Raw genomic sequence first — 57319 nt, 5'->3', positions numbered from 1 at the left:
TCGCTCGCGGCGGTCCACAGGCCGACGTGAGTGAATGTGCCCGCTGGCACATCGAACTCGGTGGCGGCCATGGACAGCACCCCGCCGGAACCGGGTACCCAGGTTCCGGATCGGCGCGCGTACTCGCCGCCGGATACTTCGCCCTCGCCCGTGGACAGGGGGTCGGCGGTATGCAATGAGATGTACACCTCGGTGCCGGACGGGCCGAGCGCCGCGTAGGCGTCGGCGAGCGCCTGGCGCGTGGTGTCGACGGAAATCGCCATGTGATTGCCTTTCTGGTTCAGTGGTATCGGTACACCGGACCGGCGTACCAGCACTGTGTGGTGTCGTCCGGGTAGTCGACGTAGATGCGGAAGCGCGCACCCGGCGAGGTGATCTGGTCGGCCTGCTCGGCGGTCACCGTCCATCGAACGCGGTCGGTGTCGACACTCGCCGGCCAGATCGCGAGCTGCGTCGCCTCGGTCCGGTCATAGATGACGAGCTTGACGGCGGTGCCCACCTCCAGCCGGGCATCGGCGGGCAGCCGGATCTCGTGCAGGAGATCCTGTCCCTCGACCAGGATCAGCCGGTCATGAATGGGTACGTTCCCGATGGTCATCACAACGCCTCCGGCTCGGTCGGGCGCTGGCCGGATACGGTGTAGCCGCCCAGCGCTTGCAGAGCCAGCCAGTGCGCGCCATCGATCTGTTCGTCGGTGACCGGCTCGAAGTGCAGGGTGAACGAGCCGGGCGCGGCCATGACCGAACGCGTGGCGCACGCACCCGAAGACGTCGCGGGCACCACGTTCACCTCGGGCATCTGATGCGCGTAGCCGCGTTGCACCCAGATCGTCACGAATGGCGCGGGAGCACCGTTGATAACCGGGACGGGGTCCAGTCGGTAACAGCGTGCCGGACCGGCGTACCCGCCGAGATCGGCGATATGCAGTGTCGCCGTTGCCATAGTCAATCCTCCTGAAAGAACTCGATGATCGTCACTGCCCCGGCCGCGCCGGGTGCGGCGGCGCCGCCCCCGCCGGCCGGGAATCCGCCTGGGAGACCGGCTGATCCACCGCCGCCGGATTGGCGGGCCTGCCACAGGGGCGGCCGGGCTCCGTCGGGCGCGACCATGCCGGAACCGCCGCCGACAGCGCCGGAGCCACCACCGCCGCCACCGCCCGCGAGCAGGCGAACGACACCCGATGTCACCGATTCACCCGGTGCACCGGCGGCCCCGCCCTGCCCACCGCGCATGAAGGACAGTCCGCCGGAACCTCCGTTCGCACCGGACATTCCGCCCGCGGCAACCATGAGGGAGCCACCGAAAGACGACTCGCCGCCGTCGGCTCCGGCGGCTCCGCCGACGCCCACCATGACGGCCGCGCTGTCCGGTAGCTCGAGTGCCGAGATCCGGCGGTGGGTGTTCGTCACCGCCGCGCCGCCGCCACCGCCGTGGTCGTCACCACCACCGCCGCCACCGCCGCGAACAACGAGTTCGACGGCCTTCAATCCCGGTGGTTTGGTCCAGACGTCATTGGTCGTGAACACCAGCAACCGTGTCGTGGTGGCCATCAGGTGGTCCGTTCGATCACGTAGCAGATGCCGGTCGCACCCGCGCCGCCGGTCGTCGCGCCGTTTGCCGCACAGGCGCTGCCGCCGCCACCGCCACCGGGAAATCCACCCGATCCGCCGCCGTAGTTGCCGCTGTGCCCGCCACCGCCGCCACCACCACCGGTGGCGACGATCTGTGCCGGTGAGCGGCCCGCCCAGCCGGGGTTAGCGGCCGCTCCGCCGGGTGAGATGCCACCGGCCGCACCCGCCGTACCGGCCCACAGGGGTGATCCACCGGAGCCACCGCCGCCACCGCCGCCGTACAGCGCGTAGGCCGACACGGACGGCGTCGGCGCGGTACCCCGCGTGTTGCCCGCCCCGCCACGTCCGCCGTTGCCGCCGGGAATCATCCCGACGCCGCCCTGCGCGACCGGTCCCGGTGCCCCCCACTGGCCCCCTTGACCGCCGCCACCGAGCAACCACTCCCGATCGTCACTGCCGACCTCCGGGCCGAACAGCGAATCCGAGCCGCTGGCTCCGTAGTTACGATCTTGGCTCGCACCGGCGCCACCGGAGCCGATGACAATGCGAATCGGCTTGAAACTGCCGTCGGTGTTCTTCTCCAGCAGACTCGCCGGAATCGACGTGTGCGTTTCGCCGCCACCGCCGCCACCTCCGCCGGACCGGACGCCCTCCACCAGTGCGTCGTAGCTGCCGGAGCTGCCGCCGCCACCCGCACCGATGATGATCACCTCCACCGACAGGATGTCGGGCGAGGGCGTGTAGCTCGAGTTGCGGGTGTATACGATCGCTCGTCCCTGCAATACCAACTGCTCGAAGGCGTTTCGGAGTTCGGTGATGGAGTTGGCGTGGTCGTCGATGCGGTTGTTGTATGCGCCGTGTGCCACGCCCTGCGCGCTTTCGAAGGACGACACCACACCGCCCTTCATGATCGCTTTCGCCGATTCCTCGGTGAGGTTCTGGCCGTATCGGCCGCCGACGACGAAGGCGCCGTCGGGGGCTCCCTGTCCAGGAGTGGTCATGGTTCGCCCTCCGTGGACGCGAGCGCGCCGGATGGGTGCGGGGCCGCACCGGTCTGTTCGACCACGGCCCGCAGATTCGTCGTCTCCGCGACGCTTCGAGGCTCAGCGGGCTTTCCGATGCGGCCGAGCTGCTCGAGCTGGTTGATGACATGTTCCTGTTCGTGCACGGTCATCGCCGACATATCCGGCAGCACAACAGGATCGGGATCTACCTCGTCGATCGAGACCCACCGGGCCGATCCGTTGAGCATGTGCTGCTGTCCGCGATGTGGGAGTTGCAGCTTCTTCTCCTGCAGTTCCGGATGATGCCGGAATCCACACTCGTACAAGTGTTTCGATATGACCCGCGCAATGGATTCCTGCAACAGCATGGGCTGTGTGCGCGACATCGGCACCTGCGCGAGCGCCCAGAGCAGGTGCTGCGCGGGATCGCCCATATTGCACTGATTTTGGGTAGGAAAGCGCACGATTACATGACTCCTAGATTCTGGGCGATGCCGAACAGTTCCTGAATCTGCTCCAGCGCCTTGACGACCGGGTCCTCCGCTTCACGCTGTCCGATGGTGATCGCCCACGCGGGCGCGGTATCGCGACTCCACGACAGGGTCGCCTCGGAGACGCGGTCGACGTAGATCTTGCCCTTGGGCGCGCCCTTCACCGTGGACCCGATCCGATCGCCGACATAGAAGTGCCCCTTGCCGCGCTGCCCGACCAACCACGGTGCGCCGTCGGCGATGTCGAGCCGGTGCGCGATCTGCTCACGGGTGGCCCACAGCTTGGCGCGCAGGGTGATGATCGAGGACAGCGTGTACGCCTGATCGGAGGCGCTGCCCAGACCCTCGTGGTAATGCGACCACCCGAGCTGCTGCGCTCGCGCGGGCGATTTCCACGCCATCCACGCCAGGATGGTGTCCTCGTACAGCGGTTGCAGTAGCGCGTCCGCCGCGCCGCCGACCGGGGGAATCCCGATCATGGCGGCGATCAGGTCGCCCGCCATCTGGATCGAGGCGCTGATCAGCTCGTTCACACCGGGCATGCTGTGCCCGCCGGTCACCACCTGGACGTCGGTGGCGGGACGGCTGACGAAGCCGGAGGAGACGATGCCGTTGCGTTTGGTCTCCCGGTACACGATGCCGGGCGCGGACGGCAGTGTGCCCTTCCACCCCGGCTGGTAGTACTCGTCGGGGAACGCGGGGTCGTCGATGACATCGATGTTCTCGGTGTAGCCGTCGGAGGCGATATTGGTCACCGCCCGCACCAAACCGGTGAAAAGGTTTCCCCCGAAGGAGGTTTCACTCGTCCACCCGGACTTGTCCTCGATGTCGATGACCAGGCAGCCGTGCCGCAGATTCGCACCGGGCCACGGCGGTTCGTCACCGTCGAGATAGCGCCGGAACGTCGGCGTCAGCTGCCCGTCGGCCAGAATGTTCTTGGCGACGGTGTGAAAATCCCTGAATCGCGAGTACACCACCGCGAAGGGCGAATTGTCGTCTTCGATCTTCAGTGGCTTGACCACCATCGACCAGGTGGACTGGTCGAAGTTGAACCACTGCGCGGGGTCCATGGGATCGTCGGGCAGCATCCACGCCGACGACTCCAACCGCATGATGTTCACCAGCAGCGTGAGTTTCAACGCCCACTTGGCCGGACCGAACATCAACCACAGGCGCGGGAACTGTACCTCGGCGGGCAGGAACGGATTGCTCCAGCAGACAATATGCTTGAACTCCTCGTAATCGTGCTTGAAGAGCACCCGCACCAGCGTCAAGCCCTCGGGATTCTTCTCGATCTCGTAGGACTCCATCCGCCCCGACCAGCGCACCCCGTCCTTGTCGACCGTGACGTGGATGTTCTTGTTCGGCCGATTGTCGTGATCGATGATCCAGCGCGACAGGTAGTAGTCCTCCGGCAGCTCGAGTTTGCCGATGCCGGTCTCGGCGTCCACTTCCTGGAAGGACGCCGAATAGGTGTGCGCGACCCGGCCGCGCAGAATCCAGTCGCCGTCCCAGAGCCGCACCAGCGGCGGCCGGGTCCGCGCCAGCCGGTTGGCCTCCAGCCGCGCCACAATCGCCACGTACTCGCGGTCGAAATCAATGGTCGCCACCGCGCTCATCGCCGCCACCTCATTCCAGCCCCCACGGCCGCGTCCACGGCCGCGGACAGCGCACCTGCACCCCGGCGCCCGCCGGGGCACCGCTCACCACCACGGGCAGTTCGGTGTCCGGGGTGTAGGGCGGAATCGGATAGAGGAACATCTTGCCGTTCATCCGCTGGTAGACGGCGGTGTCCAGCGACGAGTTGACCTGACCCTCCAGCCCCATCTCGTCGGTGTCCACGCGCACGTGTTCACCGTCGAGCAGTTCGGGCATGGCGATCATGCGATCGGCGTCGGCGTCCGCCCGGTCGAAACGGTCGTCGCCGAACGAGAAATCGGGCAGGGTCCAGCGAATTCCACTGCTGCCCTGGATCATCCACTTCAGCCAGATCTCGGTGTCGGTCGGATTCGACACCACCACCGAACCCAGCTCGGTGGAGCCGTCGGTGGTGTCGGTGGCGGCCACGAACTCATCGGTGGCCTCGACCTCCAGCCAGCGCGGATAGGCCGCCGCCAGCGGCAGCAACACCAGACCGTACTGCTGGCCGTTCGGATCGAAACCGACCTTCAGCCGCGGATTCGACACCAGCTGCACATCCAGCCAGCGCCGGGAATCGTCCACCTGCACCCACAGCTTGGAGCGTTTCTCGTAGGAGAAGGCTTTGCGCAGGGCGGAATCGTTGTAGCGCCAGGGGTTCGCGGCGGTTTCGGTCACGTGGAAGGCGAGGGTGAAGTCGTACTTGTCCTCGCGAATACCACCGTAGGTGGCGCCGAGTTGGAAGGCGGTCGAGTTCCAGATCGTCGTCACCGGCGCGTCGTACAGTCCCGCGAACTCGGTGCCGTCGTTCTCCGAGGCCAGGTGCACGCCGCGGTCGCCCGCACCGGTACCGGCCACCGTGAACCACTCGCCGTTGTGGCCCTCCACCTCGATCAATGCTTCATTCATGGTTCATCCTTCGAATCGAAAGGAACGTCGTCATCGGCGCACGAACCCCAGCGAACGTTCCTTCTGAATGAGGTTCAGCTCCCGTCGCAGCTCTGCGGCCGTCATGCCGGTGTGCAGGTTCTCGATGGTGAGCGAGTTGTCGGTAGTGCCGCCGGGCTGCGCGAGTTCCGACAGCTGCGACCACTGCTGCGGGTTGAACACCGGCTCCGGTTTCCCGGTCTTGTTCTCTACCAGGGTCAGGCCCGGCTGCAGCCAGCCGCCATTGTCGTAGCGGCTGGGAACCAGGTATTTCAGGAACGAATTCGCGAGCCTGCCGGGAAGGTCGAGGAACTGCTCCGGTCCACGATTCGGGTCGTAGATGATCGGAGCGTCCAGTCCCGCCGGAGTGCGGCCGTTCTCCGCTTCCCATTCCGCCTGCTCGGTCCGATAGTCGGTGAAATCGGTGACCGACTGATTCCATGCGGCGGCGGCCTTGAACAACGGGATCTGGTCGAGGCTCGGCGCGCCGAAGACGTTCCGGATATCGCTCAGCTGCCCATCGACGAACGAGTCTCCGGCGTTCTGGAAGTTCGAGACGATATCGTCGAACAGAGCGGCCTCGCGCTGCTGTGCCGGGGAGAGGTCGCTATCACCGGAATCGACGTTCTGGTTGGGTGATTCGCCTCCGGTCGTAGGCGGTTGCGACGCGGGACTCTGCTCGCTGACGGTGTCGAATACGAAGTGAGCGTGATTGGTGTACGCCGGGGCGTTCGCACCGACCGCGGTACCGCCGTACTGTCCATTGCCGGACTTGCCACCCATTTCGAAGTTCACGCCGTTCGGCAAGGTCGCCGAGGTGTGGCCGCCGTACGGGCCGCCGGTGTACCAACCGATCCGCAGGCTGCCGGAGGGGCCGAGCCCGGACTCGAATCCGCGCTGGGCGAGCGCTTCGGCCTGATTGCCCGTCCAGAACCGGGTGTCGAACGGAGGCCGTCCGGCAACGTAGTTCGCGAGGGCCGACACCGCACCGGAACAGTCGCCCCAGTTGGTTCCGCCCCATTCGTAGGGCTTGCCGTCCACCTGCTTGGCGAGTTCGATCAGGCCGCTCTTGGTGACGAGGCCGCCGGTGGCGTAGCCGGGGACGGCACCGTTGTTGATCGCTTCCAGCAGTGGGCGGTTGCGTCGGGTGGAGGCGGCGTTGATGACGAATTCACCGTTGGAGAGGCGGGCAAGGATGGAGTCGCTGGTGCCGGTGCCGGGGCCGGAGATGTAGCCGCCGGAGGCTTTGCCCTCTGGCTGATCGTCCCCCCCAGTGAAGAAGCTGCCAACGCTGTCTAACGCTCTGGCAATCGGTTCTGGAATCTTGATCGAGTTCCACAGGTCCGAGATCTTGTTGATAATCTCCTCGATCTTCGTACGCAGACCTTCGAACCACCCCTCTCCTGTCTCGATGGCGTTCTTGATTGTGTCCCAACCGGATTGGAACGCCGTCTGGAAGGTTTCCCAAGCGGGCTTGATGTACTCCTCCCACATCGCCCGGAAAACCGCGCCGACCGTCTGCAAGGCCGCCTGAAACCCATCCCAGACCGGTTTGATCCCACTCCACGCAGCGGAGATACTGTCGCCGATCAGCCCGATCACGGGCTGCACGACCGTCTCCCACAGCCAATTCAGCACCGAGCCCACCACTTCGAGCGCAGCGGTGAACGCATTCCAGATCGGCTGCACATAGTAGTTCCACCACAGCGAGATGGCCTCGGCGATGAGCCCGATCACGGGCTGCACGACCGATTCCCACAGCCAATTCAGCACCGAGCCCACCACTTCGAGCGCAGCGGTGAACGCGTTCCAGATCGGCTGCACATAGCCGGTCCACCACAGCTGGAAGGCCGCGCCGATGAGTGCGAACACCGGCTGCACCACCTCGACCCACAGCCAGTTGAGCATCTCGCCGACCCGGCCCAGCGCGCCCAGGAAGCCGTCCCAGATCGGCTGGATGAACTGCCACGCGGTGGCCATGGCCGACTGGATGCCCGACCACACCGTAGCCCAGATCTGCTTGCCGCTCTCGGTCTGGGTGAAGAACCAGGTCAGCGCACCTACCACCGCCGTGATGGCGGTCAGGATCAGGCCCAGCGGATTCGCCCGCAGCGCGGTGTTGAAGGCCCGCGCCGCGACCGCCGCGCCCTTCTTCGCGGTCGCCCATACCGTGGTGGCCTTGGCCGATGCGGTGGTCGCCAGGGTCATGGCCTTGGTTCCGGCGGCGGCGGCCATGGCCCTGGTTCGCACGGCGAGCAGCCTGGGATCGAGCTTGCCCAGGCTGCCCGCGAGGTTCGCGCCTTGATCGAAAGCGCCCTGCAGCGCATTGTTCAGCGTTCCCCGAATACTGCCGAAGGCGTCGTCGACGACGCCCTTGATGGTGCCCTTGGCCCCGGCGAACGCGCTCGCCAATGCGGTGTTCACGGTGCCCTGGGCGGAGGCGAACACATCGAGCAGGACGCCGTTCACCGCTTCCTGCGTCGAACCGAACACCGCGTCCATGGCGGTGTTCAGGGCCTCGGGTGAGGAGCCGAAAACGCTCGCCCACGCACCGTTCACGGTCTCGGAGGCGGTGGCGAACGCGCCTTCCAGCGCGCCGTTCACCGTGTCGTGCGTTTGGTCGAACGCGGTGTTCAACGCCTGGTTCGCGGTCTCGGTGACACCCGCGAATGCCTCGTCCACCGCCGCGTCGACGGCGGTGGACGCATCGGCGAACACCGCGTCCAGCGCCGTGTTCATGGCACCGGCGGTCGGTTCGAAGGCCGCGTTCACAGCATTGCTCAGCCGTTGTGGGGCTGTCACGAACGTGGCGTCCAGCGCACTGTTCACCACACCGGGAGCGGCGCGGAATGCATCGGCGACCGCGGTCCGCACCGCATCCGGTGCCGATTGGAAGACATCGCGCACGGCGTCGGCCACCTGCTGCGGTGTCGTACCGAGCAACCCGTCCACGGCACCCGCCAGCGCACCTTGCGGTCCCCCCGTCATCAAACCCACGAGGGCGCCGTTCAACGTATCCGAGGCCCGGGCGAACGTGCCGGTCAATGCGGTGTCCAGCGCGGTCGACGCCGAGTCGAAGACGCTCAGCAGCGCATCGTCGACCGTGCCGGACGCCTGGGAGAACACATCCTCCAGGGCGGTGTGCACCGCCCCTTCGGCCGATGCGAACGCGGTGAGCAACAGCGAGTTCACCGCTGCGGGCGACGTACCGAAGGCCCGTTCCCACCCGTCGTTCACCGCGCTGCTCGCGCCATCGAATGCCTGGTGGATGGCATTGTTCACGGTGGGAGTCGCCGCACTGAAGGCATTCTCGAAGGCGGCGTTCACCGCGTTCGATGTACCGTCGAACGCTTCATCCACGGCCGCGTGCACGACACCGGACGCACCGTTGAAGCTCTGTCGCAGCGCGGTATTCAAGGCTCCCGGCGCCGAAGCGAACAGCTGGTCCATGCCCCTGTCCACCGCACCTGACGCCTCATCGAACGCCATTGTCAGCGCTCGTTCCAAGGTGACCGCGACGTCGATGCCGAAGTCACGTACTGCTTCGATGGCCATGACACCTCTGTTCAGTTCGTGGGTCCGCCCCGAGATTCACCGGGGGGACGGGCCGAGCAGTCCGAATGCTGCTCGGATTCGAGTGATTACGCCGACGTCGCCTGCTCCGGTGACGCCGGTTCGCGGGCCCGGACGGCGGCCAGCCTGGCCCGTACCTGGTCCATGGGGATCGCCGTGCCACGCACCCGTCGTTTGGTCTTGTCCTCCACCCCCGGGCGCGGATACGGCGAGGGACGATTGCGGTTGCGGCCGCCGTCCTTGGTCTTGCTCCACAGCAGCAGATTCGCCACATCCACCAGATCGGCCAGCAGATGCTCGACCTGCCCCCACCGGTATCTATCGGGATGCATGGCCCGGAACAGGGCGCTGTCGGAGGAGGATTCGCGAATCAGGACGGCGAAATCGCGCCAGGTGAAACGATTCGAGCCGACGTCGCGCAAGCGGACACCGGCTCGGATGAGATCGGCTTCGACAGCCTCCCCGTGCTGTTCGTACAGCTCTAGGAGGCTGAGGATTCCCCCAGTTCGACCGCCGACTCGCGCTGCCAGGCGGTCATCACCTCACGCACCTCGGCTTGGCTCATCGCGTCGATCACCGTCAGATCCTTCGCGCTGCACACTCCTTCGATGAGCCCGAAGAACTGCTCGGTCTCACCCTCCTTGCGGAGCTTGCGGATCACGCCGAACGGAATGTTGTCGAAGCGCGGCAGGGTGATCTTCTTGCCGTTGCGCGCGGTGTAGGTGAACTTCTCCATCATGGGACCGGACCTTTCGATGCATCGTTGTGATTGAAAAGATTGGGGGACCGGGCTTTTCAAGGCCCGCCCGGTGAGGGCAGGCCCGGTCCGTGGGTCGATGTGACCTCACCGGGCGGGTTCGGGAACTACGAGTCGCGCGTGGGCGCGGCCGTCAGGAGGCGGTCTTGTTGATGAACTCGTAGATGTTGTTGCCGCTGGCGTCCTCGAAGCACTCCATGGTGACCGTGTACATGATCGCGTCGGTGTGCACCTTCACGATGTCCTCGACGGCGGTGATCTGGCCGTCCGGAATGTAGGTCCGGATGGAGCCGACTGCGTCGTCGACGGTGTCGATGACCCACGAATTGTGCGGCAGCGCCTTCTTGTTCTTCTCAACGGTGATGGCGCCGGTGGTGCCGTCGACGGTGACGTTGTCATCGCCGAACACGGCCTTGAGCACGTCGGCGTTGGTCGACTCGAGGAAGGCGAACTTCAGGGTCGCGGTGTAATCGGTCTGCAGCACCTTCACCGTGGAGCCGCCGAAAGCCTTCTTCTTCTCGGTCTCTCGGGTATTCGACTCGGTGAAGCCCTCTTCGCCGATGTAACCGCAGTCGACGAAGGCGGCGTCCAGCGCATCGGTGGCGCTGGTCGGACCCGCGGTGGCGAGCGGTGCGCGCAGCACCGCTCCGGTCGCCTTCGGCATGGCCGCGTAGACGTTGTTGACAGTGCTTGCCATAGTTGTGCCCCTTTCAGGCATTGTGGACCGGGCCTGGAAACTGAGTGCGATTCGGGCTGAGTCCTATTGGGCTTGCCCGCGCAGGAGGAAAGAGAGGGTGAACTGATAGTTCGGGCGATACGGGTCGGGCTCGGGCAGACGATCCGCAGGACGGTCGACCGCCACTACATCGCGGACGCTGGGAATTGACGGATCATGGCGCGCGCCGCGCAGGATCGCGAAACACAACTCCGCCAGCGCGGCCGCATCGGCATTCGTCGCATCAGTGCATTGGACGGTGACGAATCGCGACGCCAGCGCTCGCCCGGTGTCCTCACCCCAAAAACTGGAAAGCCGGACAATTCGGCCGGGCGGAGTCTCGGGCACGGTTCGCACCACGGGGGTGCTGTCGCCACGATCGGCCAACTGTGCCGAAAGATACGTCATGACAAGCGATTCGACATCGGGAAAAACTACGATCTCAACCATTGACTACCTCCTTTCTCATTGAGTACCTCCGGTCTCGAAAACGATCCGGAATTCACAGAACCATCACGTATGGCGTTCCGGCACTTCTACCGAATGCCCGGAATCGAAACTCGAGGGAAAACAGGCACTTTCGACCATCCTGCGATAGAGCCACAGAGGCCTCCGGTTCGGTGACCGTCAGGCCACTACAACGCAAGACGGGAGGCCATGGGCATGTCCGCTGCGTACTTGGAGCCGAAATCGCGGGGCCAACAGGCACTTTCGACCGCCCTGCGATAAGGTCGCGGGGGCCTCCGGTTCCCGGTGACCCACCAGGCCGGAACCGGCTTCATCGGTTCCGCATGTGCACGCGAGGAGGAGAACATCCATGACCGCAGTCCGCCGTCTCACAGTGGCGCTAGCCATCGCCGCAACCACCGGTGCCGCCGCCTGTGGAACCGACTCCGGCCAAGAAGCCGCAACAACCAACGAACCGACGACAACGATCTCAGCATCAAAGACAACCGAACCGGCCACGCCGATGACCGAGCCGACCGCCCCGACCACTTTCGAAACGATCACCGAACGGGAACTGAAACTCATCGCGAAGAACCCTGCGGATCATAAGGACCGCGCGATTATCGTGTACGGGAGGGTCACACAGACGATGAAGGACGAGACAAATGGTGCTGATATCGCACAGCTGCTTTGTGGCACGTCACCGGATTCGGCTACATGGGATACACAGGTAATGATCGGCACTGAGAGCGATCTGCTGAAGAACATCGTGGAAGACGATCGAGTGCGTGCGGAGCTGAGGTCGACCGGTCGAACCGCCAGCTATACGAGCGCTATCGGCGAGATATCGAACCCTTCGTTCTGGGTCAGCGGAATCAGCCTGCTGGACAACTGAGACCGATGTCGCACGCGGCCACCGAATTACATACAACCGAATTCGGTCGGCCGCCCGGTTCAGTCACGTCGTGACAACGTCGGATACGAAATCCATGTTTGACTCCTTGGTTCGGTAATCGCCGCACATGCCCTTACAACAAAACCCCCGAATCCGACAGCGGATCGAGGGCTTCTCACATGCAGCACGGCGTGCGATCGTAATCGCTTGCCTAAGAGATGATTTCCCGACCATTTCGGGATGAGGGCGCAGCTCTGGCGCTGCACATAGTCTCACCTAAGCCGCGGATATTGTCAACACCCAACGTCGAGAAACACCAAAACCGCAGGTAGACACCGGTCCATCGACTCACCCGCCCGCGCAGCCCACCGCCACCGCACCCTTGGCCTAACGACGCCGCTCGGCACCGCACCTGCGGAACCGGGCGAACCGGTTTTCGGCCTCCGGGTGGTGACCCCGGCCCTGTGACCGTATCGCGGAGGTGCTCGAAATGCTTGTCGGCGTGGCTGTTTCGGTGGGCGTGGCTGTCGTCGTGTCCGTGGTGGTTTCGGAGCCGCATGCGGTGAGTCCGGCGGTGGCGGCGGCGATGGCGACTGCGGCGGCGAGGCGGCGGGCGGCGGGCATGGGCATTGTTCTCCTTGCATGAGCACGCCTCGTTGGTCGGTGACGAATCACGACACCAGTGCACGCCCGGCCGTCTGTCACCGCCATAGGCCAGCCGTGGCGAAAGATACTTCACGGTAAACGATTCGAAACTCGGAACGCTACGATCTCAACCATTGACTGCCTCCTTTTCTCATCGAGTACCTGCAGACTGGACAACGATCCGATATTCACAGAATCTCCGGTACGGCGGATCTGCTGGAAACGAAACTTCGCGGGTCGAGAGTTATTCGAACTGCGGCCGACTGCAACGCAAGACGGGAGGCCATAGGCATGTCCGCTGCGTACTTGTGCCGAAATCCCGGTGCCAACAGGCACTTTCGGCCGCCCCGCGATAGGGTCGCGGGGGCCTCCGGTTCCCGGTGACCCGCTAGGCCGGAACTGGCTTCATCGGTTCCGCATGTGCACGCGAGGAGGAGAACATCCATGACCGCAGTCCGCCGTCTCACAGTGGCACTAGCCATCGCCGCCACCACCGGTGCCGCCGCCTGTGGGACCGACTCCGGCCACGAAGCGGCAACAGCCAACGAACCGACGACACGATCTCAGTATCAAAGACAACCGAACCGGCCACGCCGATGACCGAGCCGACCGCCCCGACCACTTTCGAAACGATCACAGACCGCGAACTGAAACTCATCGCGAAGACCCCAGCCGACCACAAGGACCGCGCGATCGTCGTCTACGGGCGGGTGGCCGAGACGCTGAGAGACCCCGACCTGGGAGCGGAACTCGCTCGGCTCGTCTGCGGCGCAACGCCGGACCAAGCCACGTGGGAGACCGAGATCATGATCGGTACCACGGAGGACCAGCTGCGGGATGTCGTCGAGGGCGATGAGGTACGCGTCGAGGTCACGTCAACGGGTCGACGGGCCACCTACACGAGTGTCCTCGGCGTGGAGATGTCGAACCCTTCGTTCTGGGTCAGCGGAATCAGCCTGTTGGACAGCTGAGGCCGCTGTAAAACGCGGCCACTGACTTCCGCATAACCGGATTTCAGGTGGCCGCCCGATTCGGTCATGTTGTGACAGCGGCGGATACGAAATCCATGGCGGCTCCTTGGTTCGGTGATCGCCGCACATGCCCTTACAACGAAAACCCCGAATCCAGTAGCGGATCGAGGGCTTCTCACATGCAGCACGGCGTGCGATCGGAAAGACGGCTCGAATCGCGGTGTGGCTCAGCGGGAGGGCAAGAGGGTGAAGGCGTCGATGTGACGTGGTCGGACCACGGAGAAATGGCGTCGATCCGTGGTGGCGATGTATGTCAGGTTCCGGCGTTCGGCTGCGGCGATTACCGAGGCGTCAGCAGTTCCCAGTGGCAAGTCTCGGTATTTCGCGACGAGTTCGGCGATGCGGAGCCAATCCGCCGCGTGGACGGGCTCGATCACGAACAGACCCTCGGCCAAGTCTCCGAGGAAGCGCACCTCGGCTTCGGTTCCGAGTCGGCTGGCGATGAGGTATGCGGCTTCGGTGATGACGAGGGTCGGGACGACGAGGGGGCCGCGGTGTGTTTGGAGCAGTTCGAGGCAGGCTTCGTGGTGTGCATCGTCGGCGTCGACGTAGGCGTACAACGGTCCGGCGTCGACGATCAGGGCGCTTATCGGTCCCACTCTCGGCTGAGGATTTCATCGATCCGGGCCGACACGTCCGAGCGCCCGCTGCGCCCCGCCGCTGCCGCGCCGAACCGTCGCCGCGCACCGGTGGGTGCGCAAAGATATTGGGTGATCGCCTCGCGCGTCAGTTCGGCGACCGTGATACCGCGCCGCGCCGCCTCATGGCGCAGGCGCTCGTCAAGCTCGTCGGGTAGCTTCACGGTTGTCCGCTTCATGGTATGCCAGCATACCTGTGAATGTTAGTGGCGCTGACGCCGCCTCGCGTGGAGATCAGCGGAAATCCGTCTGGGGCAGCAGCATCAATTGCTGGACAGCTGAGCCGAGCTCCCCTACCGCGCCGCCTGGAACACCAACACCGTAGACCCGATGCGGATGGCGTCACCGTCGGACAGCACCGTGGCGCTGTCGATGACCTCGTCGTTGATGTAGACGCCGTTGGCCGAGTGCAGATCCTTGATGAGGAGACCGGCGCGGCTGGGGGTGATGTGGGCGTGGTAGCGGCTGGCCTTAGGGTCGTCGAGGATCAGGTCGTTGTCGGTCATGCGGCCGATCTTGAGGCCGGCGGCGGCGACGGGGACGGTGCGGCCGTCGGCGAGGCGGAGGTGTCCGCTGCGGACGGCACGCGGGGTTTCGGTGACCGTTTCGGTCATGGCCTTGGCCATGCGTTCGACGTCGACGATCTCCATGGTGTCCAGGGGTTCCTGTCGCAGTACCCGCTGTTCCAGGGCGACCAGGGCGGGGCCGGGGTCGATGCCGAGTTCGTCGGCCAGCACGGTGCGCACGCGGCGGCAGGCGTCCAGGGCGTCGGCCTGGCGGCCGGACAGGTACAGGGCGGTGATGAGCTGCGCCCACAGCGGCTCCCGCAGCGGATGCGCCTGGGTCATGGCGACCAACTCACCCACCACCGAAGACGCGCGCTTGCAGGCGATTTCGGCGTCGATGCGGGCGGAGGCGGCCAGCAGCCGCTCCTCGTCCATGGCGGTGGCGAAGCTGTCGGCGAAGGACAGCCCGCTCAGATCGTCGAGGGCGCGGCCGCTCCACTGCTCCAGCGCGGCCGCGTACAGCCGGCCCGCGGATTCGGGATCGCCCGCCGCCGCGGCCTCGGCGGCACTGCGGCGAATGGTTTCGAACCGGCCCAGGTCGCACCGGTCGTCGGGGATCTCCAGGCGGTAGCCGGAGGATTCGGTGCGCAGCACGGCGGCCGCGTCCACCCCCGCCTGACGCAGCGTCTTGCGGATATTCGACACGAACACCTGCAGGCTGGCCTGGTAGGAGTCCGGCGGCTCGTCGTTCCACACGATGTCGGCCAACGCCTGCGAGGACACCGCGCGCCGCCGGTTAACGATCAGCGCGGCGAGCAGTGCGCGCGGTTTCGGTCCGCCGACCGGCAGCACCCGGCCGTCGACCAGCAGTTGCACAGGTCCGAGGACCCGCACCTCGAGAGTCATGCCGTGCACCTCGGATTACGTCAGGGCAACTTGCAGCAGAGCAACGAAAACGCCGCGGCGGTGCAGACACCGCCGCGGCACACGCGTCGCTTCACCTCGTTCGGAGTTTCCGCTCGCGGAATACCTTACTTGGCGCTGATGGAACGACCGACCGACTTCAGGTCGTTGCACGCCTCCACGACGCGGGCGGCCATATTGGCCTCGGCCTTCTTCAGGTAGGAGCGCGGGTCGTAGACCTTCTTGTTGCCGACCTCGCCGTCCACCTTCAGCACGCCGTCGTAGTTGCTGAACATGTGCGCCGCCACCGGCCGGGTGAAGGCGTACTGGGTGTCGGTGTCGACGTTCATCTTGACCACGCCGTAGCGCAGCGAATCCTCGATCTCCGACTTCAGCGAGCCCGAACCGCCGTGGAAGACGAAATCGAACGGCTGCGCGTCCGCGCCCAAGCCCAGCTTGGCGGCGGCCACCCGCTGACCCTCGGCCAGCACCTCGGGCTTGAGCTTCACATTGCCCGGCTTGTAGACGCCGTGCACATTGCCGAAGGTGGCGGCCAGCAGGTACTTGCCGTTCTCGCCCGCGCCGAGCGCGTCGATGGTCTTCTCGAAGTCCTCGGGCGAGGTGTAGAGCTTGTCGTTGATGGCGTTCTCGACGCCGTCCTCTTCACCGCCGACGACGCCGATCTCCACCTCGAGGATGATGTTGGCGGCGTGGGCCTGCTTGAGCAGTTCCTTGGCGATCTCGAGGTTCTCGTCGATCGGAATCGCGGAACCGTCCCACATGTGCGACTGGAACAGCGGGTGCTGGCCGCTCTTGACGCGGTCGGCCGAGATGGCCAGCAGCGGGCGCACGAAGGTGTCGAGCTTGTCCTTCGGGCAGTGGTCGGTGTGCAGCGCGATGGTGACGTCGTACTTGGCGGCGATCACGGTGGCGAACTCGGCGAGGGCGACCGCGCCGGTGACCATGTCCTTCACACCCAGGCCGGAGCCGAATTCGGCACCGCCGGTGGAGAACTGGATGATGCCGTCGCTACCCGCGTCGGCGAAGCCCTTGATGGCCGCGTTGACGGTCTCCGACGACGTGCAGTTGATGGCAGGAAACGCGAAGGAGTTCTCTTTGGCCCGAGCAATCATCTCGGCGTAGATCTCCGGAGTCGCGATGGGCACAGTGACCTCCGTTGTGTGTGCTGCGTACAACAAATTCTGTCAGCCCACACCATAGGACAGGCGGCTTTCACACCACCGGCTGCCCTCACAACCCTGATAAGTCTGTGATGTCGCTTCGACATTCGGTGTGATGTGCGAATCACCGGTACTGTGGTGGCCGTGACCTTGCTGGCCGCTGCTGACACCGTGACGACCCTGGCGATGCCCCAGTTCTTGGATCCCATGTACCTCCTCACGGAGTCGTGGTTGAAGAACGCGGTGCTGCCGGCGATTCTGGCGATCGTCTTCATCGAGACCGGGCTGCTGTTCCCGCTACTGCCGGGCGACTCGCTGCTGTTCACCGGTGGCTTGCTCGCGGCACAGCCGAACCCGCCGGTGTCGATCTGGATCCTCGCGCCCGCCATCGCGGTGACGGCGTTCCTGGGCGACCAGTGCGCCTACTGGATCGGCCGCAAGGGCTTCGGTCCGGCGCTGTATCACCGCCCCGACGGGCGTTTCCTCAAGAAGAAGTACATCACCGAGGCGCACGACTTCTTCGAGAAGTGGGGCCCGGCGGCCATCATCATGGCCCGCTTCGTCCCGATCGCCCGCACCTTCGTGCCGGTGCTGGCGGGCGTCTCGGCCATGAGCTACCGCAAGTACGTGCCGTTCGACATCGTCGGCGCGATCCTGTGGGGCGGTGGCGTCACGGTGCTCGGCTACTTCCTGGGGAACGTGGCCTTCATCCGGGATCACGTCGAGGCCATCTTCCTGATCATCGTGTTCATCTCGGTGCTGCCGATGGTGGGGTCCGTGGCGCGCGCGTTGCTGGGCCGTCGCTCGGCCGATGCCGCGGTCGTCGCCGAGGCGGAACCCGCCCGTACCAACGAACCCACCCACTGATCCCTTGTCCACCACCCCGCTGAACCTTGCGATGGGCGGTTTCGATCCCCTCGAGACAGCCGGGCCGCTGCTCGTCTGGACGGTGGTGCTGACCTTCGTCTTCCTGGAGTGCGCGCTCATCATCGGGCTGTTCCTGCCCGGCGATTCCATGCTCATCACCGCCGGCGTGGTGCTGGCCGCGCACGCCACCGGAGAGGCGCAGGTCTGGGCGCTGTCGGTGGGAGCCATGATCGCGGCCATCGCCGGTAACCAGGTCGGATACGTATTCGGCCAACGCACCGGACACCATCTGGTGGCGCGCAAGAACGGCAAGTACATCAACACCCACAACCTCGCGCGGGTGTCGGCCCTGCTGCACCGGCACGGCTTCTTCGCGGTGCTGGTGGCGCGGTGGATTCCGTGGGTGCGCACGCTCTGCCCGCTGGTGGCGGGTGCGGCCGGAATGGATCACCGCAAGTACACCGTCGCCTCCACCATCGGCGCGATCATCTGGGCGCCGGTGCTGCTGCTCATCGGCTACTACGCGGGCAGCTTCCTGGAGGACATGTCCTGGCTCATGCCCGCGGTGATCTGCACGCTGGTGGTGGGGCTGATCCTGGGCACACTGCTCGGTATCCGGCAGTACCGGCTGGAGATGGCGCGCCCCGCCGAGGATTTCGACGTGGACGACGCGACCGACACCCCGGCCGTCGCCGACCGGCACGGCATCTGAGCGGACCGCGTCAGAGTCCCGCCGCGGTCACGGTGTACGCGGCCTCCATCAGCATCCAGCCCGAAAGCTGTACCGACAGATCGCGTTCCGGGGTGCGGGAGGCGGTCACCGAGCCATTGGCGGTGAGGTAACCCGCCCCCGCGATACCGGGTAGTCGGGCCGGTTCGCGCCAATCGGGACCGAAGAGCGGTTCGCCCTCCACCTCCAGCCGGTTCTCCCAGGCCGCGACGGCGGAAGCCCGCACGATCGCGGCGGCGGTGCGGCGGGCCTTGATGTGCGCGGCGTCGTCGCCGGGCAGCATGACGGCGACCAGGGCCAGGTAGCGGGCGAGGATGCCGTTGAACAGGCCGCCGTCCCCACCGCCGCCACCATCGACCACACCGCCGCTGGTCATATGCTCCTCGACGGCCGCCAGCAGGGTCAGCACCCGGTCCGCGTGCCGGGGTTCGCCGGTGTGCACCGCCAGTTCGGTTTCCAGGCCGAGCACCACGCCCTGGCAGTAGGTGTAGACCGGATGCTCGACCTCGCCGGAGGGCAGATGGATGCCGTCCAGAATCAGCCCGGACTCCTTGTCCCGCAGGGTGTCGTCGAGCCAGTCGGCGATTTCCTGAGCGCGCCCGTAGCGCCCGAGCCGCGCCATGACGATTCCGGCCGGACCGTTGGCGGGCGCGTTGTAGAAGTCGGAGCCCCTACGCCACGGAATGCCGCCGCCCACCTCGGGCGTCCACCCGTCGACCAGTTCCTTCTCCAACGTCCGCAGCCCGTACCGCATATCGTCGATGCCCAGGGTGCGGTCGGCGCGCTCGAGGGATATGGCCAGCCAGGCCATATCGTCGTAGTAGTTGTTGGTCCAGCCGGTGATATTGCGCAGCCGCATACCGCGCGCCACGGTTCGGATGCGCCGCAGCCGCGCGGGCGTGGGCTCCCGGTTGGCGGCATCGGTGGCGCAGTCGATGAGATGGGCCTGCCACCAGTAGTGCCAGGACACGAAGAGGCGGTCGCGCCGGGTCGCGGGCCAGCCGACCACGCCGAGAGTGGCTCCGGGAATTCCCCACAGCGCGCGCAGATGTCGTGACAGGATGGCGGATTCGGCCATATCGGCACGCTCGGACCAGAGCGCAGCACTGGGCTCGGCAGGTCGCCCGGTCCGCGAAGTCATAGGACATATGGTGCCAGTCGGGCACCTGATCATGTGGCTGATTTCGTTATGCAACCGTGTCTGAATCGATCTTGGCAGGATGGCCGCGACCGGCCGTGGACCGGGGCGTCACCAGGCGGCCGACAGGTCCGCGTGTTCCCGCACCCACGCGTGCATGGCGATCCCCGCCGCGACGCCCGCGTTGATACTGCGCGTCGAACCGAACTGCGCGATGGATACGGTCAGCCGCGCCCCCGCCTTGGCGTCGGCGGTGACTCCCGGCCCCTCCTGCCCGAACAGCAGCAGGCATGCGCGCGGCAGCCGCACCGTCTCCAGGGGTACCGCGCCGGGCACATTGTCGACGGCCACCACCGTCAGCCCGGCCGCCGCCGCGAATTCCAGCAGCGCCGCCGTATCGGCATGATGCTCGATGTGCTGATAGCGGTCGGTGACCATGGCCCCGCGCCGATTCCACCGCTTGCGCCCCACGATGTGCACGGCCGCCGCCGCGAACGCATTGGCCGTGCGCACCACCGTGCCGATATTGGCGTCGTGCCCGAAGTTCTCGATCGCCACGTGGAACGGGTGCCGCCGTCGATCGATATCGGCCACGATGGCATCGCGGGTCCAGTACCGGTAGGCGTCCACCACATTGCGGCGGTCACCGTGCGCGAGCAGCTCCGGATCCAGGCGCGGATCCGCGGGCGGCTCGGTGCCGAACTCCGCGCGCCACGGTCCGACGCCGTGCGGATGCTCGCCCCATTCGGTAGGGCCGGGCAGCGATTCGTCGGTCGGGGCGTGACTCACTCCGAACATCGTAACGAGGCCGGGTGCGGGCGAAATCAGGAGCTGCTCAGACCGGCCCCGATGGCGATCACGAAGATCGCGAAATAAAGCAGCATCAGACAGGTGGCGACGATGCCGCAGACATAGCCCGCGGTCACGTTGCCGCGCCCGCCCAGGGTGCCGCCGGAGGCGTCGATCTCGCGGCGCGCCTTGCTGCCCATGATCCAGGCCACCGGGCCGAGCAGCTGGCACAACACCAGGCCCAGAATGCCGAGCACCAGAATGGTGGTGGCCTGCGGATGGTCGGGCGGCGGACCGTAGCCGTAGGCCGGGTAGCCGTAGGAGGGGTAGCTCACCGGGTCATCGTATTTCGCCGGGCCGGGACCCGCGCGTCAGGTGCTGGTCGAGGCGAACGTCCCCAGACCGAGCAACAGGACGAAGGCGACGATGGCGAGAATGATCAGAACCGACGCGATGATGCCGCAGACGTAACCGGCCAGCACCAGGCCGCGCCCGCCGATCGCGCCACCGGAGGAGTCGATCTCACGTAGCGCGCTGCGACCCATCACCCAGGCGACCGGGCCGAGCAGCTGGCAGAGGATGAGGCTCAGAATGCCGAGCACCAGAATCACCACGGCCTGCGGATGATCACGCTGCGGGTACTGGCCGGACGGCGGAGGCTGCTGATAGCTCATAGGCATGATGGTAGGGGGTAGTGCTGACACCACCCTGGAATTTCGGGTCAGCGCCATCGAGTCCCGAGCCCGCGCCGACGACGATGAAACCATGACGGAGATGCCCGCCGAACCCACCCTCGTGCTGCCGAAACCCGGCCCCGAGCCGTCCGAACCCGCGCCCGAGCGCACCGGACCGCCCCCGTGGCTGGCCTTCCTGCGCGCCCCGTTCACCGCACGCACCTGGAAGGAATTCGCATACCTGCTGGTCGCGATGATGCTCGGCGGCATCGCGACGCTGTATCTGGTCTTCGCCATCGGCGGTGGGCTGTACCTGTCGATCTTCGTGCTCGGTATCCCGATCCTGGCGGCCGTCCTGCTCGGCGGACGGCTGTGGGGGCGGGTGTACCGCGCGGTCGTCGGCACCCTGCTCGACACCCGGCTGCCCGAACCGCCGCCGTTCGCACCCCGCCCCGGCTTCTTCGGCTGGCTGCGCGGAGCCTTCACCGACCGCACCTCCTGGCGAGCGCTGCTGTTCCTGCTCGCGCAGGCCGTGCTCGGCGTGGCCGTGGGCTATGTGGTGCTGGTCGTCGGCGTCATGTCGGTGTTCGTGGTGCTCTCGCCGATCTTCTGGGTGATCGACCATCCGATCAATGTGGACGAGAACGGGGTGGAGCATCACTCGCTGGCGCAGTTCGGGGACTTCTACGTGGAAACCTGGCCGCGCGTCATCGGTTTCGCACTGCTGGGGGTCGTCGCCTGTCTGCTCATGCCGTGGGTGATGCGCGGGGTGTGCTGGCTGCACCGGCTGCTGGCCGTGCTGCTGCTGACACCCACCGCGCGGGATCGGCAGCTGACCGAGTTACAGGCCAGCCGCCGGGCGGCGGTGGAGGATTCCGCGGCGACGCTGCGGCGGCTGGAACGCGATCTGCACGACGGCACCCAGGCGCGGCTGGTGAGCATCGCCATGGCACTGGCCCGCGCCGAGGAGCGCATGGCCGCCGGGGGCGATCCCACCGAGCTGATCGCCCAGGCCCGCTCCGGATCCAAGGAGGCACTGACCGAACTGCGCGAACTGGTGCGCGGAATCCATCCGCCCGCACTGGAACTCGGCCTGGAACCGGCGCTGGAGACCCTGGTGGCGCGCTGTGCGCTGCCGGTGGAGCTGCGGGTGCTGCTGCCGGTGCGGCCCGCCCCAGCCCTGGAGGCCATCGCGTACTTCTCGGTGGCCGAACTGCTCACCAATGTGGTCAAGCACGCCGGGGCCACGCAGATCTGGGTGTCGGTCCTGCCGCAGGGCGCCGAGCGGTTCGCGATCTCGGTGCGTGACAACGGCGTCGGAGGTGTGCTTCAGCCCGCCGTGGGCACCGGCAACACCGGTGTGGGCGGCGGCCTCTCGGGGCTGGCGGCGCGGGCACGCACCGTGGACGGCGAGCTCGCCGTGGACAGCCCGTCGGGCGGCCCTACCGTCGTCACCGTGCTGCTGCCACTCACGGTGCCGCGATGAGTACACCGCTGCGCATCGTCATCGCCGAGGACAATGCCATCCTGCGCGACGGGCTGACCGGCCTGCTCACCGAGCGCGGCCACGAGGTGGTGGCCGCCGTCGGCGACGCCGACACGCTGGGCGACGTGGTGGCGCGGCATCGCCCCGACGTCGCGGTGGTGGACGTGCGCATGCCGCCGACCTTCACCGACGAGGGGCTGATCGCGGCGCTCGCGCTGCGCCGCGGCCACCCCGAGGTCGGGGTACTGGTGTTCTCGCAGTGGATCGAAACCCGTTATGCGACCGAACTTCTCGCCGCCGGCGCGGGTGGCGTCGGCTACCTGCTCAAGGACCGCGTCGCCGACGTGCGCGAGTTCGTCGACGCCCTGACGCGGGTCGCCTCCGGCGGCACCGCCCTCGATCCGGAAGTGGTGAGTCAGTTGATGGGTGCCACGCGCCAACAGGACGCGCTGTCCCGCCTCACCCCGCGCGAGCGCGAGGTACTGGAACTCATGGCCCAGGGCTTGACCAATGCCGCCATCGCCGCCGCGCTCACCGTCACCGAACGGGCGGTGGAGAAGCACATCGGCAATATCTTCCTGAAACTGGATCTGCCGCCCTCGGACACCCATCACCGCCGGGTGCTGGCGGTGCTGCGCCTGCGCGGGTGACCGGCGGCGGGTGCGCGGACGGCGCGGCCTGCCACGGAAAAGGAAACGATGCCGGGTGGTTGCCGGGCGTGGAAGACTGGAACCATGCGGCGGTCGAGATCCGCGGAAGCGGTGAAAATGGTTGGGGCGTGGCCGGATCACCTATTGACGATCGACGAATGGTCTTCGCTGCGCACGGGTGACCTGTTCTGCGAACTGGTCGAAGGGGTGCCGGTGGTCGCGCCGCAGCCGCCACGGCACCAGTTGGCGGTGTGGCGCTTGGCCGCGCAGTTGGAACCGGCGCTGCCCGCGCCGCTGGCGGCCCTGGCCCGGATCGAGTTGGTGGTGGAGGAGCGGTTTCCGGCCACGGTGCGGATTCCGGATGTGCTGGTGGTGGGTGGTGCGGCCGGTGCCGCGCACGCCACGCGGGTGCGGCCGTCGGATGTGCTGGCGGCCGTGGAGATCGCCGCGCCCGGATCGCGGCGGGTGGATCGGGTGCTGAAATACGCCGAATACGAATCGGTCGGTATCGAACACTACTGGCTGCTCGACACGGAGGGGCCGGTGCGGCTGCACGCCTTCGCCCTGCGGGACGGACGGTACGAACCGGTCGGTGAGCATTCCGGGCAGGTCATGCTGGAGCTCGCGGGCCACCGTCTCCGGCTCGACCTCGACGCGCTCACCGCCCTGCGCTCGCTGTCCTGAACGCTCGCTGTCCTGAACACTCACTGTCCTGAACGCTCACTGTCCTGAACGCTCGCTGTTCTGAACCCGGCCGATTCCGCGCCGAGTCGGCCACACAACGGCTCCGCCGCGCCTATCCTGGAAGTCCGAAGCGCTGGTGGAGGTTGTCATGAACCACGCGCGGATGCTGCATACGATTCTCGGCGTCGTGGCCCTGTACCTGCTGACCCTCGTCATCTGGCTGGGCTGGATCGCGCGTCTCGCACCCCCCGGAACAGCGCCGATGCAGATTTTCATGCTGGTCGGCCTGTTCGGCAGCTTCCTCGGGGTCGGCATGCTCCTCGCCCAGCGCCCCTCCCGGGCCGACCGCCGACTGCGCCGTCGCGGATACGAGGGCTGGGCCACCATCGAAGGCGTTCATCCGCTCCGGCGCACCAATCACCACACCGAACTCGCCGAACTCGACCTGGAACTCGTCGTCCCCGGCTCGCCGCCGTACCACGGCACCATCGTCTACGACGTACAACCGGTCGACCAGCCGAAACTCGCGGTGGGCGAGACGATTTCGATTCGCGTCGACCCGGAGGACCGCGACCGCATCATCATCTGCCTGTAGTGCCCGCCGGTCGCCGCATCGACACCAGGCGCGCCCCTCGGATACCGACGAGTCGCGTTCTAGGCTTTGCGAGTGACGATTGCCGGAATTTCGCCCGAGGCGCGGGAAGCGCCGCTGCTGCTGGACACCGAGCCGCCCCGGACACTCGGCTTCACCGATCAGGCGGCGTTCTGGGGCAATATCGGCGTCAGCCTCATCGGATTCAGCGGGGCCGCGTATGTGCTGTACCCGACCGGACATCCGCCGCTGCCGCTGCTCGGCGCGCTGCTCGCCACCCTGCTGGGCACCCTGGTCGGCACCGCCATGGTGGCCGGGACGGGAGCGGTGGGCACCCGCACCGGCGCACCCGCCATGGTGGTGCTGCGCGGACTGTTCGGCACCCGGCTGTCCTTCGTGCCCACCGTCGCCAATGTGGTGCAGTGCGTCGGCTGGGGCGTCTACGAACTGACCGTCATCGCGCTGGGCGTGGCCGCCATGACCCAGGACCGGGTGCCGCACGCGCTGGTCATCGTGGCCGCCGGGGTGCTGTCCACGGTCATGGCCATCTGGCCGCTGCGCGTGGTGCACCTGCTGCGCAAATACGTGACCGTGGCCGTCGGCATCGCCATGGTGTACTTCACCGTCGCGCTGCTGCGCAGCGAGGTCCCCGCCCCCACCGAGACCAGTTGGAGCGGATTCTTCCCGGCCGTGGACACCACCCTCGCGGTCTCGGTGTCGTTCGTGCCCCTGGCCGCCGACTACGCCCGGCACTCGCGCACCGTGCGCGACTCGGCCGGAGCCACGATCATCGGCTACTCCGCCGCCCAGATCTGGTGCTACGTCCTCGGCACCATCGCCATCCTGCAAGCCGGGGGCGACACCACCAAGGTGTTCGACACCTTCCTCGGCGTCACCGCCGGATGGGCCTTCTTCGCGGTATTGGTGCTGCGCGAGGCGGATCAATCCTTCGCGAACGTCTACTCCACAGCCATGTCCCTGCAGAATCTGCTGCCCCGGGTGGACCGGCGCGTACTCGCCGCCGCCGTCGGCGCGGTGGTGACGCTGCTGGCCCTGCCGGTGCGCGATTTCAGCAGCTACGCCAACTTCCTGTACCTCATCGGCTCGGTCTTCGTCCCGTTGAGCGCGGTGCTGATGGTGGACTACTTCCTCGGCCGCGGCCGCCGCTCCTGGAATCTGGCGCAGAACGCACCGGCCCGCCCACTCATGCTGCTGCCGTGGGCGATCGGCTTCGTGACCTACCAACTGTTCAACCCGGGTTCCATCAGCTGGTGGGCCGACTTCTGGCGAACGGTGCAGGACACCACCGGAATCCACCCCGGCTGGTGGTCCTCGGCGTCGCTGTTCTCATTCCTGGCGGCCGCGGTGGTGACCGCGGTCGTGGTACTGGTCCAGCGTCGGAGGGCATGAGCGAATGACCGATGAGCGCGTCTACGGCATGGGAGTCGATCGCATGGTCGAACCCGATTGGCCGCCACCGACTTCCGCCGAGATCGCGGAAGTGCTCGGCACCGAGGCGGTCGTCGACTGGCACAGCCCGCGACCGCTCTCGGCCACCGCGCGGGCGCGCACCGGGGACGGGCGAGCGGTCATCGTGAAGCGACTGCCGCTCGCGCTGCGCTCACCCGCCGCGCTCGAAGAAGAACACCGGTTCATGGACCACCTACGGGCGCAGGGGATTCCGATCCCGGCCGTGCTCGACACCCGCCGGATCGGCGAATTCACCTACGAGGTACAGGAATTCGGTACGGGAACGGACCGGTACCAGGGCGTCTTCTCCTGGTCGCCGTACCTGTCCTCCGCCGATGCCGCCGCGGCCGGACGCGCCCTGGCCCGCCTGCACACCGCCGCCGCGGAGTACGACGCACCGCATCGGCCGCCGCATCCGCTCCAGGCCAGCTTCACCATCTTCGCCTCCGCCGACCCCATCGGCGCGCTGGAACGCCAGGCCGCCGTCCGGCCCGCACTGGGCATCTTCCTGTCCGATCAGCCCTGGCGCACCGACGTGGAACGCGTGCACATGCCCGTCCACGCGCGCCTGTTCCGCACCCTTGCCGACCTGGAACCGCTGTGGACACACAATGATTGGCACGGCACCAATCTGCTGTGGCACGACGGCGAGGTGTCCTCGGTCATCGACTTCGGGCTGGCCGACCGCACCACCAGCGTCCACGATCTGGCGATCGCCATCGAACGCAGCGCGGTGGACTGGCTGGCGCTGCGCGACGGCGACCCGGTGGACGTGCGCCTCGGGCAGGTGCGCGCCCTGCTCGACGGCTACGAATCGCTGCGCCCGCTCGACGCCGTGGAGCGCCGGGCACTACCCGAACTGCTCCCCCTGGTGCACTGCGAATACGAACTCTCCGAGATCGACTACTTCATGGGCGTCGTTCCGGGCGGCAGTCAGGCCAATGCCGAGATCGCCTACCACGACTACTTTCTCGGCCACACCCGCTGGTGGGAGGAGTCCGCCGACGGGCAGGCGCTGCTGGACATGCTGCGCTCGCGATGACTACCGATGTGCCCGCGGATCGGCCAGCAGGTACTGCGCTCCCGCGTAGGTCGCCAGGATGACGCCCTCGGTCACCCGGCGTGAACGGCTGCCGCGAGCGAAGATGCGGCGCAACACGATCAGCCCGTCCGACAGCGTGAACAGCAGCGCACCCACCCCCAGCCGACTGCGCGGATCCGTGTTCGGGACATTGAGCCCCGCGATGTTCTTCGCGCCCGGCGCGAGCCCCGGGTCCGAGGCCAGCACGGCGGCGGCGCCGAGGGTCGCCCCGTAGGCGGTGAGCGGCAGCGCCACAGTGGGAGCCTTGGCCCGCATGAGCGCGGCGGCCCCCAGCCAGGCGCCAACCCGAGGCGCGGCCACCGCGGCCCGCGGCCGGGCCCCGTGCCGCCGCCACAGTGTCGCGTACCCGGTCTGCATGACCGCGAAAGACGATGCGCCCGCGATCAATCGGCGATCGTCGTCGGGGTCGATGAGCAGTACGTCGCCGACCGTGGCCGCCGCCAGCGAACCCAGCAGCAGCTTCCGGTCGGTGGCGGCCAGCTTCGGATCGCGCGCCACCTCCGCCGCCAGCAGCGGCATCATCAGCGGCTTGGCCGCCCACTGCCACCGGTCCCGCCCGGTGACGGCACCGAACGCCGTCACCGCCGCGGCGGCCAGGAACCCGGTGCGGAATACGCTCGCCATCACTCCGATTCGCCGACGGCGAAGCTGGGCTCGGCCGGAGCCGGAGGCAGCGTCACCACCTGGCCCGCGTAGGACAGCCCCGCGCCGAACCCCAGCAGCAGCGCCAACTGACCGCCCTTGGCCTTGCCGGTCACCAGCATCTCCTCCATGGCCAGCGGAATCGACGCCGCCGAGGTGTTGCCGGTGTTCTCGATGTCATTGGCCATCGGAATGTCGTCGGCCAGACCGAGATTCTTCTTCATGAGCTCGTTGATGCGGGCATTGGCCTGGTGCGGCACGAAGACCTCGATGTCCTCCTTGGCCACCCCCGACACCTCGATGGCGTCGGCCAGCGCGCGCGGCAGCGTCACCGCCGCCCAGCGGAAGACCTTGGGGCCCTCCATGCGCAGCGACATGCGGCCGATCGGCTCGACCGCCGGATCGGTGCCCTGCATGGCCTGCGCCCGGTGCATGTACTCGAGGAAGTCGACGTCCTGCATGATGGCCGAGGCGTTCTCGCCGTCGCTGCCCCACACCGTGGGCGAGATGCCGTTCTCCTCGCTCGGGCCGACCACCACCGCGCCCGCGCCGTCACCGAAGATCATGGCGGTGCCGCGATCGGTCGGATCCAGGCCGACCGTCATCGTCTCCGCGCCGATCACCAGCACGTACTCCGCGGAACCCGCGCGAATCAGATCGGCGGCGACGCCGAGGGCATAGCCGAAGCCGCCGCAGCCGGAGGTCAGGTCGAAGGCCGCGATGCCGTTCAGCCCCAGGTCGTAGGCGACCTGGGGAGCGCCGTGCGGGGTCAGCGTGAGCCAGCTGGAGGTGGCCAGCACCAGCGTGCCGATCTTGGACCGGTCGATGCCGCTGTTGACGATGGCGCGCTCACCCGCGGCGGCGGCCAGGGTGCGCAGCGTCTCGTCACCGCTGATCCACCGGCGGTTCTTGATGCCGGTGCGTTCGAAGATCCACTCCGGAGTGGAGTCCAGAACCTCGCACACCTCTGCGTTGCTCACCAGTCGCTGTGGCCGGTAGGCACCGATGCCGAGCATGGCAACGTTCCGGTGGCCCTTATTCAGTGCGATGCTTGCCACAGGTGACTCACACGACCCTTCACCATCGAAAGACATGAACAGCGTTCAGGCTATCCCAGAGCAATGGTCTAGCCCAGTGCCAGATCCTTGAGACCGAGGATCGATCGGTACTCCAGCCCCTCGGCGGCGATCACCTCGTCCGCGCCGGTCTCCCGGTCCACCACGGTCGCCACGCCCACCACGATCGCGCCCGCCTCGCGCAACGCGCGCACGGCGGTCAGCGGCGAATTACCGGTGGTGGTGGTGTCCTCCACCACCAGCACGCGTTTGCCCACCACGTCCGGGCCCTCGATCTGCCGCTGCATACCGTGGGTCTTGGCGGCCTTGCGCACCACGAAGGCGTCGATCGGGCGGCCCGGGGCGTGCATGACGGCCGCGGCCACCGGGTCCGCGCCCATGGTCAGGCCGCCGACGGAATCGAAATCCCAGTCCGCGACCAGTTCGCGCAGCAGTTTGCCGATCAGCGGCGCGGCCTCGTGGTGCAGGGTGGCGCGGCGCAGATCCACGTAGTAGTCCGCTTCCTTGCCCGAGGACAGCGTGACCCGGCCGTGCACCACCGCGAGTTGGCGCACCAGGTCCGCGAGTCTGTCCCGATCGGTCGTCGTTACCTGCATGTCTGTGTTCATGTCCTTCCGCGTGCGTTGAACAGGCCCCGATTCAGCCGGGCCGCGAGGGACCGCGGCATGAGTCCGGCTACCGCGGTGACGGCTTTGTACTGCATACCGGGCACGCTGATCACCCGGTTCTTCTCCAGATCACTCAGCGAACCGGCCACCACCTCGTCCACGCTGAGCCACAGTGGCCGCGGCAGTCGACCCAGATCGATACCGGCTCGCTCGTGGAATTCGGTGCGGACGAGGCCGGGGCACAGTGCCTGCACCCGAACGCCGGTCCCGGCCAGCCCACCGGCCAGCCCTTCGGAAAAGGATACGACGTACGCCTTGGAGGCCGAGTAGGTCGAACCCCTACCCGGCACGAGTCCCGCCACACTGGCCACATTCACCACACAGCCCTTGGCCGCGGCCAGCATGGGCGGCAGCGCGGCCCGGGTCAACCGCATGACCGCGGTGACGTTCACATCCAACTGCTGTTGCAGCAGGTCCGGATCGACCCGCCAGAACTCCCGCGACAGCCCGAACCCGGCATTGTTGACCAGGAAGTCGACACCGTCGGCGAGCCGAGCCGCCACCCGCGCCCGCCCCTCGGCGGTCGCCAGATCGGCGGGCAGCACCTGCGCCCGAGCCCCGAAACGCAACTCCAACTCCCCGGCCAGCGCGGCGAGCCGCGCCTCATCCCGCGCCACCAGCACCAGGTCGTATCCCAGCGACGCCAACCGCACGGCATACCCCCGCCCGATACCGGAGGTCGGCCCCGTGACCACGGCCACGGGACGCACGGCGCCGGGCAGGCGCGCGGCGGGCGAACTCTCGGTCATCGACTACCTAACACTCGGCCGGACGAAGGCGACGGGCCCCAGGGTAGAAACCAGCGCCACGGGTGAAAAGAGCACAACGTCCCCACCACCGACACCGCCTGACGAGGGCGGTCCCACTCCGGGACGACCACTCCGCCGCGACCGCGCGGGAGGACGGCCGACCACGCCCGATTGCACGAAGGCGCGGCGACGGAAACAGCGTACGCCGCGCCGGGACGTGCGGTGGCCAGACCGTCCCGACACCGGCGGCCGGTGCGAATCGGCCGCCGGGACAACCCAATCGGTGCCGACGGCGGACGGGTGCGCGGGCGCCCCGGTAGCCACCGCACCAGCGACGCGACCCGGGGGGCACCGGTACGACGGAGGTGGGCGGTCCTGCCGAGAGCAGGAGTCGCGCGGCGCCCGCCGAAGCGGCGTCGCACGCCGGGCACGGGTCGCGGCCGGATGGCCCCCACGGCATGTCACCGGCGGCCGGTGCGCATCGGCACACCCCGTCCGGTACCGACACCGGACGGACGCGCGGGTGTGACGCGCTGCCTCCGACGGCTGCGCGGGTGCGACAGCTGCCACCGGGCACCGCCGTGACGTGGTCGGGGAAGCCCCCGTCCCTGCGGAGTGGCGGCCGCACTGCGGAACGCAGGCAGTGGCGTAGCGCGGCGCGGCGAACGGCGCACCGGACCACGAAACGCCGGTGTACGTCGGGCACGGCCGCGCCCCGGCGGAACACCCGTCCGCGCGTGACACCGGTGCCCGATCGGGCCGGGTGCGGCTGTTGCCGGAAATGCCGAACCGGGCACGACCACCGTCAGGATCGGGCCCGTAGGAGACACGGGTTCGGCCCCGCGGGGAACGCGGGGCGACGCGTCACCGGGGCGCGGGACCCTGGTACGGGCGGAAGCCCGGGTGGAACGGGCCGCCCGGCGGCTCGTCCCGGTCGTCGCGGTAGTCGTCGCGCGGCTCCTCGTCGGCGTACTGCCCGCGCGCGTCGTCCGCACGCCAGTCGGGGTCGCGGTCGTCCTCGTGCCACTCGCGGTCCCGGACGGGGTCGTCGCCGCGCCACTCGCCGTCCTGATCCGAATCGTCCGCGCGCCGCTCTCGCGCGTCGCGATCGTCCGCGCGCCAGTCCTCGTCCCACTCCGCGTCGGCGTCCGGATCGCGGCGGGGGGCGGGATCCTCGTCGTCCCACTCGGGCTCTTCCTCGGGAGCGGGGGGCCAGTTGCGGCGGACCCGCCCGCGCGGATCCGGGACGACCTTGAGGGCGGGCCGCCAGCCCTCCGCCTCGGGTTCCGGTTCGCTTTCTCCGGCAATGTCTTTCACCAGCGGCGCGTAATCGTCGGCGGCCTCGTCCTCGGGGAAGGGCAGCGGATCGCCCGAGCGCGGGGGCAGGTGGCGGGTGGCGGGTGCGTGCGGGTCGGGATCGCCGTAATCGCCGTACTCGTCATGGCCGTCGTAGTCGTCGTCCTCGTCGTCGGCCACCACCGTGCCGCCGCGCTGCGGTCGGCCGTCCTCGCGGGCCTCGGGTGCGGGCGGGCGACCGCCGCGATGCTCGGGGGCGTTCACCACCGGCGGCAGCACGTGCAGCAGACCGGACAGGCGCAGCACCGCGTCGATGGCCATCTCCCAATCCCGGGAGCCCGCCCCGACCGGCAGCATGCCGAGGGTCCAGTTGCCCTCGCTCCACAGCATCTGCACGGTATCGGGCAGCGATTCGATGAAGGCCACCATGCGCTGGTCCACGGCGTGGCGCGCGATATCGGGATTGGTCGCGAAGACGACCCGGTCGCCGATGGCCCCGAGCAGTTCGAGATCGTGATCCTTCGGCGGCGCGGCCGTTTTCAGCCGCAGGTCGATATCGATGTCGGAGCCGATCTGGCGGCGCACCGCGACCAGGGTGGCGGCGTCCTCCAGATCGAAGAGCACGAACTTCTCACCCTTGCGGTTGCCCGACACCACGTCGACCGCCGACAGATACCCGAGTTTGGCCATGGCACCGCGCCGCCAGGTATTGGCGAGCGCCGGTTCCACCGAAACATAGGTGTAGCCCTGGGATTTCGCCCAGACCTGCCGGATGTGACCGGTGCGCTGTCGCTGCTGCCGATCGAAGAACAGCAGCACGATCGCGCCCACCAGCGCGATCGCCGCCAACCCGAACCATATCGCCGTCATCGCCGCCTACCATATCCAGCTGGGTTCGAACCCGCCCAGCATGCCTGACACGTTGCCGTTCATCGGGTTCCGCCGGGCAGTGCCGTACTGATGATGATCTTCGCGGTGACCGAGCCGTCGGCCGCCTTGTCGCCCTGCACCATCACCATCTCGCCGATCGGAAGATCCCGCACCGCGACGCTGCCGAGCGAGATCACCTGGGTCCGATCGTCGGTGTGCACGGTGACGGTCGGGCCGGACAGGGTCGCGATGGTGAGGGTGGAGCCGTCGTTGCTGGCGATGGTGCCCATGGTCGCGCCGAGCTCGTCGATCTCACCCAGCCCCGGGATCTGCGGTACGCCACTGGGCAGCGGCTGCGCCGTCTCGCTCGGGAAGGTCGGAATCAGCACCTGCTGGGTGCGCGACGTGGTGGACGCGGTATTCGACGTATCCCGATCCGCCAACAGCGTGCCCACCACGACCCCGGCCAACGCGACCAGCGCCAGCGCGGCCAAGCCGAGCCCGATCCACAGCCCGGTCTTGCGCTGCGGCGGCTGCGGGCCGCCACCCGGATAACCCGGCTGGTAGCCGCCCGGCGGCACCGGCCCGCCGGGACCGCCCGGCGCGGGTGGATACGACGCGGGGCCGGAGCCGGGATAGCCCCCGGCCTGATACCCCCCGCTCTGATATCCCCCGGCCTGGTACCCCGGAGCCTGGTGTCCGGACGCGGTGTAGGTCGCCGTCGGGGGATACGCGCTGGGCGCACCGCTTTCGTAACCACCCCACTGATCGTCGTGCGGCGGCAGCACCCGCGTGGCCTCCGGCCCCGGCTGCTGCGCGAAATAGTCGTACGCGGTGGTGGGGTCGGAATCCGAGGTGTGCCCGGTCGACCCGGCGGCGGGCGACACCTGCTCGGTCGGCCCGTCCACCGATCCCGACTCGGGTCGCCGCGACCACGGATCGCTCGGATTCGTCATGTACTCCAGCCTAGGCTGGATGGACGACCGGAGCCGAGAACTGCGCTGTGTGGTGTCTGATTTGCCTCCGGTGCGAGCACAGCGAGGCCCCGGAGGGTGTGCCTCCGGGGCCTCGCGGGGATGGGTCAGCGGCCGACGATGAGGGTGTCGCCGTCGGAGCTGACGTTGACCTTCACCGTGTCGCCGTCCTGCACCTCACCGGCCAGCAGTTCCTTGGCGAGGGTGTCGCCGATGGCCTGCTGGATGAGGCGGCGCAGGGGGCGGGCGCCGTAGGCCGGGTCGTAGCCGCGCACGGCCAGCCAGAAGCGGGCCGAATCGCTGACGTCCAGCTTCAGGCGGCGCTGCGCGAGGCGGCGCTGCAACTGGTCGAGCTGGATGTCGACGATGTGCTCGAGCTGTTCCTCGTCGAGCGGGTGGAACATGACCACGTCGTCGAGACGGTTGAGGAACTCCGGCTTGAAGGCCGAGCGCACCGCCGCCATGACGAAGTCGCGCTCACCGCCCGCGCCCAGATTCGAGGTGAGAATCAGGATGGTGTTGCGGAAGTCGACCGTGCGGCCCTGGCTGTCGGTGAGCCGGCCCTCGTCGAGCACCTGCAGCAGGATGTCGAACACGTCCGGGTGCGCCTTCTCGATCTCGTCGAAGAGCACCACCGTGTACGGCCGCCGCCGCACCGCCTCGGTGAGCTGACCGCCCTGGTCGTAGCCGACATAGCCGGGGGGCGCGCCGACCAGCCGGGCCACCGAGTGCTTCTCGCTGTACTCGCTCATATCGATGCGCACCATGGCGCGCTCGTCGTCGAACAGGAAGTCCGCGAGGGCCTTCGCCAGCTCGGTCTTGCCGACACCGGTCGGTCCGACGAACATGAACGAACCCGTCGGCCGGTTGGGGTCGGCCACTCCAGCCCGGGCCCGGCGCACCGCGTCGGACACCGCCTGCACGGCCTCGGTCTGCCCGACCACGCGGCGGCCCAGCTCCTCCTCCATGCGGAGCAGCTTCTGGGTCTCGCCCTCGAGCATCTTGCCCACCGGAATCCCGGTCCACGACGACACCACCTCGGCGATATCGTCCGGCCCGACCTCCTCCTTGAGCATGACCTCGCCGTCGGCCGCGCCCTTGGCCTTCTGCTCGGCCTCGGCGAGCTGCTTCTCCAGCTGCGGGATGCGGCCGTAGCGCAGTTCGGCGGCGCGGGCGTAGTCGCTGTCGCGTTCGGCGCGTTCGGATTCGCCGCGCAGCGACTCCAGCTCCTCCTTGATGACGCGCACCGAGTCGATGGCCTGCTTCTCGTTCTGCCAGCGGGTCATCAGCTGGTTGAGCTTCTCGCGCAGATCCGCCAGTTCCGAGCGCAGCTTCTCCAGCCGCTGCTTGGACGCCTCGTCGGTCTCCTTGGCGAGTGCGACCTCCTCGATCTCGAGGCGGCGCACCTGCCGTTCCACCTCGTCGATTTCCACGGGGCGGGAATCGATCTCCATGCGCAGCCGTGACGCCGACTCGTCCACCAGGTCGATGGCCTTGTCCGGCAGGAAGCGCGAGGTGATGTAGCGGTCCGACAGGGTGGCGGCGGCCACCAGCGCGGAGTCGGTGATGCGCACGCCGTGGTGCACCTCGTAGCGCTCCTTGAGCCCGCGCAGGATGCCGACGGTGTCCTCCACCGACGGCTCGCCGACCAGCACCTGCTGGAAGCGGCGCTCCAGGGCCGCGTCCTTCTCGATGTGCTGGCGGTATTCGTCGAGCGTGGTCGCGCCGACGAGCCGCAGCTCACCGCGGGCCAGCATGGGCTTGATCATGTTCCCGGCGTCCATGGCGGATTCCCCGGTCGCGCCCGCACCGACGATGGTGTGCAGCTCGTCGATGAAGGTGATGATCTGTCCCGCACTGGATTTGATCTCCTCCAGCACGGCCTTGAGCCGCTCCTCGAATTCACCGCGGTATTTCGCGCCCGCGACCATCGCGCCCAGGTCGAGCGAGATGAGCCGCTTGCCGCGCAGCGATTCCGGCACGTCCCCGGCGACGATGCGCTGGGCCAGGCCCTCCACGATGGCGGTCTTGCCGACGCCGGGCTCGCCGATGAGCACCGGGTTGTTCTTGGTGCGGCGGCTGAGCACCTGCACCACGCGCCGGATCTCGGTGTCGCGGCCGATCACCGGGTCGAGTTTGCCCTCGCGGGCGGCGGCGGTGAGGTCGGTGGAGTACTTCTCCAGCGCCTGGTAGCTGCCCTCCGGATCGGGATTGGTGACGCGCGTGTTGCCGCGCACCTGAGTGAACGCCTCGCGCAGCGCGTCGGCGGTGGCGCCGTACTTCAGCAGCAACTGCGAGACGTCGGAGTCACCGGCGGCCAGGCCGACCATGAGGTGTTCGGTGGAGACGTACTCGTCTCCCATCTCGGTGGCCAGGCGCTGTGCGTCGGTGATGGCGGCGAGGGCTTCGCGGCCGAGCTGCGGTTGGGTGGTCGCGCCGGTGGCGCGCGGCAGCCGTTCGACGATGTCCTGGGCCTCGCGTCGAATCGTCGCGGAATCGACGGCGACGGCCTTGAGCAGCGGGGCGGCGATGCCGTCGGTCTGATCCAGCAACGCCACCAGCAAGTGCGCCGGACGGATCTCCGGGTTGCCCGCGGCGGATGCCGCCTGCAGTGCGGCGGTCAGGGCCGCCTGGGTCTTGGTGGTGGGATTGAACGAGTCCACGAGTCCCCTTTCCTACTAGTCGCTGCCTAATCCAACGCGACCGGAGTTGAGTCTGTTCCGCTCAAGTCTGACGAATTTTCGGGCGCCGACACCAGAGGCATAGGTCACACATCACGCTACGCGCCGACCCTAGAAACCGACTGCCCTGAATCTCCCCGAAGCGGTCCGTGTCCGTGCCTACGATGGCCGAGGTCGTTCGTCGACGCATCACCAGCTCGTCCATCGGACCGAATGGAGACCCCATGCGCGCGATCGTGGTACGAGAGTTCGGCGGCACTCCGGAGCCCGCGGATATGCCCGTTCCGGAGCCCGGCCCGGGACAGCTCCGGATTCGACTGGATGCCGCCGGGGTGAACCCGTTCGACCGCAAGATCATCGACGGCGTGCTGGACGGCCGACTGCCGCACGACTTTCCGCTGATCCCGGGACTGGACGGCGCGGGCACCGTCTCGGCACTCGGCGCAGGGGTGCCGGAATTCGCCGTCGGCGACCGCGTGGCGGGCAAATGGCTGGTGCCACCGGTCGGACACGGCACCTTCGCCGAGTACATCGTCGTACCCCACGACAGCGTCATCGCGCGGCTCCCCGACGAGGTCACCGCGCTCGCGGCGGCCGCACTGCCCACCGCCGGACTCACCGCCCTCGACCTCCTCGAGGGCGCGGCGGTCGGCGCGGGCCGGACCGTCCTCATCCCCGGCGCGGCCGGTGGCGTCGGCTCGTTCCTGGTGCAGTTGGCCGCCGCGGCGGGCGCACACGTCATCGCCACCGCCCGACCCGACGACGCCGACCGCATGATCCGGTTGGGCGCGACCGAGGTGATCGACTACAGCCGCACGGTGCCCGTCTCCGACTCCCCCGAGCCCGCGCTCGCCCAGCCCACCATCGCCGAATCGGTCCGCATGACCCATCCGGACGGCATCGACGCGCTGCTCGACCTGGTCAGTCCGCCCGCGACGCTGCGCGAACTGGCCGCGCTGGTGCGGCCGGGCGGCGCGGTGTTCAGCACCATCGGATCGGTGGATACGGCGGATCTGCAAACCCGCGGCATCAAGGGCGGCAATATCAATTCCCAGGGCAGCGCCGCGGGTCTGGCCCGACTGCTGGCGGCGGCCGCCGCGGGCGACCTCGTCGTTCCGGTCGACCACGCGGTGCCGCTGGCGGAGGCGGCGACGGTCATCGGAGGCTCCGGCGCACGGGGCAAAACGGTGCTGGTCATCTGATGTGAGGCGGGATTCACCGCGGATGTGTCCGGGCAGCCTTGGCCATATCCGTGCGACCTTGTGTTTTTCAGGGATACTTGACGCGGAGGACCGCTGGAAAACCCGGTGTGTCCGGGGTAACAGCTCAGGAAAGGAAAGTTCGCCGTCGTGGATGCGCGTACTGCAGCGCTGGTCCGCGCAAACTTTCGGACAGTCGTCGAGGCCCCGAGCGGGCCGGAACGGCTGATCAGCGCGTTCTACGGCCACCTCTTCGCGGAGATTCCGGCTCTGCGTGAGCTGTTTCCCCCCGCCATGGATATGCAACCCAAGCGGCTGGTCACCGCCATTCAGTTCGTGTTGGACCATCTGGAGAACTGGGATCGCGCGCAGCGCTTCCTGGAACAGCTGGCCCGCGACCATCGCAAGTACGGAGTGGAGGCGGCGCACTACGACATCGCCGGGCGGGCGCTGCTCGCCGCCTTCCGCACCTACAACGGCGTGCACTGGAATCGCGGGCTCGAGGAGGGCTGGCGCGATATCACCATCCTGATCTCGGCGTCCATGGCCATCGGCGCGAACTCCGACAAGTCGCAGCCCTACTGGGAGGCGACGGTGGTCGGACACCGCCGGGTGGTGGACGATCTGGCGATCGTGCGGCTGCAATCGGATACGCCGATCCCGTACCTGGCCGGCCAGTACGTTCCGGTCGCCATCCCGCAGCGGCCCAAGATGTGGCGCTACCTATCCCCCGCCATCCCGACCAACCCGTACGGCGAGATCGAATTCCACGTGCGCAAGGTGCGCACCGGCTGGGTGAGCCCGGCCATCGTGAACGAGACCCAGATCGGTGACCGCTGGATGATCGCGGCCCCCCTGGGTGGCCTGCACGTCGATCTGCAGAGCGGCAAGGACGTGCTCATGATCGGCTCCGGCACCGGTATCGCGCCGCTGCGCGCGCAGCTGATCGAAATGGGCAGGCGCGGCATCAATCCCCGCGTGCACCTGTTCATGGGCGGGCGCTACCCGTGCGATCTCTACGATGTGGAGAACATGTGGCAGCTCTCGCAATCCAATCCGTGGCTCACGGTGGTTCCGGTGTGCGAGAACGAATCCAATCCGTGGTGGCATCCGTATCCGCCCGCCGAGACCCCGTACGGCATGCACCGGCGGCTCATCGGCAATCTGGGCGCGGTGGTGGCGAGCTTCGGCGCGTGGTCCGACCGCCAGATCCAGATCGCGGGCTCGGCCCGCATGATCGCCGACACCAGGCGCGCCCTGCTGGCGGTCGGCACACCCGAGTGGGCCATCGCGTCGGATCCGGTGTGAGCCCGCGGTTCTCGGTTGTGATCTCGTTGATTTCCGTAGTGAGGAGTGTGCGGTGACCCTGGGCCCCGACGACACCGGCGCGCTGGCGCTCGATACCGAGGAGCGGGCGGCGACCGTGGTGGGCGCGCACCGGCTGCGCGCGGACTGGACCGTGATCCGGCTCATCGGCGAGTTCGTGCCCTTCGCTCCCGGGCAGTCGGTCGCCGTGCGGGTTCCGCAGCACCCCAATATGATCCGCCGCCTCTACCCCGCGCTGCCGCCGTCGCTGGACGGCAAGCTGGAGTTCCACGTGCGCACGGTGCCGGGCGGCTGGTGCAGCGGATCGATCGTGTCGGACACCCGCACCGGTGACGAGTGGCGGATCAGCGCTCCCGAGGGCTGGCTGGCGGTGGATCCGGAGGCCACCGACGTGGTGATGGTCGCCGAGGGCCCCGGGTTGGCCCCCATGCGGGCGCTCATCCTGGATCTCGCCCGGCGGCCCGAGCCGCCGCGCACCCACCTGTTCGTCGGCGCGCGTAGTCCGCGCGATCTCTACGCCTCGGACATGCTGTATCTGCTCACCGGCGAATTGCCGTGGCTGACGGTACTTCCCGTGGTCCAGACCGACGAGGACCCGGACTGGGTCGACGAGTGGCACGAGGCGTGCCGGGTGGATATCGGCTTCCAGCCCGAGGAGATGCTGGCGGGCAGTCTGGCGGAGGTGGTGGGCCGCTTCGGGCCACTGAATCGGCAACAGATCCTGGTGTGCGGCAACGCCGCTCCGGTCCAGCAGGTGGTGGAGACGCTGCTCGCCACCGGCGCACCGGCGGAGCACATCCGCTACGAAGGATTCTGACGGCGGTTGCGACAGCGGGGTTTCGACGGCGGGGGTTTCCGACAGCGGGTTCGGCCGGCGCGGGCGTCAGAACAGCGGATCGTGCCGGATATTGGCGGTGGGGGTGCCCGCTGCCATCAGGCGGAACTTGGTGGTCTGCACCATGGAGGGCGAGCCCACGATCTGGACATCGCGGTCCGCCCATGATCCGTATCCGGCGACGATCTTGCCGATCTGACCGACGCGACGCGGCTGGAGGCCGGGGTACTCCGGCTCCGCCTCCTCGGCGTCACCGAACACCCACCACGGGTTCTCCTCGCTCTCGGTGACCGGAATGACATTGAGCCACTTGTTCTCCCGGGCCAGCTGGCCGAGCGTCTCCAGATCGTAGAGGTCGCAGGGGTAGTGTCCGCCCACGAACAGATCGACCTTGGGGTTGGATCTTCGCTGCGTCATGGCCATGAGTTGGGCGCGCAGCGGGGCGATGCCGGTGCCACAGCCGACCATGAGCATCTTGCGCCGAGTGTTGCGCGGCACCCCCAGACCGCCGAGCGGTGAGCCGATGAGCCACTGCTCCCCGACCTTGGTGTGCCCGACCATGGCCGGACTCACCCACCCGCCGGTGACGCCGCGGATGTGGAATTCGATCTCGCCCTGCGGATTCGCGGGCACGGCGGGAGACAGATACCGCCACATGCGCGGGCGCGACGGGATCTGCACGCTCATGTACTGTCCGGCCGCGTACTGCATGGGCTGGTCCAGCCGGAGCCGCACGATGGCGAGATTGCGCAGCACCTCACGGTGTTCGATGACGGTGCCGGTCCACACCGGCGGAGTGCTCTCCTTCTCGGCCGCGCCGATCATGGTGTCGGCGATGACGCCGAGCCCGGTGTCCCAGGCCCGTTCCACCTCGTCGGTCCACATCTCGGTGCCCGCGTACGCCTGCATGGCGGCCTTCAGCGAAGTGGCCACCGCCGCATAGTGTTCGGCGACGACGCCGTACTTGCGGTGGTCGCGCCCGAGTTGGGCGAGGAAGGGGAGCAGTTTGTCGGGCTCCTCGAGCCGGTCGACGGCGTAGGCGATCGCCTTGACCAGGCGGTCGCGTTGGGCGTCGAGGGCGGCCGGGAAGAAGTCACGAACCTGTGGATGCTCGGTGAAGAGAATGGCGTAGAACGAGCGGGCGAGTTTCTCGGGGCCACCTTCTTCCGCAGCAACCGCCTTGAACGTCGTTCTAATCAATGCGACGGTCCGCGAATCCATATGTGTCACAACCCCATTTCGCACTCGAAACGCAGGCCGCACGGCCGAGTGCTGGTGCTGCGGAACACTCGACAGCAGCCGATGCCTAGCAAGTGTAGGCGAGGGTTGCCAGCAACGGAACGGCTCGTTTCAACAACACGCCCAGATTTCCGTTAAAACAAGTGATAACCACCCAAATGTCACATAAAACAGACCGCTCACCTGCAACACGCCGGGCGAGTCGGACTGGGTCTCACCGATTTTGCGCGAATCATTTTGCAAGGCTCGGCAATGGAGCGATCGGCCCGCAACCGCATTGGCAACGCAAATACTCTGCGGCATACCGACATAACGCACTAATCACCACAATAAACAACCGGCCGGTTTGAATTGTTTTCGGAGCCGATCCGGATCGTCCGCACCGCCGCCGACGAGAATCCACCAGCACACCGCCCGCAAAGAAAAAGCAGCGCCCCGGAATCCGGGACGCTGCTCGCTGCGTCGGGTCGTGGGTTACCGCTGCCGTCGATTACGCGGCTGCCACACCACCAGGGCCGTACTGCGCTGCGGCGGCGTGAGCTGATCGGGCCGGTACCCGGACCGCAGCCGCTCCACCTCCGCCGTCAGCTCGGACACCCGCTGCTGCAACTCCTCGACCTGGTTGGTGAGTTCGATGATCCGTTTGATACCGGCGAGATTGACGCCCTCGTCCTGGGACAGCCGCTGCACCTCGCGCAGCAGCTGCACGTCCCGATCGGAGTAGCGTCGCCCGCCGCCCGAAGTGCGTTGCGGCGAGACCAGACCAAGCCGGTCGTAGGTCCGCAGCGTCTGGGCGTGCATGCCCGCCAGCTGCGCCGCCACCGAGATCAGGAAGTACTGGGTCTCGGAGCTCTTCTTCGGATCGGAATTCATCACGCACCTGCCCATCCAGCACGCGGGTCGAAACCGCTGGTCTTCTCCGCCTCCGCATAGCGCCGCAGCGCCTCGGTGGCATTGTCGTCCAGCTTCTGCGGGATCGCGACCTTCACCGTGACCAGCAGATCACCCGCACCGCCGCCGCGCTTGGGAACGCCGCGCCCGCGCACCCGCAGGGTACGCCCGTCGGCGGTGCCCGGCGGCACCTTCACGCCCACCCGGCCGTCCAGCGTCGGCACCGAAACGGTTGTCCCGAGCACCAATTCGCTGTAGCTGACCGGCAGCACCAGGGTCAGGTCGTCGCCATTGCGGCCGAAGACCTTGTCCCCACTGACGTGCACGGTGACATACAGGTCGCCCGGGGGCGCGCCCCGCAGACCCGCTTCACCCTGGCCCGCCAAGCGAATGCGCTGACCGTCGCGCACACCCGGGGGAATGCGCACGGTGATGGTGCGGGTGCGATTCTGAATACCGGTGCCCCGGCAGTCGACGCACGGGTCGTCGATGATCGACCCGGTGCCCCGGCAGTCGTCACACGGTTCACTGAATCCGAACGCACCCTGGTTGCGGCTGATGACGCCGGTTCCATTGCAGTGCGGGCAGACTCGCGGACTGGTGCCCGGTTTGGCACCGCTGCCGTGACAGGTCGTACACGGCGAGGGGCTGGTCATACGTAGGGGAACCGTGACGCCCTGCGCCGCCTCGCGGAAACCGAGGGTCGTCTCGGTCTCCACATCGCTGCCGCGCCGCGGCCGCGAGGAAGCACGGGCGCCGCCGCCCCGGTTGAACAGCCCACCCAGGATGTCGCCTAGGCCGCCGTCGGGTCCGGTCCCGGCGGTCGCCCCGCCGAAGATGTCGCCCAGATTGAACTCGGCGCCGCTGAATCCGCCGGTGCCGCCGTAACCGCCGCTCGGTGCGAAACCGCCGCGACCGAAACCGCCGCTGGCGAACAGCCGCCGCGCCTCGTCGTACTCCTTGCGCTTCTCCGGATCCGACAGCACCGAATGCGCTTCGCTGACCGCCTTGAACCGCTCCTCGGCCTTGACGTCCCCCGGATTCTTGTCCGGGTGCAGATCACGGGCCAGCTTGCGATAGGCCTTCTTGACCTCGTCCTGGGTAGCGCTGGAGGAAATACCCAGCTCTTTGTAGAAGTCCTTCTCGAGCCACTCCCGGTTCACCGGGCATCTCCTCCTTCCCGCTTCTTACCCGTTGTTACTGGCATCCGCGCCAGCGTTCGTCGGATCCGACTGCGCCGCAGCGCCGTTCACCGGACCATCGGTCACCCCGACCAGCGCGTGCCGCAGCACCCGCTCGCCGAACCGGTATCCCTTGCGCATGACCATGCCGATCACCGGCTCACTGCCGGAGCCCTCGTGCTGCACGGCCTCGTGCAGGGTCGGGTCGAAAGGCTCACCCTCCGCACCGAACTCCTCGAGGCCCTGCTTCTGCAGGGCGGTGGCCAGCTTGTCGGCGACGCTCTTGAGCGGTCCGGCCTCCAGATCGCCGTGGGCGCGGGCGCGATCGAGATCGTCGAGCACGCCGAGCAGTTCGCCGACCACCGCCGCCTTGGCGGAGTCGATGGCGGCCTTGCGGTCGCGTTCGACCCGACGCCGGTAATTGGCGTACTCGGCGGTCAGCCGCTGTAGATCGGCGGTGCGCTCGGCCAATTCGGCGGTGATGGTGTCGGCGAGCGCGTCGGCGCTCCCCGCGGTCGCGCCGTCAGGCCCGGCGGCCGCGGCGGATTCCTCCGCCGCGGCCTCGAGAACCTCACCCGCGGCCGGATCGTCGACGATCGGCTCTTTCTCCGGGTGGTCCGTCACTTCTTCTCAGGCTCCTCGACAACCTCGGCGTCAACGACGGTGTCATCGGAATCCGGCGCGCCCTGGCCGTTTCCGGACTGGGCGGCATCCGCGGCCGAGGCCTCGTAGATGGCCTGGCCCAGCGCCTGCGACTCGGTCGCCAGCTTCTCCACCGCGGTCTTGACGGCCGCGATGTCGGTGCCCTTCAGCGACTCCTTGGCCTCGGAGATGGCCTCCTCGACCTTGGACTTGACGTCCCCGGGGACCTTGTCCTCGTTCTCCTTGATGAACTTCTCGGTCTGGTGGACGAGCGACTCGGCCTGGTTGCGGGTCTCCGCCTCCTCGCGCCGCGCCTTGTCCTCGGCGGCGTGCGCCTCGGCGTCCTTGACCATCCGGTCGATCTCCTCCTTGGACAGGCCGGAGCCGTCCTGGATCTTGATCGTGTTCTCCTTGCCGGTGCCCTTGTCCTTGGCGGTCACGTGGACGATGCCGTTGGCGTCGATGTCGAAGGTGACCTCGATCTGCGGCACGCCGCGCGGGGCCGGCGGGATACCGGTCAGCTCGAACGAACCGAGCAGCTTGTTGTGCGAGGCGATCTCGCGCTCACCCTGGAACACCTGGATCTGCACCGACGGCTGGTTGTCGTCCGCCGTGGTGAAGGTCTCCGACCGCTTGGTCGGAATGGTGGTGTTGCGCTCGATGAGCTTGGTCATCACGCCGCCCTTGGTCTCGATGCCCAGCGACAGCGGGGTCACATCGAGCAGCAGGACGTCCTTGACCTCACCCTTGAGCACGCCGGCCTGCAGGGCCGCGCCGATGGCGACGACCTCGTCCGGGTTCACGCCCTTGTTCGGCTCCTTGCCGCCGGTCAGCTCCTTGACCAGCTCGGAGACGGCGGGCATGCGGGTGGAACCGCCGACCAGCACCACGTGGTCGATATCGCCGACGGAGATGCCGGCGTCCTTGATCACGGACTGGAACGGCTTGCGGGTGCGGTCCAGCAGATCCGAGGTGATCTTCTGGAACTCCGAGCGGGTCAGCTGCTCGTCGAGGAACAGCGGGTTCTTGTCCGCGTCCACGGTGATGTAGGGCAGGTTGATCGAGGTCGACTGGCTCGACGACAGTTCGATCTTGGCCTTCTCGGCGGCCTCGCGCAGCCGCTGCATGGCCATCTTGTCCTTGGTCAGGTCGATGCCCGAGGTGCCCTTGAACTTGTCGACCAGCCATCCCACGATGCGCTCGTCCCAGTCGTCACCACCGAGGTGGTTGTCGCCGGAGGTCGCGCGGACCTCGACGACGCCCTCGCCGATTTCCAGCAGCGAGACGTCGAAGGTGCCGCCACCGAGGTCGAAGACCAGGATGGTCTGTTCCTTGTCGCCCTTGTCCAGGCCGTACGCCAGCGCGGCGGCGGTCGGCTCGTTGACGATGCGGAGCACGTTCAGGCCCGCGATCTGGCCGGCCTCCTTGGTGGCCTGGCGCTGCGCGTCCTCGAAGTAGGCGGGGACGGTGATGACCGCGTCGGTGATCTCCTCACCGAGGTAGGACTCGGCGTCGCGCTTCAGCTTCATCAGCGTGCGCGCCGAGATCTCCTGCGGGGTGTACTTCTTGGCGTCGATCTCGACGGTCCAGTCCTCGCCCATGTGGCGCTTGACCGACCGGATGGTGCGATCGACGTTGGTGACCGCCTGGTTCTTGGCGGGCTGACCGACGAGCACCTCGCCGTTCTTCGCGAACGCGACGATCGACGGAGTGGTGCGCGAGCCTTCCGAGTTGGCGACGACGACCGGCTCACCGCCTTCGAGAACAGCGATGACCGAGTTCGTGGTCCCGAGGTCGATACCGACCGCACGAGCCATGGTGAATCCTCCTAGTTGACGTACCTGCCTGGTGCGGGAGCATGGGCTCCCAGCAACACTGAGCGTGGTCGGCTCAATCCTGCCCCCGTATCGCTCGGGGCGCAACTTGAACTTGAGTCGATCTCGCTCAACCTTGTCGAAGAGGACCAACCTGGGCCCCAGGTCATCTATTCCCGGGGCGCGGAGAAATTTTTTCGATCACTCCTCGGCCGGGTGGACCGCGAGCACCTCACCCGCGAGGGTCAGCTCCAGGTATCCGCCGCGGCTGCCGTCCTTCGCGTAGAGGAAGACGACGGGCGGGTTGACCTTCGCCCCCGGATCGGCGGGGTTCGCGCCCGGCGGGCGGCGAATGACGATGTGGCTGATGACGCCGCCGGGGACCCGCAGCGTCTCCGGGGCACCGGCCATGACGGCCGCGAAGCCGCGGACGTCCAGGTCGGCCAGATCGAAGGCCGCGGCATCGTCGTCGCGGGCGGTGTCGGTGGAGCTGAAACCCCGCTCGTCGTAGCGGAGGCGCACGGTTCGGTCCGGATCGGCGGCGCGCTCCACCAGGGCGTACTGCGGATACAGGCTCATCTCGTCGGCCGTCAGATCGCCGTATCGGTCCCGGTAGGTCGCGAGAAAACTCGCCAGGCCCACACCGGTGGTCGGCTCGAGCAACGGCGGGTCGGGTGCGGTGGTGCGGGCCGCGCAACCGCCCATGGCGCCGAGCAGCCCCGCGACCACGACCGTGGCCGCCGCCGCCTGCCACCGGCGTGCCGGTTTCCGGCGCTGCACGCGCACCACCGGGGCGTCGGCGAGGTTGCTCGGGATCTGCAGATCACCGATGAGCGTGTCGAGATCGCCGAAGGTGCGCGCCCGCATGGCCGCCGCCGAACGCTGGGCGTATTCGGCATCGGTGAGCTCGCCCTCGGCGTGCGCGGCGTCGAGCAGGGCGCAGGCGTCCACGCGGTCGGAGTCGCGGACGCGCAGGCCGCCGTGACGTCGGGTGTCGGACATGACCGTCGGCCTATCCGGAGAAGGGGAAGGCGCGCAGCACCACTCCCGTGGGGTCCAGTAACAGATATCCGCTCTCGCCGAACACATTGCGCACATACACCCGGACGAGCGCGACGGGCACGGTCCGCGACCCTCCCGGCACGGTGTCCACCTTCAGGTCGATATGGCTGATGGTGCCGCCGTCGACGTCCAGGAGGGCGGGTGCTTCGGTGAGCGTCCGGTCGAGGGCGGTGAGATCCACGGCGGCCAGATCGAATTGCGGCGTATCGGGCTTACGGGTGGCCACCGGGCGGCTCTGCTCGAAACCGCCGCGATAGCCGTAGTGCACCACACGATTCGGTTCCCCGGGCACGGCGCGCGCGATGCTCGCGTGCTCGTCGAACAGACTCACCTCGTCGAGCAGGGTATCGCCGAACTTGACGCGGTAGGTGTCGCGAAAGTGGGCGATACCCGCCACCGTCAGCAGATTCGGGGTGGGAATCACCTTCGGCTCGATGACGCCGAGGTCCACCGACGGCGGCCCCGCCGGTACGGCGGCGGGCCGGTCGACCACGGTGTACATGCCCACGGCGGCGGCCAAGGCGAGCGCGGCCACGCCCGCCGGGAACCAGTAGCGGCGGTGCGACAGCGGCGGACGCGGCGGACCGGGAGCGTCGGCGGGGCGTTGCAGGTCGGCGGTGAGCTCCGCGAGTTCCCCGAGAGTTGTTGCCGCACCGGCCAGTTCGGTCAGGGCATGGTGGTCGTCCACGGACAGCTGGCCGTCGGCGAGCGCCGCGTCCAGGACCGCGCAGGTGGCGGCGCGGTCGGCGTGGCGCGCCCGCACGCGTGGCGGATAGCCGCCCTTGCGCGCCTTGGTCCGCGCCGAATCCGGCTGCGGGAGTATCAGGTCCGTCGCCCCCGACGACGGTTGCAGATCCCCGACCAGCCGGTGCAGCTCGCCCAGCGTCTCGGCCCTGCCCGCCCGCTCCGAACGCTCGTGATACTCGTCGGCCCCGAGCTGTCCCTCCGCATAGGCGGCATCCAGCCGGGCACGCGTGGTGACCCGATCGATATCCCGGGCCCGAACCCGCCCGGTTCCGGCCGCCGAACCGGGCGATCTCGAACTCACCCCCGGATGGTAAGCGCAGAACGCCCGTTTTGTACTGCCTACCACCGTCGATAGGTGCTGAGTAGGGCGCTATCGGGTGGTGCTCAGGATCTCGCGGGCGAGGTCGCGGTCGAGGGTGACGCGGACCAGGGCCGCCGCCAGGTCGGCGTCGCGGCCGGGTGGGGTGAGGCGGTCCAGGGCGGCGGGGTCGGTCGGGAGGCCGAGGCGGCTCGCGCCCCGGCGGGCGCGCTCGTCGAAGTAGGGGCGGACCCAGGTCCAGGTGTCCTGCACCTCGCGGAGGAAGATCTCCGCGCCGACCGGGCCGATGCCCTGGAACCGCTGTAGGAGGCTCGCCAGCCGCGCCGGATCGCGCTCGGATTCCGCGGCGAGTCGGCGCAGATCACCGTGGTAGCGGTCGAGGAGCAGCGCCGCGTTCGCGCCGAGCCGGGTGGCCGTGGATTCGTCGTAGCGGCGGTAGTGGCCGCGGCCGAGCGCGTCGACCAGTTCCTGCCAGTCGGCGTCGGCCACCCGCCGCGGGGTGGTGTAGCCGCTGCCGACCAGTTCGCGGGCGGCGGCGATGGCGATATCGGCGGAGATGCGGGCACTGAGCAGCTGAGCCAGCATCAACAGCTGGAACAGCGGCGCGGGTGTGTCGGCCAGCCGGATACCGGCCTCGGCCGCGTAACTCGTCCCCGCCCGGTCCAACAACGCCCGCACGATCTCCTGTCGCTCCATGACGCACCTGCCTTTCCGACACCCTGCGCGTACCCGCCGCGCCGTCGCCCACACCTGACGGCGGTGGCCCGCGCCCGTGGCGGCGCGATCACCGGAGCAGGGGGTACGCCCCGGACTCCGGAATCGGCGACGATTCCGACTTCCGGGCGGCCATCGCGACATACACGGGATGCGCGCCGGTCACGGTCGCTCCGTGCAGCCGGATCATCCGACGTTCGACCGCTCCCGCAAGGCCAACGGCGGCGGGACTACCGCACGGCGGAGGCAGCGGAGGGCACCACACCCTGCGGCGGCAACTCCACCCGGCGGCATGCCGAGCGCCCCGCCCGAGGTCGATCGCCATGATCACCGCCCGGTCCAGTGCGAGCGCACCGAGCCGCACGTTCGGATGGTCGTCATGGCGTTTTCCTTCCCGGAACCGCTCCCACACGGTTGGACCACGCGATATCGGCTGCTGCGACAGCTAGATTGGGTGACGAGCGTCACGTGCGAGTCGACAGGAGTGCGGTATGCGGGCGGCCGTGGTCACCAAGGGCGAGTTTCGGGTGGAGGAGCTGCCGACACCGGTTCCCGGTCGCGGGCAGGTACTGATCGACGTGGTGCGGTGCGGCATCTGCGGATCGGATCTGCATGCCCGCGTGCACTGCGACGAACTGGCGGAGCTGGCGGCCGCCACCGGATACGGGCACTTCATGCGCTCGGCGCAGAGTGTGGTGCTCGGACACGAATTCTCCGGCACGGTCGTCGATTACGGCCCCGGCTGCCGAAAGCGTTGGCGACCCGGCACTCCCGTGGTGGCGCTGCCGATTCAACGGCAGGGACGGCAACCGCACCTGACCGGCCTGTCGGTCGCCGCGCCCGGTGGCTACGCCGAGCAGGTGGTGGTGCAGGAGTCCATGACCTTCCCGGTGCCGAACGGCCTGTCCGCCGAACTCGCGGCGCTCACCGAACCCATGGCGGTGGCCTGGCACGCGGTGCGCAAGAGCCGGATCGGCAGGAGGCGAACGGCTTTCGTCATCGGCTGCGGACCGATCGGGCTGGCGGTCGTCAGCATGTTGAAGGCCGCCGGGGTGCGCACGGTGGTGGCCAGCGATCTCTCACCGCGCCGCCGGGACCTGGCGCGGCGCTGCGGGGCCGATGTGGTGGTGGATCCCGCCGTCGCATCGCCCTGGGACGCCGCGCCTCGCACCTCGCGCATCAGCGGCGCCACCGACATCCTCAACCTCGGCTTCGACGCCATGGAACGGCTGCGGCGCATTCCGAAGCTGCCCTGGTGGTATCTGTTCCGCGCCGCCCACACCTTCGATCAGGGGCCCAATACGCCGGTCATCTTCGAATGCGTCGGCGTGCCGGGGATTCTCGATCAGATCCTCACCGCCGCGCCGCCCATGTCCCGCGTCGTGGTGGTCGGCGTCTGCATGCAGCCCGATGTGATCCACCCGGCGACCGCCATCAACAAGGAGATCGAACTGCGCTTCGTGCTCGGCTACGACCCCGGTGAGTTCCGCGACACCCTGCACATGATCGCCGACGGCACGGTGGACCCGAGCCCGCTCGTCACCGGCACCGTCGGCCTGAACGGTATCGACGCCGCCTTCGGCGCCCTCGCCTCCCCCGACCACCACGCCAAGATCCTCATCGACCCCCGCAGCACCGCCACCGCACCCTGAACGCGGCCCCGGCGCGCTTCGCACCCGCCCCGCGAAAGCGTCGAGCACCCCCTGGGCCGCTTCGGATTACGCGCGATGGCGCGGGATGCGGGTCAGCGGGGTCGTCGGGGGATCGTTGAGCGTGTCGAGCAGGCCCTCGGCGCTGCGGGCGGCGGTGAGGCACGCCGTCGCCGTGACCTGATCGGCCAGCGGATGACCGGCGCGGGAACGCCATTTGCGCACGGCCGCGAGAGCGTATTCGCGCTGGGTGGAAAGATCGGTGTCGGCGGGCAGCCCCAGGCGCAGGTGGGGGGCCACGCCGGAACCGCCGATGAGGCGCTGCAATTCGGCGATATCGGCGTCCGGCAGCGGCAGCTCATCGGAGCGGAGACGGCCGAGCAGGCGCAGTTCCGCGAAACCGTGCACATCGGCGAGCAGCGTGCGCACGCGCGGGAGCAGCGCGTCGGCGGAGGTGCCCGGGTAGGCGGCCAGAATGCGGGCCAGCGCGGTGAGCGCGGAGTGCGCCTTCAATTCCTCGGCGCGCTGGGCGAATTGCACATCCAGCACGGAGCGCAGCTCATCGAGTCCGCTGCGCTTGGTGAGTTCGGCCGCCAGACTGGCGGAGTCGCGCACCCCGAGGCGGATCAGCGTGACGGACAACCGGATTCCGAACAGGCCGAAGCGGGCCACCAGGTGCGCGCGCAGCTCCGGCGACACCGGCAGCGGCAGATCGGGGCGGGCGAAACGGTCCGCCGACAGCAGGGCCGCGGTGAGTTCCTCGGTCGGCACCGTCGCCAGGGCCTCGAAGGCCGCGTACTCGCGCTGGCGCAGGGTGGCGGCGGCGAAGGCCAGCAGACCCGCCACCGGGACCACCGACTGGCACAGCCCGGTGCGCTCGAGCTCCTCGGCGAAACGGGACGCCACCTCGCGGGCGGAGTGCAGGGCGTCGATACGGCCGGCACCGATCTCGTCCGCGCGCGAGACCACACCGACCGCCCCGAGCGGGGCCGCGGCGGCCGTGTAACCCGCGGGCGACGCTCCCGGCCCGTGCGCACCGGCAGCGCCGACCGATGCCCCGGTACCGGTCGTTCCATGCCCGAATCTCCCCGTGCCGGACGCACCCCCACCGAACGGCCCGTATCCGAGCCCGGGAACGCCCGCGTCGGCGGCCTGACCGGATCCGGTACCAGCGCCGATACTTTCGAGGAAATTCACATCCGCGGCATCGAGGCGGCGCAGCAGGTAGACGACGGCGTCCGAGCCCGGCAGCACCACGCCGGCCGGATCGGCGGCCGGGGTGAGCAGGCGCGCCGTGCGCGCCGAGACCTCCCGCGACATGGACGAGATACCGGGCGAGTCGATGATCGTGGTGCGCGCCAATTCCTCCGACGGCCACTGCACGTCGAGATGGTCCACCTCGCGCGCGCCGGGTGCGTTCCACCGCAGCGCCGACAGGTCGAAGTGCAGCCCGTGCGGCGTGGCCAGCCCGTCGGCCCCGCGATCCCGGCGCACCCCCACGTCGGCGTGCGCCCCATCGCGCGCGAACGCGGTCACCCGCGGCGTCGGACCGTGCCGGTACCAGGTCACCAGCCGGGTGCACTCGGTCGCGTCGGTGGGCGCGATGTCCTGCCCGACCAGGGCGTTCAACAGCGTCGACTTACCGGCCTTGAGCTGACCCGCCAACGCCACCCGCAGCGGTTCGTCCAGGCGGCGCGCGCAGTCGGCGAGCAGCGCGCTCACCCGCGCCTGCCCCGCATACGCCTGCCGAGCCACACCGATCAACCGCCGCGCCTCGGGCACGATCCCGGCCACTGCACCCGGGGCATCGAAAACCATTCACACACGGTAGCGGGACTCCCCGGTCTCCTCGCGACTACCCATACCCCAACCCTGTCACCGGGCAAACGAGCACGTTACGGGGGTGGGAGCGCCCGGGCGGCCGGGCGGGCCTCGAGGGTGAGCAACGCGTCGGCATGGCGGCGGAGTTCGGCCACGATGCGGAGTTGGCGCTCGAGTTCGGTGGTGCGTTCGGTACGGCGGGAGGTTTCCAGGGTCGCGGCTTCCTGGGCGGCGCGCAGGGATTCGTCCAGGGAGCGCAGCGAGCGGTCGGCCACGCCGGTGAAGTGATCGCGCAGCAGGCGGTGGATGCGGTGCAGCCGGTCCTTGGTCTCCTTGCCGGAGTGGAAGGCCACATCGTCGACGTACCGGCGCACGGCGGCCTTGGCCTCGATCCGGCGCTTGGCCAGCCGTGCCTGCTTGTCGTCACGGAACGCCTTGCCGCCCAGAATCACTCCCGCGCCGATGGACAGCGGATTGATGATCGCCATCCCGGCCAGGGTGCCCGCCAGCCCGGCCATCACCACGCCGCCGTAGGAGCCGCGCACCCCCACCAGCAGTTTGTGCGTGAAGCCGAGATCGGGTTCCAGATCGGCCAGGGTGCAGGAGCCGACGCGGGAGCCGTCGGGGTCCAGGCTGCCGGCCAGCTCCGGCAGGTCCACCGCGCCGAGTTCGGTGAAGTGGCCGGCGATCCGTTCGGCCAGCCGGATGGCGCGGGTGCGGGTCCACAGCAGATTGTCGCCGACCGCCGTGCCCACGGTGCCGGTCAGCCATTCCTCGATGGTGTCCCAATGCCGCCCGGGATCATTGGCGTCGATCCACTCCTCGCCCTCGCGCGCGATATCGCGCAGCCGGTTGCGCAGATCGTGGTCGATATCCCCGGCCAGATCGGTGATGCCGTCGGCGAGAGTCTGCTGCCAGGCGGCGGTATTGCGGCGCAGCCGCTCGGCGGCCGCCTTGGCCGAACGCAGTTCCACGATGGCGGCGGCCCCGCGCTCGGGATCGCGCAACGCCACCAGTTCGCTGCTCAACGCCAGCGCCAGATGTTCGGCCGCCGAACCGATGTCGACGCCCACCGCCTGTCGGGTGGCGGCCTGGTCGCGGGCCACGACCTGGTCGCGCAGAAACTGGAACACCTGCCCGAAGCCCGATTCGCGGCCGAGCTGTTCATCGCGCAGCCGCATGGCGTGGGTGCGCAGGACGGCGGAGACGGGAATCAGCGGAACCTCGAGCCCCGCAGTCTCGAGGTGCCGCTGATTCGCGTCGTAGACCTGCCTCCAGTGCGGATACAGGTCGATCTTGGTGAGCAATACCGCCACGGCGGGGCTCAACTCCCGCACCTGCCGCAGGAATTCCACCTCCGGCACAGTGAGCTCGGTGGAGGCGTCGCTGAGCAGCAGTACCGCGTCGGCTCCCGGGATGGTGGCGTAAACGCCTGCCGCACCGGGATTTCCGTGTGCACCGAGGCCGGGGGTGTCCACGACCACGATGCCGTCGGCGAGCAGCGGGTTGGCGGCTTCCACCTCCACCCGCAGCACCGGCCGCGCCCGCACGGTGGGCTCGGTCGCGCCCAGATTCTCGAAAGGTACCGGGACCCGGGTGGATTCGGCCTCGCCGCCGCCCGGCCCGGCCAGCACGACCGCGGCCCGCGACTCGCTGCCGTGGGCCAGGGTGACCGTGGCGGTGGTGGTCGTATCATCGCCCACCGCACAGACATTCAGGTTGAGCAGCGCGTTCACGAACTGACTCTTGCCCTGATTGCCCAAGCCGGCCACCACGATGCGCCGTCGCGGATCGCGGATCCGCTGGGCGACCGTCTCCAGTCGTCCTACCAGGTCACCCCGGTCGGCCGCGCGTGCGACCGCGATGGTGTCACCCAGTATCGACAGCAGCGGCCGAGCCACCGCGGTTCCCGTCACAGCCCTACCTCCGAATCACCGGTGCGGTCACGAGTGCAGCGTCACGACTGCGGCATCACGACTGCAGGATGTCGTCGACGATGCCGCCACCGGCGACGCCGCCCACCTCGGCCCCGCCGCCGAAGCCCGCGTCTCCGAACAGCGACGTCTCGGTGCCACCGGTGAGGTCGCCCTCGACGCCACCCTGCACCCCGGCTCCGAACGCCTGCGAAACGTCCAGTCCCGCCCAAGGATTCGCGCTCGCACCGACATCCAGCCCCGACTCCGCCCCCAGCGCGGCGTCGACACTGCCACCGACCTGCGCGCCGGTGTCCACGGCCCCACCGACCGCCCCACCGAGTTCCGCGCCCGCCTGCACACCGGTATCCACCGCACCCGACAGCCCGGACTCCAGCCCACCGCCGAATTCCGCACCGGCATCGACCGCACCGCCGACCCCCGTCGACAGCCCGGTCTCCAACCCACTCCCGAGCTCCGCACCGGCACCCAACGCGCCGTCGACGCCGGCGCCGACGCCCGCACCCAGACCGGCCCCGGCATCGAGCGCACCGTCCACCGCGCCACCGACACCCGCACCCGCCTGCACACCGGTGTCCACCGCACCCGACAGCCCGGACTCCAGCCCACCGCCGAATTCCGCGCCCGCGTCCACCGCGCCACCGATACCGGTCTCCAGCCCACTGCCGACTTCCGCACCGGCACCCAGCGCACCGTCCACGGCGCCGCCGAGTCCCGCACCCAGCTGCGCGCCCGCATCGACAGCCCCGCCGATACCGGTGGACAAACCGCTCTCCAGCCCGCCACCGAGTCCCGCACCGGCATCCAATACGCCATCGACGGCACCGCCCACACCGGCCGCGAGGCCCGTTCCGGCGGTCACCGCGCCGTCCACCGCACCACCGAGATCCGCGCCCAGCTGAGCACCGGAATCCACCGCGCCGGACAATCCGGCTTCCAAGCCACCGCCGACTTCCGCACCGGCACCCAGCGCACCGTCGACCGCGCCACCGACACCGGCCGCGAGGCCCGTCCCGGCGCTGACCGCGCCATCCACCGCACCACCCAGGCCCGCGCCGAGCTGCGCACCGGTGTCCACGGCACCGTCGAGCGCCGCGTCGAGGCCCGCCCCCAGATCGGCTCCGACCTGGGCGCCGGCCGCCACGGCGCCGCCGAGACCGGCGGAGAGTCCGGCGCCGAGATCGGTGCCCACCTGGGCGCCCAGTCCGGCGGCGGTGTCGATCGCGCCGTTCAGCCCGGTCTCCAGGCCCGCGCCGAGCTGACCACCGAGGTCGGCGGCCGCGCCGACAGCTCCGCCGAGTCCCGCGCCCAGCTGGCCGCCCGCGTTCACGAGTCCGCCCAGTCCGGCGTCGACCCCCGCACCCACCTGGGTGGCGGCGTCGACCGCGCCCTGGAGTCCCGCGCCGAGTCCCGCACCCACGTCCGCACCGGTCTCCAGTGCGCCACCCAGCGCCGTGGAGAGTCCGGCGGCGACATCGGCCACCGCACCCAGGCCCGCGTCCAGGCCCAGGTCGACGCCGGTTTCGGCCTGGCCGCCGAGATTCACCTCGGCCGCGGTGGCGGCGGTGGCGGTGGCGGTGGCCGCGACTCCGGTCGTCCCCGCCGCGACCGTGCCGACCGACGCCCCGCCGTTCACCGCGCCATTGACCGCACCGGCGGCCGCGGTCTCCAGACCGCCCGCGGCGACGATGGCCGACAAGGCCGAACCGCCCGCCACCAGCGCCGACTCGGCGACCATGGGGGCGACGGCGGCGATATCCTCCGGCGTCACCGCCGCCAGCCCGGCGTCCACCAGCGCCTGTCCGGGATTGGCGCAGTAGGCGGCGGCAGCCTCGCTGTCCCGCAGCAGGCTAAGGATGAACTCGAGAATCGCATTGGGACTCATGGCAAATCGCCTCCTTCGGCGGACCCCTGCGGTCCGCGGTTGTCGAATTGCCTTTCACGCTAGGAAGCTCACGCGTTACTCCGGAACGGGGTGAACTCCCCTGTTGCCGGACCCCGAACCGTTGGGGGCGGGGTGGGGATTAGGGGAATTTCCCCGTACCTACCCCGCGCGCGGTAACGACGAACCCCCAGCAACCGACAGCTCACATGTGGCTCGCAAGCCACAACCCAAGCCTTAGTACATATCGGACTGATCGACTTTCGAAACGGCACACCGGGCAGGGTGTGTTTGTAGAACAGGGGTTCTCGAATGAGTCAGGGTCAGGCGCTCGGCATTACGGTCGGGTCGCTGCACACAGTCGCCGTGACGACTTCGGGGGGACGACGCGAACTACACGCCTGTCCGAGCCTGCTCGGCTCGGCGGCGGAGGTCACGGAGAGCATTCTGGCCCGGGTCGGGGATCCCGTGGACATGCGCATCGGAGACGGAACCGCTGTTCGCGCGGCGGATCTCGTGGCGGCGGCGGTGGCGCGCGCGGTGCACGACACCGGCTCCGCCGCGGCCACGGTCGCCTGCTATCCGGCCTGGTGGACGCAGCACACCGTGGAGGTGCAGCGGTCCGCGCTGGATGCCGCCGGACTGGACGGCGTCGCACTGGTGCCGGAACCGACCGCGGCCATGCGATGGCTGCGCGAGGTACACGGAACCGAGCACGACGGCGCGATGGCCGTCTATGATCTCGGCGCGACCGGTTTGACGATTTCAGTGGTACGTACCGGGCCGCTGTCGGGTCTGCTCGGAGAACCGGTGCACTCGACCATGGTGGCGGGTACGGAATTCGATCTCCTGGCCATGCGTTACGTTCTGGCTAATGCGGTGGGGCAAAACGATTTCGATCCGTTCGACCCGATCGTCGAACAAGAATTGGCCGCACTGCGCGGTCGCTGCAGAATTGCGAAGGAAGAGCTTTCCAAAAAGACGGCGGCGGTGGTACCGGTCCGGCTGCCCGCCTTCGGCATGGACGTGCGGCTGGTGCGCGACGAGCTGGAGGAGCTGCTGCGCGGCCCCCTGCTCGGATCCATGGACCTGCTGCGCGAGGCGGTGCGGCGTGCCGGACTGCGGGTCGCCGAACTGGACGGCGTCCTGCTCACCGGCGGTGGCGCGGCCATTCCGCTGGTGACCGAACTGCTCTCCACCGAATTCGGCATCCCGGTGGCCGCGGCCGCCGACCCGGCGCACATCAGCGCCCACGGCGCTGCCCTGCTGGCCGCCGATCTGCTCACCGACACCACCGCGACCGAACCCCACCCGGCCCTCGTCGCGCCCACCGCACCGGTGCGCCGCGCCACCCGACCGGGCGGCGACGGCGATACCACCGCCATCCCCCGCGACCCGAACTCGGGGCGTGCGGGTGAGGCGCGTAGCGGCGCACTGCCATCCGGCGCGGGCGCTACGGCCGCCGCGGCCGGCGAGAGTCGTGGGCGCGACGCGTACGGCGGTCACGCCGCGCACGACGAACACGACATGCACGGCGCTCACGACACGTACGCCGAACACGACGCGTACGAACACGGTGAGCACCACCCGCACGGCGCGGCATCCTCGGCCGACGCGGCGCCCGCCGCGACCCCCCGCGACAACGAACACGTACCCGCCCGCGGCCGCGAGCGCGTGGCAGCCCGGGTCACGGCGGCGCCACCGGTACTGCCCGAGACCGCGCCCGACCCGGGTCCCCGCAATCGGAAACGGCTGGCGGTGGTGAGCGTCACCGCCCTGGCGGTCGCCGCACTCGCCACCGGCACGCTCGCGATCAGCACCGGTGTGCAGTCCGGCCCGTCCTCCACCCCCACGCCTGGACAGCCGTCGACGAGTGTCGCGGCCGACCCCGCCGTATCCGAGGCGGGCCGCCTCGAGGGTGCGCCGGGCAGCCCGGAGGCGCCCGCGCTCACGAACGCGCCCGGAGTGCCCGGCCAACCGCATACGCCCGGTGCGCCCGCCACC

Annotated in this window: 54 protein-coding genes (1 of these 54 cut by a window edge); 15 read left to right on the top strand and 39 right to left on the bottom strand. The window is 68.5% G+C overall.

What is annotated here, in order from left to right:
- The 13 genes from QJS31_RS36035 to QJS31_RS35975 all read right to left on the bottom strand — a co-directional run.
- A protein-coding gene (locus tag QJS31_RS36035; RefSeq protein ID WP_282778333.1) for a hypothetical protein crosses the window boundary here: on the bottom strand, positions 1–263 show its 5' portion. It extends 94 nt beyond the left edge of the window; only the first 263 of its 357 coding nucleotides appear in the window; its start codon is at positions 261–263; its stop codon lies beyond the left edge, outside the window.
- 17 nt (positions 264–280) lie between these two features.
- Positions 281–598: a hypothetical protein gene (locus QJS31_RS36030; protein ID WP_282778331.1), complete on the bottom strand. Its 318-nt coding sequence runs from the start codon at positions 596–598 to the stop codon at positions 281–283.
- Complete coding sequence (locus QJS31_RS36025; RefSeq protein WP_282778330.1) at positions 598–942, bottom strand: hypothetical protein; 345 nt, start codon at positions 940–942, stop codon at positions 598–600. The genes QJS31_RS36030 and QJS31_RS36025 overlap by 1 nt, the downstream gene beginning before the upstream one ends.
- Positions 943–944: 2 nt before the next feature.
- On the bottom strand, positions 945–1550 hold the full coding sequence (locus QJS31_RS36020; RefSeq protein ID WP_306358900.1) for a hypothetical protein: 606 nt from the start codon (positions 1548–1550) through the stop codon (positions 945–947).
- On the bottom strand, positions 1550–2572 hold the full coding sequence (locus QJS31_RS36015; protein WP_306358899.1) for a hypothetical protein: 1023 nt from the start codon (positions 2570–2572) through the stop codon (positions 1550–1552). The genes QJS31_RS36020 and QJS31_RS36015 overlap by 1 nt, the downstream gene beginning before the upstream one ends.
- Complete coding sequence (locus tag QJS31_RS36010) at positions 2569–3039, bottom strand: DUF2744 domain-containing protein (protein ID WP_282778324.1); 471 nt, start codon at positions 3037–3039, stop codon at positions 2569–2571. Before QJS31_RS36010 ends, QJS31_RS36015 begins: the two co-directional genes overlap by 4 nt.
- Before the next feature lie 2 nt (positions 3040–3041).
- Positions 3042–4685, bottom strand: coding sequence for a phage tail protein (locus QJS31_RS36005; protein WP_282778322.1), 1644 nt, complete (start codon positions 4683–4685; stop codon positions 3042–3044).
- A gap of 10 nt (positions 4686–4695) precedes the next feature.
- Positions 4696–5613 (bottom strand): phage tail protein, encoded by a 918-nt coding sequence (locus QJS31_RS36000; RefSeq protein ID WP_282778320.1) that lies wholly within the window; start codon positions 5611–5613, stop codon positions 4696–4698.
- Between the two features lie 30 nt (positions 5614–5643).
- Positions 5644–9186, bottom strand: a complete 3543-nt coding sequence (locus tag QJS31_RS35995; protein ID WP_306358898.1) for a hypothetical protein — start codon at positions 9184–9186, stop codon at positions 5644–5646.
- Positions 9187–9272: 86 nt separating this feature from the next.
- Positions 9273–9626 carry a DUF5361 domain-containing protein gene (locus tag QJS31_RS35990; RefSeq protein ID WP_282778316.1) on the bottom strand — a complete coding sequence of 118 codons (354 nt, stop codon included), beginning with the start codon at positions 9624–9626 and terminating at the stop codon, positions 9273–9275.
- Positions 9627–9685: 59 nt separating this feature from the next.
- On the bottom strand, positions 9686–9943 hold the full coding sequence (locus QJS31_RS35985) for a hypothetical protein (RefSeq protein ID WP_282778314.1): 258 nt from the start codon (positions 9941–9943) through the stop codon (positions 9686–9688).
- A gap of 151 nt (positions 9944–10094) precedes the next feature.
- On the bottom strand, positions 10095–10658 hold the full coding sequence (locus QJS31_RS35980) for a hypothetical protein (protein WP_282778312.1): 564 nt from the start codon (positions 10656–10658) through the stop codon (positions 10095–10097).
- A gap of 63 nt (positions 10659–10721) precedes the next feature.
- Entirely contained in the window at positions 10722–11126 is a 405-nt protein-coding gene (locus QJS31_RS35975; protein ID WP_282778310.1) for a hypothetical protein, read from the bottom strand.
- A 367-nt stretch (positions 11127–11493) separates the two neighbouring features.
- Here QJS31_RS35975 and QJS31_RS35970 point away from each other — a divergent pair, with 367 nt between their 5' ends.
- Complete coding sequence (locus QJS31_RS35970; protein ID WP_282778308.1) at positions 11494–12018, top strand: hypothetical protein; 525 nt, start codon at positions 11494–11496, stop codon at positions 12016–12018.
- Between the two features lie 1241 nt (positions 12019–13259).
- Positions 13260–13634: a hypothetical protein gene (locus tag QJS31_RS35965; RefSeq protein ID WP_282778306.1), complete on the top strand. Its 375-nt coding sequence runs from the start codon at positions 13260–13262 to the stop codon at positions 13632–13634.
- A gap of 227 nt (positions 13635–13861) precedes the next feature.
- Here the strand turns inward: QJS31_RS35965 and QJS31_RS35960 are convergent, their stop codons facing one another.
- The 4 genes from QJS31_RS35960 to fbaA form a co-directional block, all read right to left on the bottom strand.
- On the bottom strand, positions 13862–14293 hold the full coding sequence (locus tag QJS31_RS35960; protein WP_282778304.1) for a type II toxin-antitoxin system VapC family toxin: 432 nt from the start codon (positions 14291–14293) through the stop codon (positions 13862–13864).
- Positions 14281–14511 (bottom strand): CopG family transcriptional regulator, encoded by a 231-nt coding sequence (locus tag QJS31_RS35955; RefSeq protein ID WP_143979397.1) that lies wholly within the window; start codon positions 14509–14511, stop codon positions 14281–14283. Before QJS31_RS35955 ends, QJS31_RS35960 begins: the two co-directional genes overlap by 13 nt.
- A 114-nt stretch (positions 14512–14625) precedes the next feature.
- Positions 14626–15744 (bottom strand): BTAD domain-containing putative transcriptional regulator, encoded by a 1119-nt coding sequence (locus tag QJS31_RS35950; protein WP_306358897.1) that lies wholly within the window; start codon positions 15742–15744, stop codon positions 14626–14628.
- A gap of 125 nt (positions 15745–15869) precedes the next feature.
- Positions 15870–16907, bottom strand: a complete 1038-nt coding sequence (fbaA, locus tag QJS31_RS35945) for a class II fructose-bisphosphate aldolase (protein ID WP_282778300.1) — start codon at positions 16905–16907, stop codon at positions 15870–15872.
- A gap of 201 nt (positions 16908–17108) precedes the next feature.
- On the opposite strand from fbaA, the gene QJS31_RS35940 reads away from it, so the two are divergent.
- Both QJS31_RS35940 and QJS31_RS35935 read left to right on the top strand, forming a co-directional pair.
- The gene (locus tag QJS31_RS35940; RefSeq protein ID WP_282778338.1) at positions 17109–17789 is read left to right on the top strand and encodes a DedA family protein; all 681 of its coding nucleotides are present in this window, start codon (positions 17109–17111) and stop codon (positions 17787–17789) included.
- 31 nt (positions 17790–17820) lie between these two features.
- Positions 17821–18501, top strand: a complete 681-nt coding sequence (locus QJS31_RS35935) for a DedA family protein (RefSeq protein WP_306358902.1) — start codon at positions 17821–17823, stop codon at positions 18499–18501.
- 10 nt (positions 18502–18511) lie between these two features.
- Here the strand turns inward: QJS31_RS35935 and QJS31_RS35930 are convergent, their stop codons facing one another.
- The 4 genes from QJS31_RS35930 to QJS31_RS35915 all read right to left on the bottom strand — a co-directional run bounded on the left by QJS31_RS35930 (position 18512) and on the right by QJS31_RS35915 (position 21120).
- On the bottom strand, positions 18512–19660 hold the full coding sequence (locus QJS31_RS35930) for a glycoside hydrolase family 76 protein (protein WP_306358896.1): 1149 nt from the start codon (positions 19658–19660) through the stop codon (positions 18512–18514).
- A 108-nt stretch (positions 19661–19768) separates the two neighbouring features.
- Positions 19769–20455 (bottom strand): TrmH family RNA methyltransferase, encoded by a 687-nt coding sequence (locus QJS31_RS35925; protein ID WP_372341761.1) that lies wholly within the window; start codon positions 20453–20455, stop codon positions 19769–19771.
- A 26-nt stretch (positions 20456–20481) separates the two neighbouring features.
- Complete coding sequence (locus QJS31_RS35920; RefSeq protein WP_282778295.1) at positions 20482–20781, bottom strand: DUF4190 domain-containing protein; 300 nt, start codon at positions 20779–20781, stop codon at positions 20482–20484.
- Positions 20782–20817: 36 nt separating this feature from the next.
- Positions 20818–21120, bottom strand: a complete 303-nt coding sequence (locus QJS31_RS35915; protein WP_306358895.1) for a DUF4190 domain-containing protein — start codon at positions 21118–21120, stop codon at positions 20818–20820.
- A 91-nt stretch (positions 21121–21211) separates the two neighbouring features.
- Between QJS31_RS35915 and QJS31_RS35910 the strand changes: the two genes are divergently transcribed.
- From QJS31_RS35910 to QJS31_RS35885, 6 genes are all read left to right on the top strand, one after another.
- Positions 21212–22606, top strand: a complete 1395-nt coding sequence (locus tag QJS31_RS35910; protein WP_306358894.1) for a sensor histidine kinase — start codon at positions 21212–21214, stop codon at positions 22604–22606.
- Positions 22603–23256: a response regulator transcription factor gene (locus QJS31_RS35905; RefSeq protein WP_306358893.1), complete on the top strand. Its 654-nt coding sequence runs from the start codon at positions 22603–22605 to the stop codon at positions 23254–23256. The genes QJS31_RS35910 and QJS31_RS35905 overlap by 4 nt, the downstream gene beginning before the upstream one ends.
- Before the next feature lie 144 nt (positions 23257–23400).
- Positions 23401–23940 (top strand): Uma2 family endonuclease, encoded by a 540-nt coding sequence (locus QJS31_RS35900; protein WP_282778288.1) that lies wholly within the window; start codon positions 23401–23403, stop codon positions 23938–23940.
- A 148-nt stretch (positions 23941–24088) separates the two neighbouring features.
- On the top strand, positions 24089–24535 hold the full coding sequence (locus QJS31_RS35895) for a hypothetical protein (RefSeq protein ID WP_282778286.1): 447 nt from the start codon (positions 24089–24091) through the stop codon (positions 24533–24535).
- Positions 24536–24607: 72 nt separating this feature from the next.
- Positions 24608–25942 (top strand): cytosine permease, encoded by a 1335-nt coding sequence (locus QJS31_RS35890; protein ID WP_282778284.1) that lies wholly within the window; start codon positions 24608–24610, stop codon positions 25940–25942.
- 4 nt (positions 25943–25946) lie between these two features.
- A complete protein-coding gene (locus QJS31_RS35885; RefSeq protein ID WP_306358892.1) occupies positions 25947–27044 on the top strand; it encodes a phosphotransferase enzyme family protein in 1098 nt (365 codons plus the stop codon).
- Here the strand turns inward: QJS31_RS35885 and QJS31_RS35880 are convergent, their stop codons facing one another.
- The 7 genes from QJS31_RS35880 to clpB form a co-directional block, all read right to left on the bottom strand.
- Complete coding sequence (locus tag QJS31_RS35880; RefSeq protein WP_306358891.1) at positions 27045–27728, bottom strand: lysoplasmalogenase; 684 nt, start codon at positions 27726–27728, stop codon at positions 27045–27047.
- Positions 27728–28804, bottom strand: a complete 1077-nt coding sequence (locus QJS31_RS35875; RefSeq protein WP_282778760.1) for a beta-ketoacyl-ACP synthase III — start codon at positions 28802–28804, stop codon at positions 27728–27730. The genes QJS31_RS35880 and QJS31_RS35875 overlap by 1 nt, the downstream gene beginning before the upstream one ends.
- 68 nt (positions 28805–28872) lie before the next feature.
- Positions 28873–29430: an orotate phosphoribosyltransferase gene (gene pyrE / locus QJS31_RS35870; protein WP_282778758.1), complete on the bottom strand. Its 558-nt coding sequence runs from the start codon at positions 29428–29430 to the stop codon at positions 28873–28875.
- A complete protein-coding gene (locus tag QJS31_RS35865; protein WP_282778757.1) occupies positions 29427–30239 on the bottom strand; it encodes an SDR family oxidoreductase in 813 nt (270 codons plus the stop codon). Before QJS31_RS35865 ends, pyrE begins: the two co-directional genes overlap by 4 nt.
- Positions 30240–31103: 864 nt before the next feature.
- Positions 31104–32405, bottom strand: coding sequence for a hypothetical protein (locus QJS31_RS35860; RefSeq protein ID WP_282778755.1), 1302 nt, complete (start codon positions 32403–32405; stop codon positions 31104–31106).
- A 59-nt stretch (positions 32406–32464) separates the two neighbouring features.
- Entirely contained in the window at positions 32465–33361 is an 897-nt protein-coding gene (locus tag QJS31_RS35855) for a DUF5666 domain-containing protein (protein WP_282778753.1), read from the bottom strand.
- A gap of 125 nt (positions 33362–33486) precedes the next feature.
- The gene (gene clpB / locus QJS31_RS35850) at positions 33487–36042 is read right to left on the bottom strand and encodes an ATP-dependent chaperone ClpB (protein ID WP_282778751.1); all 2556 of its coding nucleotides are present in this window, start codon (positions 36040–36042) and stop codon (positions 33487–33489) included.
- 242 nt (positions 36043–36284) lie between these two features.
- Between clpB and QJS31_RS35845 the strand changes: the two genes are divergently transcribed.
- From QJS31_RS35845 to QJS31_RS35835, 3 genes are all read left to right on the top strand, one after another.
- The gene (locus QJS31_RS35845) at positions 36285–37262 is read left to right on the top strand and encodes an NADP-dependent oxidoreductase (RefSeq protein WP_282778749.1); all 978 of its coding nucleotides are present in this window, start codon (positions 36285–36287) and stop codon (positions 37260–37262) included.
- A gap of 147 nt (positions 37263–37409) precedes the next feature.
- On the top strand, positions 37410–38567 hold the full coding sequence (locus QJS31_RS35840) for an FAD-binding oxidoreductase (protein WP_029930854.1): 1158 nt from the start codon (positions 37410–37412) through the stop codon (positions 38565–38567).
- Positions 38568–38619: 52 nt separating this feature from the next.
- A complete protein-coding gene (locus QJS31_RS35835) occupies positions 38620–39402 on the top strand; it encodes an FAD-binding oxidoreductase (RefSeq protein ID WP_282778747.1) in 783 nt (260 codons plus the stop codon).
- 66 nt (positions 39403–39468) lie between these two features.
- Here the strand turns inward: QJS31_RS35835 and QJS31_RS35830 are convergent, their stop codons facing one another.
- The 8 genes from QJS31_RS35830 to QJS31_RS35795 form a co-directional block, all read right to left on the bottom strand.
- Positions 39469–40641: a globin domain-containing protein gene (locus QJS31_RS35830; protein WP_282778745.1), complete on the bottom strand. Its 1173-nt coding sequence runs from the start codon at positions 40639–40641 to the stop codon at positions 39469–39471.
- Positions 40642–41133: 492 nt separating this feature from the next.
- Positions 41134–41532, bottom strand: coding sequence for a heat shock protein transcriptional repressor HspR (locus QJS31_RS35825; RefSeq protein WP_029930851.1), 399 nt, complete (start codon positions 41530–41532; stop codon positions 41134–41136).
- Positions 41532–42713: a molecular chaperone DnaJ gene (dnaJ, locus tag QJS31_RS35820; RefSeq protein WP_039817994.1), complete on the bottom strand. Its 1182-nt coding sequence runs from the start codon at positions 42711–42713 to the stop codon at positions 41532–41534. The genes QJS31_RS35825 and dnaJ overlap by 1 nt, the downstream gene beginning before the upstream one ends.
- Before the next feature lie 24 nt (positions 42714–42737).
- The gene (gene grpE / locus QJS31_RS35815) at positions 42738–43355 is read right to left on the bottom strand and encodes a nucleotide exchange factor GrpE (RefSeq protein WP_282778741.1); all 618 of its coding nucleotides are present in this window, start codon (positions 43353–43355) and stop codon (positions 42738–42740) included.
- Positions 43352–45190, bottom strand: coding sequence for a molecular chaperone DnaK (gene dnaK, locus QJS31_RS35810; protein WP_282778740.1), 1839 nt, complete (start codon positions 45188–45190; stop codon positions 43352–43354). Before dnaK ends, grpE begins: the two co-directional genes overlap by 4 nt.
- A 198-nt stretch (positions 45191–45388) precedes the next feature.
- Positions 45389–46189 carry a DUF1707 domain-containing protein gene (locus QJS31_RS35805; protein ID WP_282778738.1) on the bottom strand — a complete coding sequence of 267 codons (801 nt, stop codon included), beginning with the start codon at positions 46187–46189 and terminating at the stop codon, positions 45389–45391.
- Between the two features lie 10 nt (positions 46190–46199).
- Positions 46200–47297: a DUF1707 domain-containing protein gene (locus QJS31_RS35800; protein WP_282778736.1), complete on the bottom strand. Its 1098-nt coding sequence runs from the start codon at positions 47295–47297 to the stop codon at positions 46200–46202.
- Positions 47298–47366: 69 nt separating this feature from the next.
- A complete protein-coding gene (locus QJS31_RS35795; protein WP_282778735.1) occupies positions 47367–48011 on the bottom strand; it encodes an endonuclease in 645 nt (214 codons plus the stop codon).
- 509 nt (positions 48012–48520) lie between these two features.
- Here QJS31_RS35795 and QJS31_RS35790 point away from each other — a divergent pair.
- Positions 48521–49681: a zinc-binding dehydrogenase gene (locus tag QJS31_RS35790; protein ID WP_306358890.1), complete on the top strand. Its 1161-nt coding sequence runs from the start codon at positions 48521–48523 to the stop codon at positions 49679–49681.
- A gap of 66 nt (positions 49682–49747) precedes the next feature.
- Here the strand turns inward: QJS31_RS35790 and QJS31_RS35785 are convergent, their stop codons facing one another.
- The 3 genes from QJS31_RS35785 to QJS31_RS35775 form a co-directional block, all read right to left on the bottom strand.
- Positions 49748–51496, bottom strand: a complete 1749-nt coding sequence (locus tag QJS31_RS35785; RefSeq protein ID WP_306358889.1) for a dynamin family protein — start codon at positions 51494–51496, stop codon at positions 49748–49750.
- 77 nt (positions 51497–51573) lie between these two features.
- A complete protein-coding gene (locus tag QJS31_RS35780) occupies positions 51574–53415 on the bottom strand; it encodes a dynamin family protein (RefSeq protein ID WP_282778729.1) in 1842 nt (613 codons plus the stop codon).
- A 55-nt stretch (positions 53416–53470) separates the two neighbouring features.
- Positions 53471–55318 (bottom strand): IniB N-terminal domain-containing protein, encoded by a 1848-nt coding sequence (locus QJS31_RS35775; RefSeq protein WP_306358888.1) that lies wholly within the window; start codon positions 55316–55318, stop codon positions 53471–53473.
- Positions 55319–55681: 363 nt separating this feature from the next.
- Here QJS31_RS35775 and QJS31_RS35770 point away from each other — a divergent pair.
- Positions 55682–57319 (top strand): Hsp70 family protein (locus QJS31_RS35770; protein ID WP_306358887.1); only part of this gene is annotated, 1638 nt, incomplete at its 3' end.

This window comes from Nocardia sp. CC213A (assembly GCF_030766805.1).
GTDB lineage: Bacteria > Actinomycetota > Actinomycetes > Mycobacteriales > Mycobacteriaceae > Nocardia > Nocardia otitidiscaviarum.
The sequence above is the reverse complement of the archived record's forward strand: the minus strand, read 5'-3'. Positions and strand labels throughout refer to the sequence as shown.

Bases quoted from the DNA above. Each gene is read 5' to 3' on its own strand.
- QJS31_RS36020 (WP_306358900.1), bottom strand. From the start codon at position 1,550: ATGGCCACCACGACACGGTTGCTGGTGTTCACGACCAATGACGTCTGG.
- QJS31_RS35825 (WP_029930851.1), bottom strand. From the start codon at position 41,532: ATGAATTCCGATCCGAAGAAGAGCTCCGAGACCCAGTACTTCCTGATC.
- QJS31_RS35845 (WP_282778749.1), top strand. From the start codon at position 36,285: ATGCGCGCGATCGTGGTACGAGAGTTCGGCGGCACTCCGGAGCCCGCG.
- QJS31_RS36030 (WP_282778331.1), bottom strand. From the start codon at position 598: ATGACCATCGGGAACGTACCCATTCATGACCGGCTGATCCTGGTCGAG.
- QJS31_RS35995 (WP_306358898.1), bottom strand. From the start codon at position 9,186: ATGGCCATCGAAGCAGTACGTGACTTCGGCATCGACGTCGCGGTCACC.
- QJS31_RS35830 (WP_282778745.1), bottom strand. From the start codon at position 40,641: ATGGATTCGCGGACCGTCGCATTGATTAGAACGACGTTCAAGGCGGTT.
- QJS31_RS35880 (WP_306358891.1), bottom strand. From the start codon at position 27,728: ATGGCGAGCGTATTCCGCACCGGGTTCCTGGCCGCCGCGGCGGTGACG.
- QJS31_RS35895 (WP_282778286.1), top strand. From the start codon at position 24,089: ATGAACCACGCGCGGATGCTGCATACGATTCTCGGCGTCGTGGCCCTG.
- QJS31_RS35925 (WP_372341761.1), bottom strand. From the start codon at position 20,455: ATGTTCGGAGTGAGTCACGCCCCGACCGACGAATCGCTGCCCGGCCCT.
- QJS31_RS35775 (WP_306358888.1), bottom strand. From the start codon at position 55,318: ATGAGTCCCAATGCGATTCTCGAGTTCATCCTTAGCCTGCTGCGGGAC.
- QJS31_RS35795 (WP_282778735.1), bottom strand. From the start codon at position 48,011: ATGGAGCGACAGGAGATCGTGCGGGCGTTGTTGGACCGGGCGGGGACG.
- QJS31_RS36000 (WP_282778320.1), bottom strand. From the start codon at position 5,613: ATGAATGAAGCATTGATCGAGGTGGAGGGCCACAACGGCGAGTGGTTC.
- QJS31_RS36005 (WP_282778322.1), bottom strand. From the start codon at position 4,685: ATGAGCGCGGTGGCGACCATTGATTTCGACCGCGAGTACGTGGCGATT.
- QJS31_RS35860 (WP_282778755.1), bottom strand. From the start codon at position 32,405: ATGACGGCGATATGGTTCGGGTTGGCGGCGATCGCGCTGGTGGGCGCG.
- QJS31_RS35905 (WP_306358893.1), top strand. From the start codon at position 22,603: ATGAGTACACCGCTGCGCATCGTCATCGCCGAGGACAATGCCATCCTG.
- QJS31_RS35970 (WP_282778308.1), top strand. From the start codon at position 11,494: ATGACCGCAGTCCGCCGTCTCACAGTGGCGCTAGCCATCGCCGCAACC.
- QJS31_RS35910 (WP_306358894.1), top strand. From the start codon at position 21,212: ATGACGGAGATGCCCGCCGAACCCACCCTCGTGCTGCCGAAACCCGGC.
- QJS31_RS35915 (WP_306358895.1), bottom strand. From the start codon at position 21,120: ATGAGCTATCAGCAGCCTCCGCCGTCCGGCCAGTACCCGCAGCGTGAT.
- QJS31_RS35965 (WP_282778306.1), top strand. From the start codon at position 13,260: ATGACCGAGCCGACCGCCCCGACCACTTTCGAAACGATCACAGACCGC.
- QJS31_RS35975 (WP_282778310.1), bottom strand. From the start codon at position 11,126: ATGGTTGAGATCGTAGTTTTTCCCGATGTCGAATCGCTTGTCATGACG.
- QJS31_RS35935 (WP_306358902.1), top strand. From the start codon at position 17,821: ATGGGCGGTTTCGATCCCCTCGAGACAGCCGGGCCGCTGCTCGTCTGG.
- QJS31_RS35930 (WP_306358896.1), bottom strand. From the start codon at position 19,660: ATGACTTCGCGGACCGGGCGACCTGCCGAGCCCAGTGCTGCGCTCTGG.
- QJS31_RS35885 (WP_306358892.1), top strand. From the start codon at position 25,947: ATGACCGATGAGCGCGTCTACGGCATGGGAGTCGATCGCATGGTCGAA.
- QJS31_RS36015 (WP_306358899.1), bottom strand. From the start codon at position 2,572: ATGACCACTCCTGGACAGGGAGCCCCCGACGGCGCCTTCGTCGTCGGC.
- pyrE (WP_282778758.1), bottom strand. From the start codon at position 29,430: ATGAACACAGACATGCAGGTAACGACGACCGATCGGGACAGACTCGCG.
- QJS31_RS36025 (WP_282778330.1), bottom strand. From the start codon at position 942: ATGGCAACGGCGACACTGCATATCGCCGATCTCGGCGGGTACGCCGGT.
- QJS31_RS35985 (WP_282778314.1), bottom strand. From the start codon at position 9,943: ATGATGGAGAAGTTCACCTACACCGCGCGCAACGGCAAGAAGATCACC.
- QJS31_RS35855 (WP_282778753.1), bottom strand. From the start codon at position 33,361: ATGACGAATCCGAGCGATCCGTGGTCGCGGCGACCCGAGTCGGGATCG.
- dnaK (WP_282778740.1), bottom strand. From the start codon at position 45,190: ATGGCTCGTGCGGTCGGTATCGACCTCGGGACCACGAACTCGGTCATC.
- QJS31_RS35805 (WP_282778738.1), bottom strand. From the start codon at position 46,189: ATGTCCGACACCCGACGTCACGGCGGCCTGCGCGTCCGCGACTCCGAC.
- QJS31_RS35865 (WP_282778757.1), bottom strand. From the start codon at position 30,239: ATGACCGAGAGTTCGCCCGCCGCGCGCCTGCCCGGCGCCGTGCGTCCC.
- QJS31_RS35950 (WP_306358897.1), bottom strand. From the start codon at position 15,744: ATGACTCTCGAGGTGCGGGTCCTCGGACCTGTGCAACTGCTGGTCGAC.
- QJS31_RS35940 (WP_282778338.1), top strand. From the start codon at position 17,109: ATGCCCCAGTTCTTGGATCCCATGTACCTCCTCACGGAGTCGTGGTTG.
- QJS31_RS35980 (WP_282778312.1), bottom strand. From the start codon at position 10,658: ATGGCAAGCACTGTCAACAACGTCTACGCGGCCATGCCGAAGGCGACC.
- QJS31_RS35790 (WP_306358890.1), top strand. From the start codon at position 48,521: ATGCGGGCGGCCGTGGTCACCAAGGGCGAGTTTCGGGTGGAGGAGCTG.
- QJS31_RS35955 (WP_143979397.1), bottom strand. From the start codon at position 14,511: ATGAAGCGGACAACCGTGAAGCTACCCGACGAGCTTGACGAGCGCCTG.
- QJS31_RS35785 (WP_306358889.1), bottom strand. From the start codon at position 51,496: ATGGTTTTCGATGCCCCGGGTGCAGTGGCCGGGATCGTGCCCGAGGCG.